Source organism: Phormidesmis sp. 146-33, from assembly GCF_052939515.1.
Genome location: NZ_JBJPHU010000008.1, coordinates 1 through 57,671, shown reverse-complemented (window position 1 = coordinate 57,671; position 57,671 = coordinate 1). Strand labels below are relative to the sequence as shown.

At 50.0% G+C, this 57,671-nt stretch carries 49 protein-coding genes (1 of these 49 running past the window's edge); 20 read left to right on the top strand and 29 right to left on the bottom strand.

All coding sequences use genetic code 11. The annotated features are described in order from the left end of the window. A protein-coding gene (locus tag ACJ2PR_RS05455; protein WP_446876253.1) for a cation:proton antiporter crosses the window boundary here: on the top strand, positions 1-1,114 show its 3' portion. The gene continues 1,055 nt to the left of window position 1, outside the view; only the last 1,114 of its 2,169 coding nucleotides appear in the window; its start codon lies off the left edge, out of view; it ends in the stop codon at positions 1,112-1,114. A gap of 3 nt (positions 1,115-1,117) precedes the next feature. Continuing rightward, the gene (locus ACJ2PR_RS05450) at positions 1,118-1,591 is read left to right on the top strand and encodes a hypothetical protein (RefSeq protein WP_446876252.1); all 474 of its coding nucleotides are present in this window, start codon (positions 1,118-1,120) and stop codon (positions 1,589-1,591) included. A 98-nt stretch (positions 1,592-1,689) separates the two neighbouring features. On the opposite strand, the gene ileS is transcribed toward ACJ2PR_RS05450, so the two are convergent. Both ileS and ACJ2PR_RS05440 read right to left on the bottom strand, forming a co-directional pair. Continuing rightward, on the bottom strand, positions 1,690-4,560 hold the full coding sequence (gene ileS, locus ACJ2PR_RS05445) for an isoleucine--tRNA ligase (protein ID WP_446876251.1): 2,871 nt from the start codon (positions 4,558-4,560) through the stop codon (positions 1,690-1,692). Positions 4,561-4,655: 95 nt separating this feature from the next. Next, on the bottom strand, positions 4,656-5,972 hold the full coding sequence (locus ACJ2PR_RS05440; RefSeq protein ID WP_446876250.1) for a Ycf66 family protein: 1,317 nt from the start codon (positions 5,970-5,972) through the stop codon (positions 4,656-4,658). A gap of 158 nt (positions 5,973-6,130) precedes the next feature. Here ACJ2PR_RS05440 and ACJ2PR_RS05435 point away from each other — a divergent pair, with 158 nt between their 5' ends. From ACJ2PR_RS05435 to ACJ2PR_RS05425, 3 genes are all read left to right on the top strand, one after another. Next, positions 6,131-7,093, top strand: coding sequence for a response regulator (locus ACJ2PR_RS05435; RefSeq protein WP_446876249.1), 963 nt, complete (start codon positions 6,131-6,133; stop codon positions 7,091-7,093). A 313-nt stretch (positions 7,094-7,406) separates the two neighbouring features. Continuing rightward, positions 7,407-8,102, top strand: a complete 696-nt coding sequence (gene ubiE, locus ACJ2PR_RS05430) for a bifunctional demethylmenaquinone methyltransferase/2-methoxy-6-polyprenyl-1,4-benzoquinol methylase UbiE (protein WP_446876248.1) — start codon at positions 7,407-7,409, stop codon at positions 8,100-8,102. Between the two features lie 199 nt (positions 8,103-8,301). Further along, entirely contained in the window at positions 8,302-9,531 is a 1,230-nt protein-coding gene (locus tag ACJ2PR_RS05425; RefSeq protein ID WP_446861426.1) for a DUF445 domain-containing protein, read from the top strand. Between the two features lie 28 nt (positions 9,532-9,559). Here ACJ2PR_RS05425 and hetR read toward each other — a convergent pair whose 3' ends face one another. The 3 genes from hetR to ACJ2PR_RS05410 form a co-directional block, all read right to left on the bottom strand. Beyond that, positions 9,560-10,462, bottom strand: a complete 903-nt coding sequence (gene hetR, locus ACJ2PR_RS05420; protein ID WP_446876247.1) for a heterocyst differentiation master regulator HetR — start codon at positions 10,460-10,462, stop codon at positions 9,560-9,562. Positions 10,463-10,943: 481 nt separating this feature from the next. Then, on the bottom strand, positions 10,944-11,150 hold the full coding sequence (locus ACJ2PR_RS05415) for a hypothetical protein (protein ID WP_446876246.1): 207 nt from the start codon (positions 11,148-11,150) through the stop codon (positions 10,944-10,946). A gap of 146 nt (positions 11,151-11,296) precedes the next feature. Continuing rightward, positions 11,297-13,240: an FAD-dependent oxidoreductase gene (locus tag ACJ2PR_RS05410; RefSeq protein ID WP_446876245.1), complete on the bottom strand. Its 1,944-nt coding sequence runs from the start codon at positions 13,238-13,240 to the stop codon at positions 11,297-11,299. 75 nt (positions 13,241-13,315) lie between these two features. On the opposite strand from ACJ2PR_RS05410, the gene ACJ2PR_RS05405 reads away from it, so the two are divergent. After that, positions 13,316-14,362: a zinc-dependent dehydrogenase gene (locus ACJ2PR_RS05405; RefSeq protein WP_446861430.1), complete on the top strand. Its 1,047-nt coding sequence runs from the start codon at positions 13,316-13,318 to the stop codon at positions 14,360-14,362. Positions 14,363-14,428: 66 nt separating this feature from the next. Here the strand turns inward: ACJ2PR_RS05405 and ACJ2PR_RS05400 are convergent, their stop codons facing one another. After that, positions 14,429-15,127 carry a Mo-dependent nitrogenase C-terminal domain-containing protein gene (locus tag ACJ2PR_RS05400; RefSeq protein ID WP_446876244.1) on the bottom strand — a complete coding sequence of 233 codons (699 nt, stop codon included), beginning with the start codon at positions 15,125-15,127 and terminating at the stop codon, positions 14,429-14,431. 222 nt (positions 15,128-15,349) lie between these two features. Between ACJ2PR_RS05400 and ACJ2PR_RS05395 the strand changes: the two genes are divergently transcribed. Then, positions 15,350-15,718, top strand: coding sequence for an EamA-like transporter family protein (locus ACJ2PR_RS05395; RefSeq protein WP_446876243.1), 369 nt, complete (start codon positions 15,350-15,352; stop codon positions 15,716-15,718). Positions 15,719-15,811: 93 nt separating this feature from the next. Here the strand turns inward: ACJ2PR_RS05395 and ACJ2PR_RS05390 are convergent, their stop codons facing one another. Beyond that, positions 15,812-16,657: a metalloregulator ArsR/SmtB family transcription factor gene (locus ACJ2PR_RS05390; RefSeq protein WP_446876242.1), complete on the bottom strand. Its 846-nt coding sequence runs from the start codon at positions 16,655-16,657 to the stop codon at positions 15,812-15,814. A gap of 141 nt (positions 16,658-16,798) precedes the next feature. Between ACJ2PR_RS05390 and ACJ2PR_RS05385 the strand changes: the two genes are divergently transcribed. Together ACJ2PR_RS05385 and ACJ2PR_RS05380 are read left to right on the top strand one after the other, a co-directional pair. After that, a complete protein-coding gene (locus ACJ2PR_RS05385) occupies positions 16,799-19,075 on the top strand; it encodes an AAA family ATPase (protein WP_446876241.1) in 2,277 nt (758 codons plus the stop codon). A gap of 248 nt (positions 19,076-19,323) precedes the next feature. Further along, entirely contained in the window at positions 19,324-20,565 is a 1,242-nt protein-coding gene (locus ACJ2PR_RS05380) for a hybrid sensor histidine kinase/response regulator (protein WP_446876240.1), read from the top strand. A 312-nt stretch (positions 20,566-20,877) separates the two neighbouring features. Here ACJ2PR_RS05380 and ACJ2PR_RS05375 read toward each other — a convergent pair whose 3' ends face one another. From ACJ2PR_RS05375 to hpnA, 3 genes are all read right to left on the bottom strand, one after another. Continuing rightward, entirely contained in the window at positions 20,878-22,602 is a 1,725-nt protein-coding gene (locus tag ACJ2PR_RS05375) for a glycosyltransferase family 39 protein (RefSeq protein WP_446876239.1), read from the bottom strand. 87 nt (positions 22,603-22,689) lie between these two features. Next, positions 22,690-23,706, bottom strand: coding sequence for an adenosyl-hopene transferase HpnH (gene hpnH / locus ACJ2PR_RS05370; RefSeq protein ID WP_446876238.1), 1,017 nt, complete (start codon positions 23,704-23,706; stop codon positions 22,690-22,692). Between the two features lie 120 nt (positions 23,707-23,826). Then, on the bottom strand, positions 23,827-24,816 hold the full coding sequence (gene hpnA, locus ACJ2PR_RS05365) for a hopanoid-associated sugar epimerase (protein WP_446876237.1): 990 nt from the start codon (positions 24,814-24,816) through the stop codon (positions 23,827-23,829). Between the two features lie 145 nt (positions 24,817-24,961). Between hpnA and ACJ2PR_RS05360 the strand changes: the two genes are divergently transcribed. Further along, positions 24,962-25,360 (top strand): hypothetical protein, encoded by a 399-nt coding sequence (locus tag ACJ2PR_RS05360; protein ID WP_446876236.1) that lies wholly within the window; start codon positions 24,962-24,964, stop codon positions 25,358-25,360. A gap of 15 nt (positions 25,361-25,375) precedes the next feature. Then, complete coding sequence (locus tag ACJ2PR_RS05355) at positions 25,376-25,543, top strand: hypothetical protein (protein ID WP_446876235.1); 168 nt, start codon at positions 25,376-25,378, stop codon at positions 25,541-25,543. Positions 25,544-25,659: 116 nt separating this feature from the next. Here the strand turns inward: ACJ2PR_RS05355 and ACJ2PR_RS05350 are convergent, their stop codons facing one another. From ACJ2PR_RS05350 to ACJ2PR_RS05340, 3 genes are all read right to left on the bottom strand, one after another. Next, the gene (locus tag ACJ2PR_RS05350; RefSeq protein ID WP_446876233.1) at positions 25,660-27,462 is read right to left on the bottom strand and encodes a protein kinase domain-containing protein; all 1,803 of its coding nucleotides are present in this window, start codon (positions 27,460-27,462) and stop codon (positions 25,660-25,662) included. 164 nt (positions 27,463-27,626) lie between these two features. Beyond that, positions 27,627-28,313: a DUF924 family protein gene (locus ACJ2PR_RS05345; protein WP_446876231.1), complete on the bottom strand. Its 687-nt coding sequence runs from the start codon at positions 28,311-28,313 to the stop codon at positions 27,627-27,629. 384 nt (positions 28,314-28,697) lie between these two features. Continuing rightward, positions 28,698-29,780, bottom strand: coding sequence for a class I SAM-dependent methyltransferase (locus ACJ2PR_RS05340; protein WP_446876230.1), 1,083 nt, complete (start codon positions 29,778-29,780; stop codon positions 28,698-28,700). A 352-nt stretch (positions 29,781-30,132) separates the two neighbouring features. Between ACJ2PR_RS05340 and ACJ2PR_RS05335 the strand changes: the two genes are divergently transcribed. Next, positions 30,133-30,876 carry a DUF561 domain-containing protein gene (locus ACJ2PR_RS05335; RefSeq protein ID WP_446876229.1) on the top strand — a complete coding sequence of 248 codons (744 nt, stop codon included), beginning with the start codon at positions 30,133-30,135 and terminating at the stop codon, positions 30,874-30,876. Between the two features lie 193 nt (positions 30,877-31,069). Here the strand turns inward: ACJ2PR_RS05335 and ACJ2PR_RS05330 are convergent, their stop codons facing one another. Beyond that, positions 31,070-32,455, bottom strand: a complete 1,386-nt coding sequence (locus tag ACJ2PR_RS05330; RefSeq protein WP_446876228.1) for a LuxR C-terminal-related transcriptional regulator — start codon at positions 32,453-32,455, stop codon at positions 31,070-31,072. A 522-nt stretch (positions 32,456-32,977) separates the two neighbouring features. After that, positions 32,978-33,364, bottom strand: coding sequence for a hypothetical protein (locus tag ACJ2PR_RS05325; protein ID WP_446876227.1), 387 nt, complete (start codon positions 33,362-33,364; stop codon positions 32,978-32,980). 71 nt (positions 33,365-33,435) lie between these two features. Between ACJ2PR_RS05325 and ACJ2PR_RS05320 the strand changes: the two genes are divergently transcribed. The 4 genes from ACJ2PR_RS05320 to ACJ2PR_RS05305 all read left to right on the top strand — a co-directional run bounded on the left by ACJ2PR_RS05320 (position 33,436) and on the right by ACJ2PR_RS05305 (position 38,432). Next, the gene (locus ACJ2PR_RS05320) at positions 33,436-34,107 is read left to right on the top strand and encodes a response regulator transcription factor (protein ID WP_446876225.1); all 672 of its coding nucleotides are present in this window, start codon (positions 33,436-33,438) and stop codon (positions 34,105-34,107) included. A gap of 159 nt (positions 34,108-34,266) precedes the next feature. Then, on the top strand, positions 34,267-35,568 hold the full coding sequence (locus ACJ2PR_RS05315; protein ID WP_446876224.1) for a sensor histidine kinase: 1,302 nt from the start codon (positions 34,267-34,269) through the stop codon (positions 35,566-35,568). 563 nt (positions 35,569-36,131) lie between these two features. Further along, positions 36,132-37,241: an HhoA/HhoB/HtrA family serine endopeptidase gene (locus ACJ2PR_RS05310; protein ID WP_446876223.1), complete on the top strand. Its 1,110-nt coding sequence runs from the start codon at positions 36,132-36,134 to the stop codon at positions 37,239-37,241. 564 nt (positions 37,242-37,805) lie between these two features. Further along, entirely contained in the window at positions 37,806-38,432 is a 627-nt protein-coding gene (locus ACJ2PR_RS05305; protein WP_446876222.1) for a DUF4142 domain-containing protein, read from the top strand. 262 nt (positions 38,433-38,694) lie between these two features. Here ACJ2PR_RS05305 and ACJ2PR_RS05300 read toward each other — a convergent pair whose 3' ends face one another. From ACJ2PR_RS05300 to ACJ2PR_RS05275, 6 genes are all read right to left on the bottom strand, one after another. Continuing rightward, on the bottom strand, positions 38,695-39,549 hold the full coding sequence (locus tag ACJ2PR_RS05300) for a M56 family metallopeptidase (RefSeq protein ID WP_446876221.1): 855 nt from the start codon (positions 39,547-39,549) through the stop codon (positions 38,695-38,697). After that, complete coding sequence (locus ACJ2PR_RS05295; RefSeq protein ID WP_446861106.1) at positions 39,540-39,968, bottom strand: BlaI/MecI/CopY family transcriptional regulator; 429 nt, start codon at positions 39,966-39,968, stop codon at positions 39,540-39,542. The genes ACJ2PR_RS05300 and ACJ2PR_RS05295 overlap by 10 nt, the downstream gene beginning before the upstream one ends. Positions 39,969-40,192: 224 nt before the next feature. Next, positions 40,193-41,425, bottom strand: coding sequence for an alpha/beta hydrolase fold domain-containing protein (locus tag ACJ2PR_RS05290; RefSeq protein WP_446876220.1), 1,233 nt, complete (start codon positions 41,423-41,425; stop codon positions 40,193-40,195). A gap of 80 nt (positions 41,426-41,505) precedes the next feature. Continuing rightward, positions 41,506-43,146, bottom strand: a complete 1,641-nt coding sequence (locus tag ACJ2PR_RS05285; protein WP_446876219.1) for an aldehyde dehydrogenase family protein — start codon at positions 43,144-43,146, stop codon at positions 41,506-41,508. Positions 43,147-43,460: 314 nt separating this feature from the next. Then, on the bottom strand, positions 43,461-43,712 hold the full coding sequence (locus ACJ2PR_RS05280) for a DUF4351 domain-containing protein (RefSeq protein ID WP_446876218.1): 252 nt from the start codon (positions 43,710-43,712) through the stop codon (positions 43,461-43,463). A 190-nt stretch (positions 43,713-43,902) separates the two neighbouring features. Beyond that, the gene (locus ACJ2PR_RS05275) at positions 43,903-44,871 is read right to left on the bottom strand and encodes a phosphodiester glycosidase family protein (RefSeq protein ID WP_446876217.1); all 969 of its coding nucleotides are present in this window, start codon (positions 44,869-44,871) and stop codon (positions 43,903-43,905) included. Here ACJ2PR_RS05275 and ACJ2PR_RS05270 point away from each other — a divergent pair. Beyond that, positions 44,843-45,694, top strand: coding sequence for a pentapeptide repeat-containing protein (locus ACJ2PR_RS05270; RefSeq protein ID WP_446876216.1), 852 nt, complete (start codon positions 44,843-44,845; stop codon positions 45,692-45,694). The two genes, ACJ2PR_RS05275 and ACJ2PR_RS05270, sit on opposite strands and share 29 nt — an antisense overlap. 15 nt (positions 45,695-45,709) lie before the next feature. After that, positions 45,710-45,925, top strand: a complete 216-nt coding sequence (locus tag ACJ2PR_RS05265) for a hypothetical protein (RefSeq protein ID WP_446861096.1) — start codon at positions 45,710-45,712, stop codon at positions 45,923-45,925. Between the two features lie 41 nt (positions 45,926-45,966). On the opposite strand, the gene ACJ2PR_RS05260 is transcribed toward ACJ2PR_RS05265, so the two are convergent. Further along, positions 45,967-46,446, bottom strand: coding sequence for an acyl-CoA thioesterase (locus tag ACJ2PR_RS05260; RefSeq protein WP_446861095.1), 480 nt, complete (start codon positions 46,444-46,446; stop codon positions 45,967-45,969). Between the two features lie 129 nt (positions 46,447-46,575). Between ACJ2PR_RS05260 and ACJ2PR_RS05255 the strand changes: the two genes are divergently transcribed. Beyond that, positions 46,576-47,421, top strand: coding sequence for a universal stress protein (locus ACJ2PR_RS05255; protein ID WP_446876215.1), 846 nt, complete (start codon positions 46,576-46,578; stop codon positions 47,419-47,421). Between the two features lie 311 nt (positions 47,422-47,732). Here ACJ2PR_RS05255 and ACJ2PR_RS05250 read toward each other — a convergent pair whose 3' ends face one another. From ACJ2PR_RS05250 to ACJ2PR_RS05220, 7 genes are all read right to left on the bottom strand, one after another. Then, the gene (locus tag ACJ2PR_RS05250) at positions 47,733-49,916 is read right to left on the bottom strand and encodes a CHASE2 domain-containing protein (RefSeq protein WP_446876214.1); all 2,184 of its coding nucleotides are present in this window, start codon (positions 49,914-49,916) and stop codon (positions 47,733-47,735) included. Positions 49,917-50,350: 434 nt separating this feature from the next. Continuing rightward, on the bottom strand, positions 50,351-51,325 hold the full coding sequence (gene gshB / locus ACJ2PR_RS05245) for a glutathione synthase (protein WP_446876213.1): 975 nt from the start codon (positions 51,323-51,325) through the stop codon (positions 50,351-50,353). A 384-nt stretch (positions 51,326-51,709) separates the two neighbouring features. Next, positions 51,710-51,970, bottom strand: coding sequence for a glutaredoxin 3 (gene grxC / locus ACJ2PR_RS05240; RefSeq protein WP_446861091.1), 261 nt, complete (start codon positions 51,968-51,970; stop codon positions 51,710-51,712). A gap of 32 nt (positions 51,971-52,002) precedes the next feature. Next, a complete protein-coding gene (locus ACJ2PR_RS05235) occupies positions 52,003-52,617 on the bottom strand; it encodes a 2OG-Fe(II) oxygenase (protein WP_446876212.1) in 615 nt (204 codons plus the stop codon). A 4-nt stretch (positions 52,618-52,621) separates the two neighbouring features. Next, positions 52,622-54,148, bottom strand: coding sequence for a serine/threonine protein kinase (locus tag ACJ2PR_RS05230; RefSeq protein WP_446876211.1), 1,527 nt, complete (start codon positions 54,146-54,148; stop codon positions 52,622-52,624). A gap of 349 nt (positions 54,149-54,497) precedes the next feature. Beyond that, entirely contained in the window at positions 54,498-54,944 is a 447-nt protein-coding gene (locus tag ACJ2PR_RS05225; RefSeq protein ID WP_446861088.1) for a hypothetical protein, read from the bottom strand. Between the two features lie 172 nt (positions 54,945-55,116). Next, the gene (locus ACJ2PR_RS05220) at positions 55,117-56,256 is read right to left on the bottom strand and encodes an anhydro-N-acetylmuramic acid kinase (protein WP_446876210.1); all 1,140 of its coding nucleotides are present in this window, start codon (positions 56,254-56,256) and stop codon (positions 55,117-55,119) included. A 97-nt stretch (positions 56,257-56,353) separates the two neighbouring features. Here ACJ2PR_RS05220 and ACJ2PR_RS05215 point away from each other — a divergent pair, with 97 nt between their 5' ends. Beyond that, on the top strand, positions 56,354-57,265 hold the full coding sequence (locus ACJ2PR_RS05215; protein ID WP_446871367.1) for a sensor histidine kinase: 912 nt from the start codon (positions 56,354-56,356) through the stop codon (positions 57,263-57,265). Positions 57,266-57,671 lie beyond the last annotated feature (406 nt).

Here is a 57,671-nt window from a genome sequence, read left to right as displayed (position 1 = left end):
TTTGGGCTGGTTGATGAATACGCGCGGTCTGACCGAACTGATTGTCTTGAATATCGGTTTAAGCCTGGGTGTGATTTCGCCGTTGCTGTTTACGATGCTGGTGATGATGGCGCTGGTGACCACCTTTATGACTTCGCCTCTCTTGGAGTGGACGTATCCCAAACAGCAGATTCGCAAGACGATCGTCAAGCCGATGGATGAAATTGAGCCAGGGTATCGAGTACTGGTGCCGATCGCCAATCCGAGTAGTCAGCGGGGTTTGATTCAGTTAGCGATGGCGCTCGCTTTTGGCAATATGCCGTCTCAACCGCGTCGGGCAGCGATCGTGTCTCCGTTGAGTTTTATCCAACTCGAAGAAGATTATGTCTACGAAAGCACCCCTGCCGAAGCCGATCGTCGTCTAGCCATTCGTCAGGGACAGTTGGATGATCTGGTGCAAAGTTTAGAACCTTCTGACCTGCAAAAGTTAGTCCGTCCGATTATTCAAGTGTCCAATGATGTCGCCAGAGCAACGGCTCAGATTGCAGTTCGGGATCAGGCGGATTTGGTGATTGTCGGCTGGCATCGTCCCGCCTTTAGCAGCAATCGACTAGGTGGGCGAGTTGGTCAGATTCTTAGTACGGCTCCGGTCGATGTGGCAGTGTATATCGATCGCCAAACCTCAAAACTGGAACGCCTACTGCTACCCTATGTTGCCAATATTCACACTGATCTGGGGCTAGAACTGGCCGTGAGACTGCTGATCAACTGCCAAAACACAGATCTCACGATTCTTCGCGTCGCCTGTGACGATCAGCCTGTGAGCGAGTTTAGCTATGAGTTTCACAACCTGATGGCGCGGCTGCCCAATTCGGTGCGCGATCGCATTGCTACGCCAATTATTCAGGCAGACAGTCCGATTTTGGCCGTTGTGGACGCTTCTAAAATGGCAGACTTGACGATCGCGGGAGCCAGCCGAGAATGGGGACTCGATCGCCAAACCTTGGGACGCTACGCCGATGAGTTAGCGGTTCGCTGTCGGTCTTCTTTGGTGATCACTCGCCGCTATAGCCATGTTGCGTCTCACCTGACTTCGATTTTGACCAGCACCAGCCTTGAGTCGGGGAGGAATTAGCCGATGAATCTCAAGTCTTTGACGTTTTATGTGGGGTCGATCGGCATTGTGGTGGCCCTGTTTAGCTTCACGACTGCTTATGGAGAAGCCAATCTCAAAGCTTCTACCAAAATTGAAGGTCGCTATCGTATTCCAGCCCAAAATCTGCCTGGATGTTTGAAAGACGACGATCCGGTGGTTTTGATGATTCAGCAGTCGGGCGTTTATCTCAGTGCCTCACTTTTATCGAAGAATGAGACGAGTCAGACGATCACGGCAGCTAGAAAAAAACCTTCGCTGTCAGGCACCTGGGAGGAGCAAAAACTAGAATTGTCAGGTCTTCTCTCTTACTTGGATGACTGTCAAAAAGACGGTGAACGATCGCCAACGGTAAAAATTGAGGGTACCTTTTCGCAAAACAACCTGCAAGGAAAAATTCGATTAGATTCCTCGCCAACTGGGATCAATTTCACGGGCAAACGGGATTCAGAACAGTAGCGATCGTCCCTCACAATTAATCGGGATCAACGTCTTGGTCGGGGTAGATGACTTCGATGGGGATTGCAAATGTGACACGGCTAACTCCCTTTGAATGGTTAGAACTGTCCTTCTAAAGCCGGAATGCAGCGTTCGCAAAGTAGGGGGTGTTCATGAGATTTGCCGACGTGAGTAGAATAATTCCAGCAGCGATCGCACTTCTCCCCGTCTGCGTCCACGACCCCAATCTCTAATGTCTCCGCTTGAGAACGATACTTTGAGCCAGCAAGTCGATCAGGCGCTTCCACCAATTCCACTTGAGACGTAAGAAACAGATAGCGCAATTCGTCTACACCATTGCCAGTCGGTGAGTTGAGGTGGGTGAGCGTCTGACGCAGTTGGGCATCGGGAACGTAGAGCAAAACTTTGGCTTCGAGGGAGGAACCGATCGCTTTTTCTGCCCGTGCTTTTTCCAAAACTTTGTTGACTTCGGCTCGAATTTGCCGCAGTGTCTCCCATTTTTCTGAAAGTTCTGGCACGTTCCATTCTTCTTCTAACGTCACCCAACCGGACTGAAACACCGATTTGTGAGGAGTCGAATAAGGCAGAGATTGCCAAATATCCTCCGCCATGTGACAAAGAACGGGCGCGATCGCTTTCGCCAAATTCTCTAGGGCGATCGCCAACACAGTTTGACAACTCCGACGACGAGACGCATTAACCGAACTGATATACAGCCGATCTTTAGCGACATCTAAATAAAAGTTGGACAAGTCCACTGCACAGAAGTTTTGTACCGTTTGAAAGAAGCGGAAGAATTGAAAACTCTCAAAAGAATCCTGAACTTCGGTAAACACTTCAGTGATGCGATGCAGCATGTAGCGATCGAGTTCTGGCAAGTTCTCATAAGAAACCGCGTGCTGTGTGGGATCAAAATCGTGCAGATTGCCCAGCAAAAATCTTGCCGTGTTGCGGATCTTGCGATAGACATCCGACATTTGCTTGAGAATCGTTTTGCCGATCGGCACATCATTGGTGTAGTCCACCGACGAAACCCACAGCCGCAGAATGTCTGCTCCATAGGGCGGTTCTTGCTGTTGGTTTTTGCCGCCTTCGATCACAACCATCGGATCGACGACATTTCCCAATGATTTACTTTGCTTGCGTCCTTGTTCATCCAGCGTAAAGCCATGCGTTAGCACCGTCTTATAGGGAGCTTGTCCGTGAACTGCAACACTGGTGAGTAAGCTTGATTGAAACCAACCCCGATGCTGATCAGAGCCTTCGAGATAGAGGTCAGCCGGATAGCGCAACGCCGATCGCGCCTCACAAACCGCCGCCCAAGACGAGCCAGAATCAAACCAGACATCCATCGTGTCTGTCCCTCTGCGGTAGGCTTTGCCGTGATACTTTTCGGGGAGCAATTCTTCAACAGAGAGTTCCCACCAGGCATCCGAGCCTTTTTCGGCGACGATCGCTTGCACATGGGCGATCGTTTCTGCGTTCATCAACGGTTGGCCACTTTCTTCGTCGTAAAACACAGGGATCGGAACGCCCCAACTGCGCTGCCGAGAAATGCACCAGTCCGATCGCTCCGCAACCATTGGCGTGATCCGATTTTCGCCCTGAGCCGGAATCCACCGAACGCTGGCGATCGCCTTCAATGCCTCATCCCGAAAGCCTTCTACCGACGCAAACCACTGCTCAGTCGCCCGAAAGATCGTCGGCTTTTTGGTGCGCCAATCGTAGGGATATTTATGAACGTAGGGTTCTTCTTTGAGCAGCGATCGCGCCTCCGCCAACGCTTGAATCACGGCTGTATTGCCCTCACCTAATACATTCAGCCCTGCAAACGGGCCGGCTTCTTCGGTAAAGTCGCCATTGTCATCCACCGGAGCCAGAATCGGCAACCCGTAACGCTGTCCCACCTGATAGTCTTCTTGACCGTGACCGGGAGCCGTATGAACTAAGCCAGTCCCCGCCTCCGTCGTCACATAGTCGCCGCCGATTACAATCTCGCTGATGCGATCGAATAAAGGATGGCGATAGGTGGTGTGTTCTAATAACCGACCCATCATTGAGGCTTGAATGGTGAGCGACGTGCCCAGAATCTCAGAAAGGCGATCGACCAGATCCTTTGCCACAATCAGATATTTGAACTGGCTAACCGATCCGTCTCCCACCTCAACCACGGAGTAAACCAGATCAGGATTAACGCTCACCGCTAGATTGGCAGGAATTGTCCAGGGCGTGGTTGTCCAGATCGCCACACCCAATTCGCCCAAAAATGAATCAAGGGGCGCTTGCAACCCTGGCGATAAGTTTCGCACCTCAAAGGCTGCGTACAAACTGCGCGAGGTGTGGCCTTCGGGATACTCAAGTTCGGCCTCTGCGAGGGCGGTTTTAGAACTCGGACTCCAATGGACGGGCTTTAATCCTCGATAGATGTAGCCCTTCACGACCATTTCACCAAATACGCCAATCTGAGCCGCTTCATATTCTGGTTTGAGTGTCAGATAAGGATTTCTCCAGTCGCCCCATACACCATATCGCTGGAAACTTTGACTTTGTTGGTCGATCGTCTTCAATGCAAAGTCTTTGGCTTTTTGGCGCAGCGTGATCGGCGTAAGTTGGCGGCGCTCTTCGGGTTTGAGGGCTTGCAAAACTTTGAGTTCGATCGGCAACCCATGACAATCCCACCCTGGTACATAGCGCACCTTTCGCCCTTGCAGCAGTTGGTATTTATTGATCGTGTCTTTGAGAATCTTATTCATCGCGTGGCCGATATGCAGTGCCCCGTTCGCATAGGGCGGCCCATCGTGCAAAACAAACAACTCACCAGGATTATTTTGTGACAGCGTTTCATAAATTTGCTGCTCTGCCCAGAATGTTTGGAGTTCGGGTTCTCGCTTGACAGCATTCGCCCGCATGTCAAAAGCAGTCTTAGGCAAGTTAACGGTGTCTTTATAAGATCCTGGTTCTGTGGTCATTTTGGGGAGTGGGGTAAGAGAGGGACAGTCTTCTACATTGGCATACTACATTGTAATACGCCTGTTACAAGTCAGTGCAGTTTGGTCTAATTGGCTTAAGAAATGTCTTCGATCGTCTCCGGCGGGTCAGCAGGCAGATGTTTGGCTTCGGCATCGGCGATCGCGGCTTCTACGAGATCGGGGCGCGGCGGGCGCGGAGGAATGGGCGGCGGAACGATCGCTTCGTCTTCGCTGGCTTCAGAGTTATGGACTTCTGGCACTTCTTCTTCCAGGACATCTTCTTCCGAGACATCTACGGGATCAGAAGTCTGTGTTGTCGGTTCTTCGTCGTCCGAAGGAGCATTATGAGGTGACAGGTCTAAATCGTTGCGGCTGGCTTCAAATTCGAGTTCTTCTTGCAGCAGTTCGTCAGCAGGCATCATCGAGTCGGAAGGCACGTCCGTTACCCTTATCTCTGTCACCGTTGTTTCTGTCACCGTTGTTTCTGTCACCGTTACTTCGGTCAGGGTCGTTTCTGTGATGGTTGGCTCATCGATCGCAGCTTCCTCAACTGCCTCAATGGGTGCTGACTCCACGGGGATCGATTCAACCGTCTGCGCTGGCTCAGAATTGCTGACTTCAGGACTGTCTGCCTCAAAGTCAAACGCTTCTGCGTCTACATCTTCGGCGACGGGTTCATCACGAAACTCTTTTCTGACATAGGTTGACGTGTTTTTCTTGGGCTTCTGAAAGGAGATGGCGATCGACTTCACACGTTCTGTAACAGTCGAAACGATGTTAGGTTTGTTTGCAGGAGTCTCCGCAGAAGGATCGTTTTTAGCCGCAAGGGGTGTTTTTTCAGCAGTCGTCTCAACGGTGACGGTTGGCTGACCAAAATCTTCTCGCTTAAGGGGCTGATAGGGTTTGACCGCAGGCGCTTCGGGAGCTTTTGACTGAGTGGTTGCGACGAGTCCCTGTGCCCAATCTTTGACGGTGTTGAACGACTGCTTGAGTTTGGCAGTGATTTCGGGCGAAAGGACGCGACCCACCCCAGCCTGCAAATCAGCCGTAGAGGGCAACTCGCTTGACCGTCCCAATCGGGCATTAAACGCTTGCCAACCCAGCCAGCCAATCAGCGAAATACTGGCCATTTGGCCTAATAAAACGCCTCCAGTGATTCGTTCTGCACAAACCCATAGCACCCAGGCGTAAAATAATCCAATTCCGCTCCAGATCAAGTCCCCTTTGCGGTAGACCTGTGGATAAAAGAAGGCAGACAAGTAAAGGGCGAGACTGCCCAAACCCATTGCGAAAGCTAGAAGATACGTCAGCATATTGCCGCTCCCGACAAACTCCGAATATCTTAACTCTACCGCTTGAGGGCAGACCTGGAGAGACCGGAAATTGGCACCTGCGATCGCCGTTCTTCTCACCGGACTGTTAATAAAAGAATGAAACTGGCAAGACTAAGAGAATTCAAGCCGAATCCTTTGCCGAACGCCCAAACCGGGATTTCTGTAGCGCGACCCCTCGCGGGTAACTCAAAGAGATCGGCTGTCCCCAACCAGCTTTGCAAAGGAGTTAATCATTTATGGAACCTGTGATTCCGGCGCTCGATACAATTAGCCGACAGTTGATGAGCCTGGAACGCCCCAAAAAGGCCAAGATGCTCGTGGTAGACGACGAACCCGACAACCTTGATCTGCTCTATCGCACGTTCCGCCGAGACTTTCAGGTACTCAAAGCAGAAAGCGGCATTCAGGCGCTAAAAGTCTTATCTGAAGAGGGAGAAGTCGCCGTCATTATCTCTGACCAGCGAATGCCCGAGATGAAAGGAACAGAATTTCTCAGCCGCACAGTGCCTCAATTTCCCGATACGATGCGGATCATTTTGACCGGATTCACCGACGTTGAGGATCTCGTCGAAGCGATCAACTCCGGGCAGGTGTACAAATACATCACCAAACCCTGGGACCCTAACGAACTCAAAGCTGTCGTGCGACGGGCTGCTGAAACTTACGACTTGCTAAAGCAACGCACCGAAGAACTGCGGCGATCGCAAGCCCAAACCGCCCTCCTCTCGGCGATCGTCTCGGTCGCTCAAGAAGCCTCTAGCCTGGAGAAAAGTCTGGAACCGATCGCGATCGCCTTTGGCAAAAACTTTTATGCGGACGGATGTATCCTACAACTGGTTGAGAAAGAAAATTTAATTTCACCTCAAGGCACCTATCAGTCAACGTCTGTTTTAGAAAATTGGTTAGACATTGACCCGCTGGCAAAGGCGGCGATCGCTGCTCAAAAAATGCAGGTAGCGCTGAACGTTTCCACAGATGCCCGTCTCTCTGAGGTCGCACACTACACGGATTCTGGAATTCAGGCTCATTTGATTGTTCCGGTGACGCTGCGAGGCCAGGTGTTGGCCGTCCTTTCTCTGCAATGGAGACAGCCCTGTACCCTTAGAGAAGATGAGTTGTTGTTGCTGCATCTCTCTGCTCAACAAGTCTCATTAGCTTTGACTTGTAGCCGTTACGCTCCCGCCGTTGCCACCGTGTAGAGTCGAATGAACCGTCTCAACGCCTGAAGAGGTTTCTCGATCCCCGACTTCTCACAAAAGCTGGGGATTTGAAGATTTAAACCCCCTCATTGATGGGACACTGAATCCAACGTGAATTCGATGAGAGTGTTCGTTTCGGTTTATGAAGTTGGGTTGCTCCCTAAATCCCCTAAGCTTGAGGAACTTTGAACCGGAACGCTTATCTTAAAGTCCTCCAGAATTGAGGGGATGAGGGGCAAAAGCGCCAAACATCGAAGCGAAAAAACGTTGTCGAACTGACGTTAAATCCAAAATCGCTACGCCAAAACTTCGGATGAACTCTGACCAAATTCAAGCCCTGTTCGATCGCATCGCGCCTGTATACGACGAACTCAACACCGTCCTCAGCCTGGGACAACACCGCATCTGGAAACAAATGACCGTCAAATGGAGCGGTGCAAAACGGGGAGACATCTGCCTTGATCTCTGCTGTGGCAGCGGTGACATCGCCCAAATGCTCGCCGAAAAAGTAGGCAAAACGGGACAGGTTTACGGCGTTGATTTTTCTGCGGCTCAGTTAGAAGTGGCTCGCGATCGCGCCGATCGCCGCTGTTTGAAACCACCCATTCATTGGGTCGAGTCTGATGTGTTGAGTTTGCCCTTTGAGGATGGTCAATTTGACTGTGCCACGATGGGATACGGGCTACGCAACGTTCTCGATATTTTGCAAAGCCTGAAGGAAATTCATCGCGTTCTCAAACCAGGAGCCACCGCCGCTATTCTCGACATGCACCGACCCGACCATCCGTGGGTGAGAAGCTTTCAGCAGTGGTATCTCGATGAAGTGGTCGTCCCGGCGGCTCAACGATTTGGCTTCACTGAAGAGTATGCCTACATTGCGCCCAGCCTCGACAAATTTCCGACGGGCCCAGAACAGGTCAGCCTTGCGCGTCAAGCAGGTTTTACGATCGCCACACACTATCCGATCGCGGGCGGTACGATGGGAGTGTTAGCCCTTAAGAAGGGATGAGGGATGTAACTCAAAATTCTTAAAATTCGCTCCTGACGAACACGTTAGCGGTTTTAATCAGCGTCGTTGAAATCCAACCTCTACAGAAATCTCGGAGATCTCGATCGTGATTTCTCTCAAAGAGATCTGCGTTTAATCCCTCATTCCTCATTCCTCATCCCTCATCCCTCATCCCTCATTCCTCATCCCTCCCTAACCTGTGGATCTCTCAAACCTCTGGCTCATCATTAGTCCCCCTGTGGTCGGTGGAATTATTGGATATTTCACCAACGATGTGGCGATCAAGATGTTGTTTCGCCCTTATCGGACTCTTTACATTGGCGGCAAGCGGGTTCCGTTTACCCCTGGTCTGATTCCTCGTAACCAGGAGCGACTGGCCAAGCGTATTTCTGACACGATCATGGGGTCGCTGCTCACGCCCGAAGAACTGCAAAAATTGGCGAGACGGCTGCTCAAAACTGAACGAGTCGAGTCAGCTTTGCTGTGGCTTTTAAAACTGGCGCTGGATCAAATTCAATCCGGCAAGGAACAGAAAACCGCCAAGATTTTGGCAAATATTTTGCGAGATTTGTTTAGTCAATCGTTGCCGCGACTGCTGAAGGTGTTGGCTCGACGAGATGACTTTCTCGAAGATCAGCTTAATCAGATTTTTGATCAAATTGTTTTAGAGTTTCAGTTGAGTGATGAGCAAGCGGATAAGTTAGCCGATTGGCTGCTACAGGTCGTTTTGCCGCCCGATCGCATTCGTCTAACCTTGATCGACTTTTTGACCGATCGCAATATTCAGGTGATCGACGAAGGCTTTCGCGAAAAAACCAGCGGCACGTATTGGGTCGTAGCCAATCTGTTTGGGGTACGAAATTCTCTGACTCGTCTGCGTACCTTTTGTTTGGATGAACGAGAGGCTTGCAATACGGTTTTGGCAGAGTTGGTGTTTTCATTGGGAGTCAAGCAGCGATCGAAGGAATGGCTGCAAAATCTCTCTTTACAAAATTTGCCCGTTTCGACTGTGCGCCAGCTTCGCAAAACAATGCGCGAAAGTGTCCGAGTGTATCTACAGGATCGTGGCTCAGAAGTGCTGCAAGGCTTGAGCGCGTCGGTAGATTGGGAAAATGTGGCTGACGTAATTTTAACTCGTCTCCAAACCTCAGAGGCGGTGAGCAGTTCTCTGGGATTAATCAGTCAGGAACTCGCCTTAATTTTGGAACGCTATCTAGAGCGGGATTTGGAGAAAATTGTCGAGCAGGCTATCCCAATTTTGAATATTGATCAGGTAATTATCGATCGCGTCAAAGCGACTTCGCCCGCCGATTTAGAAAATGCCATCAATGGGATCGTGAAGAGTGAACTGCAAGCGATCGTCAATCTGGGCGGCATTTTAGGACTGGCGATCGGACTGCTCCAATCTGCTTCTCTCTTACTTCGCTGACGACTGATGTCTTTAAAGACTGGCTTTTTTAAGACTGATCGACCGGGCCAATGACCATTTGCACGACGAAAGGCTTGCCACCATCCTGGTGATAACGATCGGCCCAGGCGCGAATCACCTCATCTAGTTCTTCAAGCGCTCGATCGAGGCGATCGGCCGGAATATCCAACTCTTCTAACACCCGCATGACTCGATGCTGGCGATTGGCCCAATCTTGCATCAGCCGAAAAAAGCGAGCCGTGTCTTCGACCATCACATAGGTGCGTTCTTCCTGATCTTCGGGAGAGTAGGAGGCGCGAGTCAGGGCGTAGAAAGGCATTCCCCAGGGGGAGTCGATGCGAGTGACCGTGCCTGAGTAGAGCAGGCGGCGTTTGATATGTTCTGCAAGCGCTTCGCTGAGGGGCATTTGCTGATCGGTGGGCAACTCTTCTTGCGATCGCCCATGCAAAAATTCAATCAAATCCAGAAATTGGAAGGAATTAACCAGTTGAGCATCGGGCAGATTTGGAGGAAGCTTTTGCTCAATGTGGCGCTTTTCTTCAGACGTAAGGCTGGTTCCAGGGACGCGCGATCGCCCCGGTTGCCAGGGATACTGTTCTAGCCAGACGTAGGGGAGTTGAATCAGATAGCGCGGCTCTTGCGAACCCAGCATTTTGAGCAGCTTGCCTTCGGTGAGGGCCTGTCTGACTTCTTCGACGATCGTTTTGACACGCTTTGGCTCAATGTGGTGAAGATGCCCCGTCATACGCAGGTTGCCATCTTGCTCCAGGTAGGTCATGTAAATGGCACATTTGGCGGCTGTGGCGGCCGCATCCAAAAACGCCCCGTGTCGATGTCCACTGGTTCGCATGGCACTGAAGGCGAGATAGAGCATGATCTGATCCATAGCACTGGGGCTAAGGAGCTTGATCAGATCGAGATCGTTTGTCATATTCAGGAACATTTATGGAAGAGTAAATACAGAATTGCTCTGAAAATTTACTGAGCCTGTTATTGGGGATACTGCTTTTTGCCGAGGGCTAAACAGTTGGCTCAGGGCAGTCAGAGATAGCAAAGCTAGCTTATCTGGGTCGTTTGCTCACAATTTTATCCCTAATCAATGTTATTAAATACGCTTTATGTAAAGTTCCCGATTTGATGAAGAATCAACCGAAAGCTACCCAAAAAGCAAAATGGAAGCGAACCTAGTTGATCAGGTGCTTCCACTGCCAGACAGCAAATTTTGAGCAAGAAATCCTGATGAGGGATTAGTTAGAAGGAACAGGGTCTAGACGATCCTGAAGAGGTTGTGTTTTGGCAGTGAATTGAAAGGAGTCTCTCAAGTCTCAACCTGGAGAAATTGGGGGTTACTTGCTCCTGAGTTGAATGAGCTAATGATCGAAGGCGATCGATCTTCAGCCACAAGAGAATCGTTAAGCCAACCTCACACTTTTGAGATTGAAATTGTTTTCTAGCCGACCGCTTCCTCGATGACAGAGCGGGCTGTTGTTGGAGGCAGGGCAGACACGAGCAGGAGCGCTGGCGATCGGGGTTCCCAATAATTGAGACTTGACCTGGTGAAAACCGATCGCAGCGGATGTAAGCAATAGACTGACCATCACAGAAGTTTGAAGGCGCATAAGAGTGAATCTGTTTCGGTGTACCTACTGCCAAATACAGACCCTCTACTGAGGCATCAGGACAAATCTATGTAGCCTTTATAAATTCAGTGGTCTTGCGTAAACGAAGTTGGACGGTGTGTATTTACCCCTCTGTGACAGGAGAATTACGTAAGGGCTTCCACGAGTAGCCAGCTCTCAGTGTAATTTAGCTTACCCAAAATTCTAAGTGTTTTCCCCGAAGTGAAATCTCTGAGTTGGCGATCGATCTCCGCATCCAATGTCACCAATTTCCAGGACTTGCTCGATTCGGGGGGATCTAGGGTCAGCGTGTAGTCCTGTTCGGCGTGGCGATGGAAGATGCCTGAGAAGGGTAAGGTGTGAGGCGTGAGGCGTGAGGCGTGGGGCGCGACTCCTTGCGGGTAGCTCAAAGCAATCGGGCAATCGCCAGTACTGGCATAGGATTCGGGAAAATCGAGGTAGTAGCGCTGCCATTTGAGCCAGTCGGGATGGTCAGGGGGCAGGTTGAAGAGAGGAACGACGGCGGCAGGGGCGATCGGGTCTTGTAGTAAGGCTTCCTGGAGCGATCGCACGGGGAGTTCTCTGGGCTGACAATTTTGTTCAATACACAAAGCGGCCGCCATTCCTGCGGCTTGTCCGATCGCCAATACGATCGGCTGAAGGCGAGTGGCTCCGTTGGCGATATGCGAGACAGAAATGTTTTTTTCACAAACTAGCAGTCCGTCTATCGTTTCGGGAACGAGACAGCCGTAAGGAAGCGTGAAGGGAGTGCCCGTCGAGCGGCCGCCCCAGCGAATCGATTTAGGGGTGAGGGGAATGTCACCACTGGGATAGTGATGGTCGTTGGCATAATTGCCGATCGCGATCGCCTGACACACATTTTCGGCAAATTCACAGCCTTGAGCGATCGTGACCAGAGGCAAGGGGGCGACCTGTCCCTTGGGCAAAATATCCTGTTCGCGCACGGTCACCAATCCGATGAGCCGTCTGCCTTCGCGGTAGTAGGGATGCAGGGCGTAGGCTCCGCTTGGGGAGGAGGGAGGAGGGAGGAGGGAGGAGGGAGGGGTGCGATCTTCTCCTTTGGGGGCGTGAGGGAAGATGTTTTCGGCGAGGCCGTAGTGCTGACCTAATTGAGATTGGATGAAGTGGGCAAAGCCTTGGGTGTGCCAGAGGGCTTCTTGGTGAAACTGTAATCGCTCTTCTGCACTGCCAATCAGCCTTTCGACTCCTTCGCCATAATCGTTGCCGCGAATTGGCCAGTTGATCATGAAGCGATCGCCCGGTAGCCGTCCGTAGTTCAAAAAGCTTTCGGCCCCATGATTGTCCCAGGCTCCCACAAATTTTTCTGGATTGTAGTGGGGCGGCGGTGGAATTTTGGGAGCGGCTTTGGCAAATTTTTGTAAAACGACGACCCAGGTAGGCGCTTGAATTGGATACCGCTGAGTGAGGGCATTGGGCGCAACCCCTAGCGGGTAACTCGACGCGACCCCTTGCGGGTAACTCGAAGAGATCGGCGCACTTGGTTCTTCCCATTCTGACTGCAACTCCCACCCCCAGCGATGCGGCACTTCTCCCAAAGCCAGCAAATCGCCCAGCTCAGTGCCGTCGAGAACGATTTTGGCAAAAATGGTTAAATTCTCAAACCGGATGCCTGTGATGCGATTTGCTTCAGCAGATATCTCTTTGAGACCTGCTTCAGCAGATGTCTCTTTGAGATTGCCCTGGCGCAAGACTTCCAGCGGCACCTGTCCTGAAATCCACTGTAGATTCGGCAGTTCGGACACCCAATCTGAGAAGATCTGTGCGCCAATTTGAGGATCGTAGGTGAAAAAACTCACCCAGGCGTTGTCTAATCCTTCGGGCTGTCGCTGCCGTAATTCCTGCAAAAATGCGCCCCAGATTCCCGTTTGAAAGGCTAACAATTCGTTGCCATCGGGAGCTGTCACGCCAGCGCTGGTGAGCATTCCTCCTAGCCAGCAAAACTCGCTCACCAAAATCGTCTTTGCGCCTCGTCGAGCAGATTGGATGGCGGCGGCCGTTCCTCCGGTTCCTCCTCCGACGATGAGAACCTCAGTTTCTAAAATTTGCATTCAGCGCCAAAACTCAAAACTTTATCAATTGCTAATGGTACAGTCACAATCGAAGGGTTTTGAAGGAATCGATCGATGAAGGCACAGGTGTTTCGTGGGGTTGACCAACTGAGTTACGAAGAAGTGCCGCTGCCCGAAGTTGGGGCGGATGAGGTGCTGGTGCAGGTGCGGGTTGTCGGTCTGTGTCAGTCAGATATCAAGAAAATTAAGTATCCGCTCTATGAGCCGCCGCGAATTTTTGGGCATGAAACGGCTGGAACGATCGCCGCCCTCGGTTCCGATATTCAGAAATGGCAAACGGGCGATCGGGTTGTGGTGCTTCATCACATTCCCTGTATGCACTGCGCTTATTGTCTGAATGAAAATTTCTCAATGTGCGATGTGTACAAAAATATCACCACAACGGCGGGGTTTGCTCCCAGTGGGGGCGGGTTTGCAGAATACGTCAAGGTTCCGGGTCACATTGTTCGGAATGGGGGACTAATTGAGATTCCTGATGACATTACGTTTGAGCAGGCCAGCTTTGTCGAGCCGACCAATTGTTGCCTAAAAGCGGTGAAAAAGGCGCAAATTTCTCCCGGTCAAACGGTTCTGATTACGGGGGCGGGGCCGATCGGACTCATGTTCATCATGTTGGTGAAGTATTTTGGGGCAAGGGCGATCGTTACAGATTTGATGCCGTCTCGCATTGAGAAAGCCTTGAGCGTAGGGGCGGATGCGGCGTTTGATGCTCGTGATGCTGACTTGCCCAACAAAGTGCAGGCGTTGACTCAAGGAATGGGCGTTGACACGAGTCTGCTGGCGGTTTCTAGCGATAAGGCGTTTTTTCAAGCGTTAGACTGCACTCGCAAAGGTGGCAAGATTCTCTTCTTTGCTGAGTTTCCCGATGAAGTTGAGATTCCGATCAATCCCAATGTTCTCTATCGGCGAGAGATTGATTTGATGGGCAGCTACAGTTCTTCGTATCGCGTTCAAGCATTGGCGGCAGATATTGTATTTAACCGTCGCATTGATGTGGATGCTTTGGTGAGCGATCGCTACCCCCTCAAGGATTTATCGCAAGCAGTCGATCGAGCCGTCAAGCCCACACCAGAAACCTACAAAATTTTGATCTATCCCTAAGCGATAATTCGACAAAATTTGTTTGCTGCGTCTGTAACCAAAGCGAATGATTTCATTGAATTGACGTTAGCAATACTCTGCAACATCTTCGCCGCAGTCATCTGCCAAATAGGAGAGCGATCGAAACCGCAGTCCGACGAGTTGTTCGTAAAGTGGATTGAGCTTGCACAACGGGGGAATGTGGACGATTTTGTGACCAAAGAGCTTGATGTCTCGCTCAAAGGGACACTGCGGCGGAATCATCTTGCACAAAAAGTGAGCCACCTTGGGATCATGAATCTCCATATTGTCTAACCACGCTCTCAAGGGATCGAGCAAGTCATCCGGGTGAGAAGCGCCTACTTGTGGCTGAGTTGAAGCGATCGTCGCGGCTTGAGGTTCAGATTGGGGAGGGGTGCGGTCGTTTAGAGTCAGCCGCAGGGTTTCTAAAATCTCAGTTGGGTACTGCAACGCCTGACAAAATTGATGCAGCAGATCATCTTCTTTAGAGGTGTAGGAGCCATCTGCCAGAGACACCATCACCGCCGTTCTGAGAAAATTTTCTGCCATTTTGGGGTCTTGTCCAAAGGCTGTAGACAACTCCTCTGACGTGACGGGCTGAAAGGCTCTTGCGTTTTCTTCGATCGTCAACTCGTGGTGAGTGATCGACGCAACTAGACGCTGTTCTGCTTGGTCAAAATCGCCATCTGCCCAGGCCAAACTCAGCAAAGCGTGTAACCAAACGGAAATTTGTGTGTCAGTGCAAAAAGCGGAAGTTTTTTCCATGTCTGTGAGCATCCTCACGCTCCGGGGTCTTTTTAAGGGATATCATAATTTGCCTGATTCATTTCTAAACTAGTTGTAGTCTGGAAAACTAGAACCTTTTGATCTGGTGAGAGTTGCTTATTTCAACGGTTTAGAAATGTTATACCGTTACTATGATTGGCAGCTTGAACCTCTGAAGTAGGTTTGTTTGGGGCTAGATAGACTTTACCTAAAGGATAACTTGTGGGCTTTCAAGAATTTCTTGTGTTTTTGCTGTCGATCGCCGCAGGCACGGGCGGACAGTTTTTTCTCAAAACGGGTGCCCTAAAGCTAGGTCGCGTCAGTTCTGGAAATTTCTTGAGTCATGTGCTGGGGATTGCGACCACGCCAGAATTGGTGATTGGGTTGTTTTTTTATGCGATCGGGGCTGTTCTCTACATTCTGCTGTTGACTCGTGTAAAGCTGAGTGTCCTCGGCCCGGCGGTGGCGTTGCAATATGTGTTTGCGGTGCTGATGGGCAGGTTTATTTTTGGGGAGTCGATTCCCATCAATCGTCTGGCTGGAATGGGTTTAATTATCGGTGGCGTGATTTTGCTCATTTCAAGAGATTGATTCCGGGTTTGTAGCATTGGGTTGCTTCAGAATTTTTGCTTCGTTGTTCAGGAGAAAGTCGAGCTAAAGTCGTCTGCCTGAAGTCTCGATCGCTCACACTTGATTTTGGTCGATCGCGCTTCGCAGTTGGGCTTCTAAGCTTTGGCGGCTAAATCCTAACTCTTCTAAAACTCGTACGCCTAAGCCTTGCCCTTCGAGCAAAAGTCCCAATAGCAGATGCTCGGTGCCGATGTAGGAATGCCCTAACTGTTTGGCTTGTCGGAGGGCAATTTCTAACGTCTCTTTGGCTCTGGGCGTAAACGGAATTTTGTCAGGAGTGCCTGATCCCCGTCCAATTTGGCGCTCGATCGCGGACTTCACCGTCTCTAGCTGCACTCCCGCCGATCGAAAGACTTCTGCAACCAGTCCTGTGTCGTCGGTCAGCAGTCCCACGAGAATTTGCTCAGTCCCCACATATCGATGTTTTAGTCGTCGCGATTCGGTTTGAGCAATCTCGATCGCCTGAATGGACTTCTCAGTCAATCGTTCAAATCCGGGCAGTTGGAGCCGCAGTTCGCTCAAAAAGGTTTGCACAGGTCGGAAAAAGTTGTCAAACATAGACCCTCGTGGATTGGATGAATTATCTGGTTGGGGTTGAGAAACTTCGGACTGCGAACAACCGTTGTAGAGAAAGGTCAGCAGGGACGAAACGGTTTCCACATTAGCGGCGTATCTGAGAAACTGACGATCGCGCTGCACAGTTACCAAGCCCTCTATCCGCAGCTTCTCTAAATGGTGAGACAGCGTGGAATTGGGGATTTTGAGTTGAGTTTGCAAATCGCCGACAGACACCTTTTCGGGATAGGCCGCCAACAAAAGCCGCATTACATCCAGCCGGGCCTCTGACCCCAGGGCGGCAAAAATATCCGCGTAACTAGCTGAATCCTGGTTTTCAGTCATTCTAGAATTATCGAAATAACCTGTATTTCTAGAATAGCCGAAATGAAGAAAGCGTCAAGGAGATTTTCTCAAAGTTCCTCAGAATCGGAGGGCAAAAGCGCCCAACAACGAAGCACAAAATAGAGCGAATTGGCCGTAAACTTGAGGTCGATCGGTTGCCTGAGAACGCGATCGACCCGCTCAATTTCCCCGGCTCGAATGGAACTGTTTGATCACCATCGTCAAGCCATCACCGCAGCAGAAGCCCCTCTTGCGGATCGAATGCGTCCTCAAACGCTGGATGAATTTGTCGGGCAGACGGCAATCATTGGTCAAGGGCGACTGTTGCGACGGGCGATTCAAGCCGATCAACTGACTTCACTCATCTTCTACGGGCCGCCTGGGACTGGGAAAACCACTCTGGCGCGGATCATCGCCAACACGACCAAAGCACACTTCATCGCTATCAATGCGGTTTTGGCGGGGGTTAAAGAAATTCGAGAAGCCATTTCTACCGCTCAAGAAAAACGCGGCCTCTACAATCAGCGCACCATTCTCTTTGTGGATGAAGTGCATCGGTTTAACAAATCTCAACAAGATGCGCTGTTGCCCTGGGTCGAAAATGGCACCGTGACCTTAATCGGAGCGACGACCGAGAATCCTTATTTTGAAGTCAACAAAGCGCTGGTGAGTCGATCGCGCCTCTTTCAACTCAAGCCATTAAATGAAGACGATTTGCGGCAGGTCATCGCCCAGACCTTAAAGAATGCTGAACGGGGATACGGCGACCCCTCGCGGGTATCACAAAGCGCACGCACCATTCAACTCGATACGGAGGCGCGAGATCATCTGGTCAATGTCGCCAACGGAGATGCTAGAGCCTTACTCAACGCGCTCGAACTCGCCGTCGAAACCACGCCACCCGACGCAACTGGGACGATTCACATTACCTTGTCGGTCGCTGAAGAATCGATTCAGCAAAGGGCCGTTCTCTACGACAAAGAAGGCGATGCTCACTTTGATACGATTAGCGCGTTTATCAAAAGTTTGCGCGGGTCAGACCCCGATGCGGCGCTGTACTGGCTGGCTCGAATGGTCTACGCCGGGGAAGATCCGAAGTTTATATTTCGACGAATGCTGATTTTGGCGAGCGAAGATGTGGGACTGGCCGACCCTAACGCGGTGGTGATTGTTCAGGCCTGTGCCGAAACCTTCGATCGCGTTGGAATGCCAGAAGGTCGCTATCCCCTTGCCCAGGCTGCCTTGTATCTGGCAAATGCGCCCAAATCGAATAGCGTCATGGGCTTTTTTGATGCGTTGGCGGCCGTCGAGCGAGAACGAGAATCTGAAGTGCCGCTCCATTTGCGAGATGCCAACCGCGACAAAGAAGGCTTTGGGCATGGGGCAGGCTATTTGTATCCGCACTCGTATCGAGAACACTGGGTTGCTCAACAGTATTTGCCCGGAAGTCTGCAAGGTCAGGTCTTTTATCAACCGAGCGATCGCGGCTTTGAGTCCACTATTCTCACCAAAGTCACTCGCCAACGAGAAGCACAACTCGCCGCTTTCGTAGAAGTCGCTGACACGCCTGAAGGCTTAACCACGAGTCCCACAAATTCCAGTCTCGATCGCTGGCTCCAGCGCACGCTCGGTCAAGTCGGTGAAAAATTGGCACGGGTGCGCGATCGAATTTTTGAACTAGCCGCCCCTCAGCGCCATCATTTGATTCTCGATCTGAATGCGGGTAGTGGACTGCTCACCTGGGAAGCTATTCGTCAAGTGCCCGAAGGCGGCGTTTATGCCTGTGTGCAAACTGAGAAGGACTACACCGCCCTGGTTGAACAAGCCCAAACCCTGGATGAGCTGTCGCGTCCGGTGATCGTGCGATCGCTCTCAGACTTAGAAGCCCCTCAAAATCCGCCCCATTTCGATCGCATTCTCGGCCGCAACGCTTTGCAATCCGCCTCTGATAAAGCGATCGTGCTGACTCAAATTGCCCGACTTTTGCAGCCTCAAGGCGTTCTGGTTCTAGCAGAATCGATTCCACGTCAGGCCCAACGGCTGTATCGATTATTGAATCCCACCTGGTTAGAGGCTGAGTTGCTCGATCGTCTGGCCCAAGCCGAAGAAGCCATTTACGCAGAGGCCTCTGACCCACGGGTGAACTGGGACACTGACGACTTACAGAGGTGGTTTGAGCAAGCAGAACTTAAGGTAGAAATGCATTTGACCCGATCGCTTACCGAAATTTACTTAACGGCGGACTTGTGCGATCGCTGGTTTGCGACCCATTCAACTCCGCCAACCTACGCTGATCGCCTTTCGCGCTACCTATCTCCCACCGAGATTTCTCAAATCAAAACCTTATTTACTCAAAGGCTGTGTCACCAAACCGTTGCCTGGGAAAGCACTTTGATGTGGAGCCGTGCCCATTTGTAGATTGGTAAAGAAATAGCCAGTGCAAGCTCTCTAGTAGAATAAACTACTCTAGTGCATCCGCTTAATCTAGGAAACATTTAAGCCAAATGGTTGAACTTTGTCGATTGAGTACCATGATTTAAATCACATTAAAACTCACACTAGAATACTGATCTCAATCACGTTAAACTCAATCACGTTAACGATTCTGATTAAACGATTCTGATCTTGACCCAACTCCACTCAGAGGCACACAGGACAATTTGACGATGACGGGCAAAAAGATTTTGATCGTTGAAGACGAAAGCGTGGTGGCACTCAATATTCAAGTGCGTCTTGAGGCTGCAAATTACTGTGTGGTGGGCGTTGCGGATTCGGATCAGACTGCCATGACGCTGGCGATCGCCACCCAGCCCGATCTGGTTTTGATGGACATCCGACTTAAGAGCGGTCAAAATGGCGTGAGCGTCGCCGAAAAAATTCGCAAACAGTCCGACGTTCCGATCGTTTATCTGACCGCCTACACAGACACTACGATTTTGCAAGAGGCGCAGCAGACAGAGCCGTACGGCTACATTCTCAAACCTTTTGACCCAGCAAATTTGTACAGCACGATCGAGATTGCGCTCAAAAAACATCAAGCTCACCAACAACTTCAAACGCTCAACCACGACTTAGAACAGCGCATTCACCAACAGACACAAGCGCTCAAACAGGTCAGGCAACAGTTAAAAGGAAAAGTCGCTGATCGCCAACACGCCGAAACTGCAACGCTAGAAGCCTCCGCCAAAGAACGAGAACTCAATGACTTGAAATCACGCTTTGTTACCACGGTTTCTCATGAATTTCGTACGCCGTTGTCGATCATGATGACCTCTGCGGAATTGCTAGAGCGAATGGGAAGCGCTTGTCCCGAAGATCGTCGAGTCACCTACCTACAAAAGATTCGAGAAGCGGTGCGATCGATGACGCGGATTTTGAGCGATATGCTCACCTTGGGCAAAGTCAAGTCAGAAAAGCTTGAATTCAATCCGACGTGGATCGAGTTGCGATCGTTTTGTCAAAAAATTATCTCTGATCTGCAATTAAGCGAAACGAGTTCTCCACCGATTCACGTTGAGATTTTGGGCGATCGTACCGAAGGGTTTTGGGATGAAGCGTTGTTGACGCTGATGCTGGTCAATTTGTTAAGCAATGCGGTCAAATATTCGCCCGATCGCACGCCTATTTCTCTATCGATTTGCTGTCCGATCGCTTCTGAGCCTGAGTTTGTGATGTTTCGTGTCCAAGATCACGGGATTGGCATTCCTCCCGAAGATTTACCGCGTTTATTTGAGTCCTTTCACCGCGCCCAAAATGTCGATACGATCGCAGGTGCCGGATTAGGACTGGCGATCGTGCAGCAGTGTGTCGAGCGTCATCAAGGTAACATCGTCGTCGAAAGCCAACTGGGACGAGGCACGATCGTCGAGGTGAAACTGCCCAGAGGCATTCTAAGGATCGCGAACTAAATAAGATCGTTTATTGCCAAGCGACTTCGCCTCCTAAATCCACGTGAATTCGACAGAGATTTTTCGCTTCGTGATTCAGCACTTTCGCCCCCCAACCCCCCAAAACTGGGGGACTTCCGGACAGGATTTTTTGCTCAAAGTCCCCAAAACTGGGGGATTTAGGGGGCTGCAACCCATTAAAACGAAGCCAAAATCAACTGACCAAGCATATCTAGAGAATTTCAGGTTAATAAACTCGCGTTCTAAGGAATGAGCATTAAATCATGTCGAGCCTTGTAGCCAACGGTTGAAATCCACGATCCTAAGTTCGTTCTAGCTCCCTTTTTTGACCAATTGCCAGCCCTGGAACGATCGCACTGTCTTGAGTTGGGGAGATTTTTGGGCGGCTAAGTTGGGATCGATCCAGGCATACTTGCCCGACTGAAGCGCGTTAGGCTGAGTGAAATTTTTGCCGAGTTTTGGCGTGTAGAAGTTGAGTAACAAAAAAGTTTTGCGACCGTCGCGATCGAGCTTTTCTGGCTGCACGACAAAGCTAACCGAATTGTTTTTTAGAACGGTCAGCACCTCCGATCGCTGCAAAAATTGCTTCAGGTCATGGGCGTAGTCTCCCCACAATCCCGTTCCTGTCAAGGCTGTCAGTCCGAGCCACGAGGCCAACAGCCACCCAGCCAGCCATTGTCGAGACGAGTTTGACAAGTTCGTTTGATGTCGTCTGAGCCAAACGATCGGCAAACTCAGCCACCCCAATCCGACAAAAAGGGTGACGATCGCGCCCAAATACACAACGTCAGACTTGAGTCCCGGAATCGTGATCAATCGCGTTAACACGACAAAACTCGTTCCTAGCAGGACGATCGCCAATCCGCCAATCATTAGATTCAGCCCATTCAATAACTGGTACTGTTTGCCTTTGCGATAGAGATAAACCAACCGATCTAGCGCGATTGCCGCCCACAATCCCACAAACGGCATAAGTTGGAGCGGGTAATAGTGCGTCTTGGTACCAAACAGCGTCAACTCGACAAACAGCAGCCCAGGAAAGCCGATCAGCAGCAGGCGTGAATGATTGGTTTGCAGCAACCGCCGTAATTCTAAATTCCGAAAGGCGAGAATCAATCCTGCTAAAGCAAAAAACACCCAGGGAAAGCCATTTGCGGGAATATTCCAGACGTAGTAAAACGGGCCGGCTCCCTGGTAAGTCTGACCTTTGAGATGAAACAGTTTGCCAAACAGTTCGTTGATCGGCAGTCTGCCATACTGAGCGATCGCCAACCCCAACCAGCCAACTACTGGAATCAGTCCCAACACGAGTCCCGCATACAGCCAGGGATTTGTCAGATGTCGATGTCGTCGCTGTTGTCCGATGAGATAAGGGAGAAGCGCGATCGCCGCCGGGACAATCATGAATCCTTTGATCAGAAATCCTAAGCCGAAGGTCGATCCAGCGAGAAGTGACCACAAAGGAGAGTGAGGCGTGAGGCGTGAGGCGTGAGGAGGTTCTGAAGTAGACTGTCTGCTGCTTTCGCTTTCGAGGAGTGCCCAGATACCAATGAGTTCAATACAAACCAGGACTGAATCTTGAGTTGCCAAGCGTCCGTACTGCACCACCAAGGGAATCACGCTGAAAATGGCCGCTCCCAACCAGGCGAGACGGGGACTCAGCAAGTGACAGCCAATTCGATAAGTCAGTAAAACGCTGAGAATATAAGCGATCGCGCTGGGCAATCGAGCCGACCCTTCACTCACGCCAAACAGCATATAACAAACCGCTATCAGCCATTGAATGCCGATCGTGCGATCGAACCCCGGATTGCCACCCCACTGCACCGTCACCCAATCACCCGTCTGCAAAATCGCCCGCGCCTGAGTCGCATAAATCCCCTCATCGTGAGCCATCAAGCTCTGTTGACCACTTCGGAATAGAACGAGAGGCAGCGCCCAGAGGAGGAGGGTGAGGTAGGGAAGAAGGGATGAGGGGTTGTCTTCGACACGCTTCGCGAGAGGGATGAGGGATGAAGCAGGAAATGAGAGTTTCATACAGGGGCTTGTGTCCGCAAACTCTGATCAGATGACTCTACCTCAAAACTCCCCACACCTCACACTTCACTCTTTACTCCTCACTCCTTACTTCCCAAAGACCGCACCGAGCGATCGCCCAATATTTTGCGGTTGCATTGAGTCCATTGCTGCGGTGGGTTCGTAGCCACAATGCACCATGCAGTCTGCACATTTGGGGTTGCCGCTGGCTCGACCGTAGTGGCTCCAGTCAGTTTTGTCGATGAGTTCCTGGTAGCTGGAATAGTGACCTTCGTTTAACAAGTAACAGGGCTTTTGCCAGCCTAAAACGCTGTAGCTGGGCATTCCCCAGGGTGTGCATTCGTAGTCTTTTTCGCCTGTAAGAAAGTCTAAAAACAGCGGGTTGGCGTTAAAGTTCCAGTTTTTTTTGCCTGCGGTGTAGGGAGCTAAAATTTCTCGAAACAGGGCGCGCGTCTGATCACGAGTTAGAAAATGCTCCTGGTCGGGGGCCCATTCGTAGCTGTAACCGGGAGAAATCATCATGCCGTCGATGCCCAGCGTCGTCAGATAGTCGAAAAACTCCTGCATTTCCTGGACTTTTGCGCCGTCAAAAATGGTCGTATTCGTCGTCACCCGGAAGCCTCTCGCTTTGGCTGCCTTGATCGCTTTCACCGCCGTATCAAAAATGCCCTTGCGATCGACACACTTATCATGCCATTCGCGCATCCCGTCTAAGTGAACGCTAAACGTTAGATAGGGAGAGGGCTGAAACTTATCGAGACTCTTTTCTAACAAAATGCCGTTGGTGCAGAGATAAACAAATTTTTTGCGATCGACCAGTCCCCGCACGATCTGATCGATTTGGGGATGCAGCAGCGGTTCGCCCCCCGGAATTGCTACCACAGGCGCACCACATTCTTCGACCGCCGCAAAGCACTGTTCTGGGGTCAGATTTTGCTTGAGAATGTCGGTCGGATGCTGAATTTTGCCACACCCTGAGCAAGCCAGATTGCAGCGAAACAAGGGTTCTAACATCAGCGTCAGCGGAAAGTGTTTTTTGCCTTTCAGCCGTTGCATGACTAGATACTTGCCAATCTCGATCGCTTGCTGTAATTGAATCGCCATGATGTTCTCCTCACAAGATAGGGATGAGGGGTTGTCTTCGATGATCTGTTCCCCCTTTGGGGGTAATACGCTTCGCAGAGGGATGAGGGATGAAGCTTTGATTTAAGCCTGGTTCATTTCTCATTTCTGATCTGTGTAACCCCTTGATATAAACCAGTTTACGGCATCCTTTAAGGCGACGGGGATGGGGGTTTGTGGGAGTCCCAGTTCGACGATCGCCTTTCTCGGATCGTAGTACATCGGATGCTGAGACATCTTCACCCCCTCGATCGGGACTGAGGGCGATTTGCCCAGCGGTGCAAGCAGGCGTTCATCAATCCAGGCGACGCTGAGGGGAATCCAGATGGGAATCGATCGAGCCGGGGCCGGAATTCCGGTAATTTGACTCAGTTCGTCTAACAGTTGTTTGAGGGTGAGATTTTGGTTGCCGAGAATGTAGCGATCGCCCGTCTTCCCTTTTTGCAAGGCTAATAAATGCCCTTTGGCGACATCCTGGACGTGAATAAAATTTAAGCCAGTATCGACGTAGGCAGGCATTTGTCGTCTCAAAAATCGCAGAATAATATCCCCCGTCGGCGTAGGTTTGACATCCCACGGGCCGATCGGACTGCTTGGGTTGACAATCACGATATCCTGTCCAGCTTGAATCGCTTTGATGGCTTCCTGTTCGGCCAGATATTTGGATTTTTTGTAGTACCCGACTAGCTTTTCGACGGGCGACTGATGCGTTTCGTCTACAGGCTGATGATCAGAACCAACCCCGATCGCCGCCACCGAACTCGTATAAACGGTGCGTTCAACTTTTGCCTGACGAGCCGCCGCCAACACATTGCGCGTTCCCAAGACGTTGTTTTGAATCAGACGATCGCGATCCCGTTGCCAGAGAGAATAGTGCGCCGCCACATGGAACACACATTCGCATCCCCGCATTTTTTCATCCAGGTTAGGATCGTTGAGATCTCCTTTAACGATTTCAACATCAAGACCCTGCAAATTATTCAATGGACTCTGATCTCGCACCAGCGATCGGACGGTATGCCCTTCGTCCAACAGCAGTCGGATCAGATTTGCGCCGACAAAGCCCGTTCCACCCGTGACAAACGCTTTCATCTGTGAATTTCATCTCCAACATACAAAGCCTGCGAGTTTGGAGCAGTCGCACTTTTTAGCTTCTAAAATTCAAGTAGACCCGCTTCAAGATTCGGTTTGAGAGATCACCCGACCTATCCTTCATCACGCATCAGGAGCCTGGATCATGATACATCGTTCTCACCAACTCGCAGTTTTTGGGTTGACGCTAATAGGTGCCGCGATCGTCTATGCAGAAGGGGTTTATGCGCGTCCCTCTGTCGTTTCTGATCTGGGTTCATCCTCTAAAGCCAATCAACTCACCGTCTCAGAACAAACGATCGGAGTCGGCTGGCAAATCATTGCACCCACGAGTGTAGGAACGCTCAGAACCCCCATCAAACAGTGTCAAGCGATCGCAAATGCCACCCCTTCAAACACCTGTGCAAGACTCGTGCGCGATCCCAACCCAACCTCACAACTTCAGCAGAGGTTCAACACGCGGCCCTCTCAGCAGACCGTCAACTTGTTTCCGATCGACCCGCTGCCCGCATCTGTCCGGTTCCTCAATATCACTTCGCCCTAAATAGACGTGAATTCGATGAAATTCCTCGCTGTAGCGATCACTCTAGGCAGCCCCCTAAATCCCCCAAGTTTGGGGGACTTTGAGCAAGAAATCCTGTCCGAAAGTCCCCCAGATTTGGGGGGTTGGGGGGCAGAAGCGTTAAATACCGAAGCGAAAAAACTCTATCGAATTCACGTTAAATAGGTAGCAATTTGTAGCGATTGTCTTGAAAGTCAAGAGGGAGAGCCAACATCTCTCAACACACCCTACGCAATGGTCGGTTTTATGAAATCCACAACCCTCAGATTCTCTCATTGCTCTTAATTAGAGCGTCCCGATCGCTGCCGCATCTGTTGCTGTAGACCTAAAGCAGGTTGATAGTTGGGTTGAATTTGAACTGCTTTATCAACCGAGACGATCGCTTCATCAAATCGACGCAGATTCCAGAGTGCAACTCCCCGACTATTCCAGGCTTCGACCAAATCAGGCTTTCTGCGCGTCGCTTGATCAAACGCGGCCAACGCCTCAGCCGGACGATTAAGCTGTAATAGCGCAGTTCCTTTATTGTTCCAGGCTTCTGCCAAATCGGGTTTTAGAGTCGTTGCCCGATCGTAGAGCGCCAATGCCTGCTGATCTTGCTCCTGGCGATCAAGAGAATATCCCTTACTCCACAACGCCTCTGCATAATTAGGATTTAACTTTAGTGCCACATTACAGGCTGCGATCGCCTCTGTAAATTTCTCTAACACGTTCAAGCTATAGCATCTCCCCCAATGTGCTTCTGGAGACTTTGCGTTAAGTGCGATCGCTTGCTTGTAAACGTCTAATGCCTGTGCAAATTGCTTTCGCTCTCGCAACTGATTGGCCTGGGTTAGTAGCGTGGCTGCTTGAGCGATCGGATCGGGAGAAGGCGACACAACTGCACGAGACACCTGGGCGCTAGAGGACGACTGGCTAATGGGTTGAGGAGAAGGCGAGGGCTTGACGAAGACAACCAATCCCCCAAGAACGGCTAACCCGGCGAGAGATAGCATTCGTGTTCTAGGCTCCAGTCGCTTTAGCTGTGTCAGCGTAGACAGCCAGACTGTATTAAGGGCCGTCAAAGGTTCAGAAGACAAAGGTTCGGGATGAGGAACTTCTACTTCTTGACCAACGGGTTGCTGACGAGGAGACGGCGGGTGATGTGGAATAGTATCCGCTTGCTTCTCATGGTTGATCGTGGAATCTTGAGTCGGCGGAGTTGAAATGGACAAAGAATTTGCGGATGGGATCGCCAACTGCTCGATCGCCACCAGCGCTTCTGCGGCCTGTGTGTACCGGGTACGAAAGTCATAGCGAATCATTTTGTCCAAAACCGCCGCAAACGCTTCACTCACCTGAGTTGCCTGATCTCGCCATTGAATTTCGCTGGTGTATGGGTCATCAACGAGAGATTTGGGTGAAACGCCTGTCAATGCCTGAATTCCCAACATCCCAACGGCATACACATCGCTACTAAAGCGGGGAGTTCCGGCGAATTGCTCATTGGGCATGTAGCCCGGAGTGCCGATCGCAATCGTCTGGGTTGCGCCTGAATTAGAGTAAGTGAATTGAGTCGCTACTTGCTTGACGGCTCCAAAATCAATTAAGACGATCCGACGATCGTGACGGCGGCGCATTAGATTAGCAGGTTTGATATCGCGGTGAATCACATTCTGCTGATGCACAAAGGTCAATACGCTGAGAAGATCCCGCAAGAGGGCAATGACCTGAGATTCTGCCCAGGGCTGTCCGTTGATCAACTCTTTGGTCAGAGGCTCCCCCACGACTAGCTCTTGAGCGAGATAAAACTCTTGTTCATGCTCAAAGTGTGCCAGCAGACGAGGAATTTGGTCGTGACTTCCAAGCTGATAGAGCGCTTGAGCTTCTGCATCAAACAATCGTTTAGCCGTTTGCAGGCTTTCTACGTCAGAAAACTGAGGCTGGAGGCGCTTGAGGACACAATGGGGGTTGCCAGGCAGGTGAAGATCGGCCGCGATAAAAGTCTGACCAAAGCCGCCTGCGCCCAACTGCTCAATCAGCTTGTAGCGGCCGCCTAAAAGGGGTTCAGGTGTTTCTGATTGGGAGGAACGAAAGAAGCTCACAGACTTATCTATCCTGCTATTGAGTGCCTTCTTGACTCTTTATTCATTAAGCGATGGGATCAGGTAGATGCGTTGGAACTTGGCGATCGAACTATACCCTCAAGTCTATAGATGCTGGATCGGGGGTACAAAGTTCCCATAGTAAGGATTGACCCATTCTAGACTTATGAAAGTAGTTGTATCAAATGGGGCGGGAACGGATGGTTATGAGCAAACTGTCCACGCGCCAGATATTCCAGTTCTTCGGGGGTCGATCGCCGTCCTAGCAGTTGATTGCGATGAGGCTGACGACCAAACCGAGCAAGCACCTCTCGATGTCTACGAGCCTGAGCCGCCGAAAACTCCAACAGCGATCGATGGTCTGGGGGTGCCTCTTTGACAAGCTCATCTGCAAGCTCGATCGCCCACTCTAAGTGATTGAGATTCTCAGAATGACCCAGTGGCATTAAGAAAAAAGTTTTCTCCCAGGGAGTTTCTAGTGCTGTGTAGTGCCCTAAATGGATGCCGTCGATCGCCAGTTTGCAAGCCTTCGAGTCCTGTGCAAATGCTTGAGCCGTTCCCCGATAGAGCGATCGTGAGAACTGATCCAGAATAAGAATCAGCGCCAATTGTGATCGAGGCTCACCCGCCCAATCATCCAGTTCGCCCTGAGTCGCTTGCTGCATGAGAGATGAAAACCGCTCGATAATCTCAGCATCTCCACCGCCCCGAAACCACCAGGCCCACTGACGAACGATCGAGGCTTGATCGCGAGTAAATTCATTGGGAAACCAGAACTGTAAAACTTCTTGTGATCTGTGAGCTTGCTCAAGTGAGTGTTTCTGAATTTTGTTAAGCGTGTTGTCAGACATTGATGATTCTCCCTGAGTCACCTGATTGACTATTTGGGCAAAAATTGATTTCAGTCATTGCGATCGTCCGCCAAATTTGATGGCAGTATTTTGTTTGCCAAAGCTGTGCTAATGCCAAGCTCTGATTGTTCAGGTGTAGTTCCTTGTTTTTTCTGGGTGATGGCCTGGTTGATAAATGCTGAAAAAGATCGGGTCTCAAAGAGCAGTGAGTCTTGTTTATTTGGTCTCTGATAGCATGATGCTAAGGTACAGATTTGGCACATTGTCAGTCTCCTCCTGGCGCGGAATGGCGAAAATAACGGTTCAGTCAGGTGTAGATGAGTGAATGGTGAATCAGTGAACGAGCCACCCATCTACACGGCACAAAACTTTTGCCATGACGCACTAATGCTTCTGAGCAATGTAATAGTCATTTATAAAGTCATGGTCGAGTTGCTTAATTTCTACCTTGGCGAATCCTGCTTCTGTAAGCATCTCTAGTGCCTTTTCTTTCCCCCACATTGTGCCTAGTCCCATGCCACCTGTTGCTAGAGAAACCGTCATGCAGTGCAGACAAGAGATGGTGTAGAGCCAGGGTGCAGCTAGATGATCGAGATTGTCATGAACTTGACTAGCAGCCCGAATATCCTGCATCAAATAAATTCCGCCAGAGCGTAACGCCTGATGAATGCCACGCAACACGCGATCGGGGTGTGCCTGATCATGAACGGCATCAAAGGTACAAATCAAGTCGTACCGTTCTACTTCGTCCAGGTTTGCCGCATCTTTAACTTGAAACTGAGTATTGATTAACCCCCGATCATGGGCTTCGGACTGGGCGATCGCGATCGCTTCTTCAGAAAAGTCATACCCCGCAAAGCGACTGTTCGGAAATTGCTGGGCCATCGCATTGATCGCACGACCACTCCCACAACCGACATCCAGAACATTAATCCCCTTTTCTAGAGCGGCTGTTAAACCGGGAACCATCGGGAGAATTGCTTCTTGTAAAGCCGTAACTACGGTCTGCCCGCTATCTTCTGCCATCACTTCATGGAAGCGCTTGTAAGCAGAGTAGGGAACGCCCCCGCCCTTGTAGAAGCAGTCAATTACCTGATCTTCAACCGTTGCCATCAATGGAACAAATTGAGCTGCGACAGCCATGTTATTGGGATTGGCAGATCGCGTCAAGAATGCAGCGTGTTCGGCAGGCAAGGAGTAAGCGCTTGCGATCGGGTCGTAGTCCACAAAACGCCCTGTCACCATCGAAGCTAACCATTCCCGCACATATCGCTCGTTTAATCCGGCGGCATCGGCAATTTGTTGACTTGTGGCAGGTGGCAGATTAGCCAACGTATCAAACAATCCAGTACGGTGCCCGATCGAGGTCATGATAGCGATCGCACCACTATTTAAGATGTCTAGCATTCGTCCAGCGAACGCTTCTGATTTTTCTTGATTAAAGTTTGCTGAGTTGAGAGTTTGCATGATTGTCATCCTGATGACGTTAGGGTTGTTTTCAGATACCCCTCTAAGCTGGAGTTTTCTGAACAAGCTGGTAGGTCTGAGTCTGTAGGTTCCCACCCTGTGAAAGGTGCATTCAGACCAATAGCAAGCAGGCTTTACAGATCGTGACAGGACGATAATTGGAGTAAAAAATTCGTGGCTCTAGTCATGGACTTAAAGACTGCTCTGTGCCTTGCTTTTGATTACACGTTCATTGAGTGTGTTTTATGCGGGTGAGGCGTGAGGAAAGTGAACTCAACTCAAAACTCCCTAGAATCTCCGGGCAGACGGTGGCAAAATGGTCTGTACTCATTTTCGTTAGTTGAGAAACTTTATGACGATTTCTCCCACGCTACAAAACGCCCTTGCGCTCGGTCGTGCCCTCAAGATTATCAGTGGCTTAAATAACTTTGATGCCGATCGCGTCGCTGCTGTTGTGAGAGCGGCCGATCGCGGAGGTGCCACGTTTGTCGATATTGCTGCTGACTCTGATCTGGTGCGGATGGCTAAACAGCTTACAAACCTGCCCATCTGCGTTTCTGCGGTCGATCCTGATTTGTTGGTCACGGCTGTCAATGCGGGAGCCGACCTGATCGAAATCGGTAACTTTGATAGCTTTTATGCCCAAGGTCGTCGATTTGAAGCCGAAGAAGTGCTGGCATTAACTCAAGAAACTCGTGCATTATTGCCGACGATCGCCCTTTCGGTCACCGTGCCCCACATTTTGCCGCTCGATCAACAAGTTCACTTAGCCGAAGCGTTGGTCAAAGCCGGAGCCGACATCATCCAAACCGAAGGCGGCACCAGCAGCGAACCGACCCACTCTGGCGTATTGGGACTGATCGAGAAAGCCGCTCCTACGTTGGCTGCTGCCTATGAGATTTCTCGCGCGGTGACGGTTCCTGTCCTCTGTGCCTCTGGATTGTCGAGTGTGACGGCTCCCTTGGCGATCGCTGCGGGTGCTTCTGGCGTTGGGGTCGGATCTGCGGTCAACAAACTCGATAGCGAAGTGGCAATGATTGCGGTCGTTCGTAGTCTAGTCGAGGCGTTGGCAGTCAGTCCGATCAAAGTTAGATAACGATACGGCCTTGGGATCATCGATCGCGTGAATCCAATAAAACCACTTCGGTCACAGCTTCAGAAATGCCCCCTTAAATCCTCCACCCGTGAGAGACTTTAAACTAAAAATCTTGTCTTAAAGTCCCCCAGAATTGGGGGGTTGGGGGGCAGAAGCCGTAAACACCGCAGCGAAAAAGCTCATCGAATTCACGCTAAATCCAGTGGTTGACGACTGCCTGATAAAGCGCCTGATAGCGAGTCTTTGCCTTCAGTTTTGAGAGAACGTTGTTCATATGAAATTTGATCGTACTCTCGCTGATGTGTAGTTCTTGAGCAATCTCTCGATCGCGCATTCCCTGAGCTAACCGGGTCATAATTTCCTGCTCACGATCGGACAGTCCTTGAGTTTCTGGCTGCTCGACTCCCCAGGGTTTGCCTTGAAGAACGGACTCGATCGCTTCGCGTAACTGCCCCGGACTGATCGATAAATCGAGGGTTGCTTTCACATTTTGAGGGGTTGGTTGACCAGAAGCAATCCATAAAACACAGTCGGCGGGATGAATTTGTTCTAAATCATCGGTTAGTAACGGAATCGCTGAGTCAGAAGACGTTGAAACGCTTAATCCAGCTAAATAAGACAACTGAGTGAATGCTAATTGTAAAACCGACGATCGACACTGAATTCGGATTCGCGAACCCAGCACACAGTTGGGATAAGGCACCATCAACAAAACTTGAATTGCTTTTTGACTAACTGTTTGAAGGCTGAGAGTTCCGCCCAGACAGGATGTTACAAACAGCAGTTCGTCAAACGCAGAGACCATTTCTGGCGATCGCTCTCCCGAAATCATCGCCTCTAATGAGATACGATCGTCTCCATAGGTCAGCCGACAATAAATGCACTGTTTTTGTCCGAGAAGTTCAGTCGCTCTGAGAAACAGATTCATCAACGGGGTTGTCAGCGATCGCTCAGTCCCCACCAACATCAGACGGGTCGTTTGCAGCAGATCAGACAACTGCTCAGACAGCGGCGCACGAGTAGAAGATTGGGGAATTTGCTGTTTTTGTTGTTGATACAGAAGCGCATTCTCTAAGGCAACCGTCACCGTCGTACATAGCCCCTGCAAAACTTCTAGAAATTCGGGCTGCATCATCTGCTGACTAAAGACCGCCAACACGCCGACCACCTTGCCGTTTGCCGCCAGCGGATAACCCGCAAATCCCCGAATTTTGTGCGCGATCGCCCACTCCCGATCCTTGACCCAGGTTTCTTCGGCTAGCTGATTACTCAAAAAAGGAATGCAGTGCTGTGCGATTTTGCCCACTTTGAAGGCCCCCATCGGCACCCTGGCAAAGGCTCCATCCAGTCGCGTATACACTCCCGAAGAAGCGACTAGTCTGAGCATGGTGCGATCGGGTTCCACAATCCAAATCCGCGCAAACGCACAGCCAAACTTTTCGACTAGCCCCTCGGTGACTTGACGAGCGATCGTTTCAGGTTCCAAACAGCCACTCAGACTTTGAGCAATCTCATTGCCCTGCTGTAGCTCAAACAAAAGCCGGGCCGAATCCAAAAATCCAGAATTTAGCTCAGACACGGGGATTGTCTTGTGGGATCGTCATAGTGTATTCAGGCGCAGTTTGTGAATTAATGTTGTACTCTCCATTACAAGAAGAAGAATTCTGGCAATTTCTAAAAAAGAATTTACAGACAGCCTTTCTCTATCAAGTCGTCATGAAGACCCATATTCTTATTCTCCCTGCTTCTTAATGTGAATTCGATGGGAGTTTTTCCGCTCCGTTGTTCACGGCTTTTGCCCCCCAACCCCCCAATTTTGGGGGACTTTAAGAGAGGAATTCTGTTCAAAGTCCCTCACCCGTGGGGGATTTAGGGGGCGTTCCTGGATCTAAAAGCGAAGCGAAGCGTTCATCGAACTGACGTTACTTAGAAAGGGGCAAAAAAATTGAACAGCGAAGCGAAAAAACTTCACCAACTTAACATTTTTTACTTACCGCTTCTGGTGGATTTGGAGGCACAGTCTAGAGATGCCCCTTAATTCCCCTTCAACAGGGACGTTGATCAGAAAGTTGCACATTGCCTACTAATTCAATTCACTATCTTAATCACCTTGCACGATCCGATACTCGATCGCTTTCTTTACCTTCTCAAGTGGTAATCCCATTTCTTGGCTAATTTGTCTCTCGATTTGGGCAGGCTGCGTCGTCAAAAATTCGTACTCCAGCACCTTCAATTTTGAATGAGTCGTTTGCACCCTGACCCTGGAAATGCCCCGACTGGGAGCGATCGTCGCCTGCATCGATAACACCTTGATTCTCGCCTCTTGAGAATTAACTGACAGAGCCTTGTCGAATCCCGAAGAGCGGCTCACCACCCAATCCATAATCAATCCACTTCCTGACCAGGCCAACAAACCCAGCACAGGCAACAAGAGCCAAAATTCTAGCCCCAAAGACCGAAACACTTTGAACCAGGAGTAGCGAGGCATGAAATCACCACGAAAGTCCGATGAATAATGGGGCAGTGCTATAGGATGGGAAAAACAAATCTGCAAGCGGCATGTTGATCTTACTCGCTGAAGACGACCCGGCACAATTGGAACCCCTCCGCACGGCCCTGTCAAAAGTCGGTCACGCGGTCGATGCGGTCGAAGATGGAGAAACGGCGCAATGGCTGATTTCTGACCGCAATTATGACTTGCTGATATTAGATTGGATGTTGCCCAAAGTGAGTGGTCTCGATCTCTGTCGCCATTATCGTCGAGTCGGCAAAACTGCTCCCGTCTTGATGTTGACAGCCAAAGACACAACCTCCGACAAAGTAGCAGGACTGGACGCAGGAGCCGATGATTATCTGGTGAAGCCGATCGATGTGATCGAGTTGTTAGCCAGAGTTCGGGCACTGGGACGACGATCGCCGCTCTGGAAAGGAGACACCCTGAGCTTAGGAGAGTTGCAGCTTCATTTGACCAATCTAACGATCGAGCATCACGCTCTCACAACTCAGCTATCCGGGCGCGAATTTCAGCTTATGGAATATCTAATGCGTCACCCTCGCCAGGTGTTGTCTCACGAACAGATCGAGCAGGCACTTTGGGGATGGGGCAGTCAGCCAGAAAGTAATGCTGTGACGACGCTCGTCCGCAGACTTCGGCAACGATTGCAGGCGGTGGGCGCAAAAGATTGGCTAGAAACGGTGTATGGGGTAGGCTACCGTCTGAGTGATGATTAGCTAAAACGAAATAAGCTTTGTCTTAAAGTTCCCCAGAGGTGGGAGGCAGACGCTTGACCACGCAGCGGAAAGACTTTGTTGAATTTACGCTAAAACGAAGGGGGCCGTCAGATCAAAAAATCACTTTTCAATTCAATTACTTGAAGTCACACATTTTTGATGTTCGATCGCAGTCGCCGAAATCTTGCTTATTGGTTTGCTTTCTCAATGGGGAGCATTCTGATTGTCTTTGCGGGGGTGGGCTATTCTCTAGCCGTGAAGGAGCAGCTTAAGGCGTTTGATGGGTCGCTGTATAAAAGAAGTCAGGCGATCGCGGATCAACTGCTAGGTGCGTCAGACCCAATCCCTCCAGAAATGCCGCTGTGGGAAGACAAACCCAAGCTCAATCCAGATTTGCTTTACATTCGATTTTATGACCCAACAGGGCGGCTAATACGAGCTTTGGGCGATCGAGGAACTGGGCAACTAGACACGATCGCGGGCTATCAAACGCTGCAACGGTGGAAATATCGTAATGGGTCATTCACCAAGCCAGAATGGTTACGACAAATCACGATCCCGGTACGGCGCAACAAACAGCCGATCGGGTATCTGCAAGTAGCCGCCTCGCTGACTCCGCTGCGTCAAAGTTTGAATGAGGCGCGATTTTTTTTGATGTTGGGCGTGCCGATGACGTTGGGTGTGATTGGGTTAACAGGCTGGTTTTTGGGTGGATTGGCCATGCAGCCGACACGACGATCGTATGAACAATTACAGCGTTTTACCGCCGATGCCTCTCATGAATTACGCGCCCCGGTTGCGGCAGTGTTAAGTAATGCTCAAGTCGGATTGATGCCGCCCGAAGATTCGCAAGAACAACACTTGAGGTTACAGAATATTGTCGAGATTGCGAAATCGATGAGTACGCTGATTGGCAACTTGTTATTTCTCTCGCGCAATGAAGGACAATTAAATCCGACAACGCTACAGACAATTGATCTGGTTGAAATGGTGCGATCGCTGATTCCAACTTATACAACGCAAGCAGACACCCAACAACTCACGTTCACAACACAGCTTCCTGATCAGCCAATTTTGCTCAAAGCTGACGCAGAACTGCTCAAACAAGCCGTCGTCAATCTGCTCAACAATGCCTTCAAATATACGCCTGCTGAGGGCACGATTCAGCTACGAGTTTTGGCTCCATCGAGTCGGGCGATCGTTCAGGTTGAAGACAGCGGCATTGGCATTCCGGTTGAAGATTTGCCTCATGTGTTTGAGCGATTTTATCGAGTGGATATGGCGCGATCGCGGCAAACGGGAGGGTTTGGATTGGGGTTAGCGATCGCACAACAAATCGTCCAGGCGCACCGAGGTCAAATCACCGCTACTAGCACTCCGGGCAAAGGTTCGACCTTTCAGATTGAGTTGCCGCTACGATCGCCCTTGAGAACTGCCAAGCCAGCGATCGATCTTTCTTAAGGAACGCGAGTTTATTAACCTGAGATTCTCTAAATATGCTTGGTCAGCTAATTTTGGCTTCGTTTCAATGGGTTGCAGCCCCCTAAATCCCCCAAATTTGGGGGACTTTGAAGCTCAAACCCGTTTTGCAATTCCAGAATTTCTTGATCTCAAAGTCCCCCAGAATGGGGGATTTAGGGGGCGAAGTCGCTTGGCAATAAACGATCTTATTTAATTCACGATCCTAAATCGCTCTTTCTTAAGGTCAAGAGTTCTTGTTTAGAGTCGTCCCTGATGGAGGCTTTAGGATTAAAAAACGCGAGGCGAACAATTTCATCAAATTCAGCTTCTCTTAGAATTGGAGACATACGGAATTTTACATTCATCTCAAACAACTCATTTGGGTGCTGCCAGTCTCAGGGCCTCTACTACAGGGTTTACTCAGTGTGACATTTCTTTGTCATATTCATTCGCCACACTAAAGAAAGCAAGAAATTAAGTTAATCGTTGGTGGACGGCTTTCTTGGCTGGTGAGGAGGACATTTTTTACAGGCTCGACATCCCTTCTTTTCTGGAACTCAACAATGGCTGCTAATCTTTTACAAAAATCGATCGTTTCGCTCTCTCTCGTTTCAGTCGGCGCAATGACAGCCGTTTTGGGGTCACACCTCGCCCCAACCAATGCCGGACAATCTCAGCCGCTAGTCGCTCAACTTCCGGCAATTCCGGGAAATGACACCAATTTCATCTCAAATGCGGTGGATAAGACCGGGCCGGCTGTCGTTCGGATTAATTCTTCGCGCACGGCGCGCAGTCGATCGGCTCAAGGGCGACAGTCTCGTGGCACTGGATCAGGCTTCATCATCAAATCGGATGGACTGATTATGACTAACGCCCATGTAGTCGATGGGGCAACCAGCGTAACGGTGACGCTTAGAGACGGACGTGAGTTTGCGGGGCGCGTTTTGGGAGAAGACCGACTGACGGATGTAGCTGTGGTCAAAATCCAAGCAAACAATCTGCCAACCGTTGGGCTGGGCAACTCAGATCAACTCAAACCAGGAGAATGGGCGATCGCTATCGGTAATCCACTCGGACTCGACAACACCGTGACGGCTGGCATCATCAGTGGGACGGGGCGATCAAGCAGCGAAATTGGATCTCCCGATCGGCGAGTCAGCTTTATTCAGACCGATGCGGCGATCAATCCGGGCAACTCAGGCGGCCCCTTGTTGAATCAGCGCGGTGAAGTGATTGGCATGAATACGGCAATTATCGGTGGCGCTCAAGGGTTGGGGTTTGCCATTCCGATCAATCGCGCTCAACAAATTGCAAACCAACTGATTGCCAAAGGTGGCGTTGACCATCCTTATTTGGGCGTTCAGATGACGGATCTCAGCCCTGCTAATCGAGATGAGTTAAACCGCAATCCTGAGTTAGGAATCAGAGTGCAAGTCGATCGCGGAGTGTTGATCGTCGATGTCGCCCAAAACTCTCCTGCTGCCAGAGCCGGACTCAGAAAAGGAGATGTGATTTTGGCCGTCAATGGTCAATCGGTCAAAGCGTCTAACGAGGTGCAGCAAGCGGTTGAGAGAAGTACGATCGGGTCTGATCTCGCGGTGGAGGTCAATCGGTCAGGTCAAACTGTAAAGCTTGCAGTCAAGCCCGGTGCATATCCTGTCAGCGAACGTTAATTAATTAGAGATTGGGAATGGATCATGAGCAGCATCAGGAGCAATGATCCATTTTCCATTTCTAAAAAACGCTCTCAAGAACTTCACTCGATTAAAAACTTGAACGCATTTAAAACAACGTGAATTCGATGAAATCCTTCGCTGCCGTTACAAATCCGGGCAGCCCCCTAAATCCCCCACGAGTGAGGGACTTTGAACGAAGACTATGATCTAAAAGTCCCCCAGATTGGGGGGTTGGGGGGCAGAAGCGCTGAAGACCGAAGCGAAAAACTCCCATCGAATTCACGTTAAAACAGATTCTAAATTGCAAGCTTAACAAAGGACAAAGCAAACAAACTGCATCATCTGCTGACTTAAAGCCGGAGAGTGCTACCCTACGAGTTCTCTCCTCCGTCCTCCGTCCTCCCCTTCTAAACCTGACTTGAGAGAGAGGAAACCTCAAGCCGTCAAGCCACCATTAGAGATAGTCGAGACTTCTAGCGATCGCCACAACTGGTACTTCAAACCGTTGAATTTTTGCGGAACCTCATATCAAAAAATTGGACTTGATCAGGAAAATTAGAAATGAACAGAAAAGTTCTAGCCGCCCTCGCGTTTATCGTTGTTGGATTTTTTATCTCGATCGGCTACTCCGCAGTGGCTCAAACCCCTCGTATCACGCCCGCTCCCAATGCTCAAGCTAACACCCTCGATCGCCAATTTGTTTTAGACGCGGGTCAAGCTGGATTGGGCAACATCATGCTGGGACAACTGGCCTTGCAGCGATCGAACAACCCCAACGTCAGAAACTTTGCCCAAGCTGAAATCAACGAGCAAACTCAAGTAAAAGCTGACCTGCAACGTATCGCCCCCAAACTGAGAATTTCACTGCCAACGGCACCCGGCCCCAAACAACAAGCCATCATGGATCGCATGAAGCCCCTTTCTGGAGTGCAGTTCGATCGGGCTTATCTGGATGAAGGCGGCGTGAATGCTCACTTAGAGAATGCTGCGATTTTTCAACGTGAGGCTGCTTTTGGTCAAAATCCCGATCTGATTGGATTAGCTAACAAAGGCTTGCCCCTGATCAATCAGCACTTCACAACTGCCAGCAGTTTGACCAATTATAGATTTGCTCAAGTGCCCCGACGCTACAACGATTCCAGTCGTCCCGGTGCCTCTGTGCCCCAACAACCTGCAACGGCGCAGTAGCCATCTTGAATAATGTGAATTTGATGAAATCTCTCGCTGCGGTTGTCATTTGGGCAGCCCCTAAATCCCCCACGAGTGAGGGACTTTGAACCGAAAATCCTCTCTTAAAGTCTCCCAGAATTGGGAGGGTGGGGCAGAAGCACTAAGTAACGCAGTGAAAAACCGTTGTCGAATTGACATTAATTTAGATAAAAAGAGGGGCGAAATGATGCTCTGTCACACGCCCCTTTCGATTATTTGCTTGTCCTCGCCTGTTCTCGTCTCAAGTGTGGAAGGGGACAACCACGAGAGGAAGCAAAACCAAAAGCAGCCATAGCCACGATTTCTTGAAGTGACCCGCAAAGGATTGCCCTTCGATCGACCAGTCTGACTCGTCTAGCAAAGCATCAATTCGTTCTTCAAGTCGATTTCTCACCACAGCACTGCTAAAAGAAGCACACAAATCTTCGGGCTGAATCTGAGGCGCGCTGACTACAGAAAGTAACGCCTCCGCCAACAGCAGATTATCCACGGTTTGAGTGGCCCAGCGATCGGCTCTCAGTTCGCGTAAGATCAGAAGCTCTTGCCAGAGCGCTTCGGTTTGGGGCAGCCAGGTTGTGAGCCGACGTAGCCAACCGAGCCAAAAAAACCAGAAGGTATCGCGGTAGTAAAAATGCCCCTGCTCGTGGACAAAGACGACTGCTAAATGCTCATTATCCAGCGAAGTTAGTAATCCGTTGCTTACAACTAACTCTGGTTGCCAAAATCCAATTTGAGCGACAAAGGGCGTAGGGTTTTCGATCAATCGAGCCGTTCTCCCAGACACCTCGACTAGGGGACACTGACGAATTTTTTGAAGCGATCGCCGCCCTTCAATCAACAAACGGATGCCCAGAATGATCGCCAAACTCAAAAATCCGATCGCCAATCCATAACTGCCCCAGCCTTCCCACCAGCGCACCATCTGACCGCGTGGCCCCATACAGAGAATGGCGATCGCCGTCGTCAAGAGCAGCAGTGGCGAAAAGAGAAATAGTCCCAGGATGCGATTCCAGCGAGTCGTCGGTTGAGCATTTAAGCTGATATAACGAACGCCAAACGCCGCACTCAGCGCAGACAACAGCAAGATCAAGTGCATGATTTTCCCTCCCTGGCTCGACGAGCGGCTTGTAGTTTTTGGGCGATCGCTTCTAGCTGTTCGACGCTGGCTTGATCGAGACTATCGGCAAACGCAGCGACCACATCAGGGTTTCCGACCGCCAAAAACTGGTTTAACTGTTCATAAGCTTGCAGCGCATTCGCCTCACCTTGTGAAATGAGCGGTCGCCACGAAAAGCTGCGATTTTGTTTATCACAAGCCAGCCAACCCTTTTTGGTTAGCCGATTGAGTACCGTGGTGACAGAGGTGTAAGCTAACTCGCGATCGGGGTCAGTGAGAATGCGATCGTGAACCTCTTTGACAGTGACGCTGCCCAATTCCCAGATGATTTGCAGAATTTCTGCCTCTAAGGGGCCCAGCGAAAGCTGCTTGGGACGATGGTTGGGTAAAGAAACCATTTCACTCCAAATGTGCGGCGTTCTCGGTTTATTTTATAGCAGTTCTTAGCCGAGTTGTCTAAGCTGACAGTTGCTCTGCCCGTCGGTGTGCTCCCAATTATGTGAGTTTCAGTCAGGCATGAGGGAGTTTTGCAATATTCACAGCGATAGTTTGACCTTGTAATTGGGGGGTTGGAGGATAGAAGCGCCGAACATTGCAGCGAAAAAACGTTATCGAACTCAGATTAACGAAGGACAGATGCCAAAAACCGCTCGGTGTAATATAACGCTAACTGATTGCTGACTCCGTTAAATACAGCGTCAAACGCATGTTCTGCCCAGGGAATCTCGATAAAAACTGCCTGACTGTTGACAAGTTTAAGTTGCTCAAACAAGGCTCGTCCAAATTTTGACTGCACCAAATGATCGTTTTTGCCATAGATGAGCAGCGAGGGCGGCAATGGGCGCGTCACATAGCTCAACGGAGAAGCGAACTGATAAGCTTCGGGCAATTCGTCAGGAGTGCCACCCAAAAAGGCTTTAAGAACAGTGCGAGAATCGATCGGGTCAGGGTCAGGCGGATCGCGATAGCCAACCGTCAGATCAACTGGGCCATAGTAGTTGACGACAGCGCGAAAGGGAAAAGAATTGGGGGGATAGGCTACCAGCATCGCTAAATGGGCACCTGCTGATCGTCCCATGACGGCCACGCGATCGAGATCAATTTCATAGTCATCTGCACTTTGACGAATGAAATTGAGCGCCGTTTTGATGTCTTCAACTTGTGCCGGAAATCGAAACTCAGGGGCGTGACGATAATCTACAGCCACCACGACATAGCCCCTCGCCGCCATATATCGACTAAACGCCTCATTGCTGCTGGGCGTGCCCGATCGCCATGCGCCTCCATAAATGATCACGATCGCGGGATACTTTCCAGACTGCGACGGTTGATATAAATTTAACTTTAAAACTGCACTGTCAGGATTCGCAAATTGAATACCAGGGGTATAGCGAATTTCACCAAGCGGAATGCCACGAAACGAATCTAGCAACGCGAAGGGAGACAGTCGAAACTGCGCCTGTTTTTCTTGAGGAATCTCTGATAGATAGGCTTCTCCTAACGCTTGACGCATTGCTGTAGAGGCTCGTTGATGGGCGATCGGAAACTGCATCAGAGGAATCAAGCTCAACACAAAAGCTACAACGCTACACGCAAATGCGATTCGATAGATCCAACCGTGATGAAGGCCTCTCAGCATCAAAAGAACCGCAAAAAGATTGAGCGCGATTAGCCAGGGACTCACTTCTGGGGCACCAACGGCCAGCGGTAACAGTAAAAAAGTAGGCGCAGGCGTAACAATCCACAGCGAGAGAAACAGCCCAACTAAACTCAACAAAGAAGGAATCAGCAGTGAAAATAACAGCGCCACACACCCCGCGATCGTGCTTTGATTTGACCTTCGCTTTCTGTTCATTGACCTCCTAGTGGACGGAAAACGGCTCTCGATCGGTCTTTTCTGCTTCCCTGATTCAACCCCCTTTGCCCGTTAAGCACTCATCCCCACAGTCCTAACCAGGCGACCTTAATAAACTGTCTCCAATTGGGGGCTGCCTGTAGGGTTGCAAAGGCTTGAGCGAGGGGCAATATTGTCTTGTGACCCGCAAACCAGCTAGGAGTCGGACGAATCCGAAAGGGGGCACGCAGCACTGATTTTTGGGGATGTTCAAACAGGTCAGTATTGTGAACGATGCCGCACCCTGACTGAATATTTTTGAGCGAATTGCCTGGAAAAGCGCCCCAGGTGAGCGAACTGAGGAAATAAATGATGCCCGTCCAAACGTTGATTCCGATCGCGCCATATTGCAGGTGAGCGATCGCATGTTCCAATTCCCTTGCACAGTGCTTTTGAGTGACAGAATCAATCAACACCATACAGGACAAGTTGCCCCAGATTTTTGTATTGGCAAACTCAACCGCTGCGATTAAAAAGCTTTTAACCTCCGCCTCTTCTAACTGAACTTCTGCCACAATGCCACAAAACGCTTCTGTCGTCAGCGCATACTCGTCCACTTTTGAAATCACTGTCCACGGCACCGATCCAGCTACTTTTTCGCCCACAATTTCTGCCTGGGGATAGCGATCGAGAAACGCCTGATACCGTTCTTCTGCTCCTGGATAGTACGCCTGACGCGCCGGGATTTTTGCAAGTTCTTGTTTAAGTTGGGTGAGAAAGGCTTCACGCTGTGGCCAACTTTTTGACGTGACTAAGACCTGGGCAGCGGCACAGTTAAAACTGGCATTGTGTACCACCATCGAAGCGACGTGACGTGCTTGAAACGCCAGATCTGAGGCTGACCAGTCGCCAGGAACGACCAAAATCGGGGTGACACAGCCCAATTCTGACGTGATGGGCTTCTGGAGGGGTGTTTGTGAATTGCCCCAGACGATCGCATCATGCGTTTGAGCCGATCCTGTCATGTGAATGGTGTCAATTTGAGAATGCTGACAGAGATAGCGTCCCAAATCGGCCCCACCGTAAACGATCTGCACAAATCCATCGGCGATCAAAGGCTGTAGCGCTTGTTCTAAAATGGCTCCCATGTAGTCGTTGACTGGATTCATCTTGAGCAGCACGACTTGATCTGCAACAAAGAGTTTGTAGAGCGTATCCATTGGCGCGATCGAGGAGATATTTCCAGCGCCCAACACAAGTGCAACTTTCCCATTCGCGGGCTTATTGTGATAGATGAGTCCTTGAGTGGCGGGTTTGCCAGGTTCGATCCAGATTTCGCCTCTAAAACCCAGCCACAGCAAGCGATCGACAAAGCTTCTTGGAAAGACTTGAGCGACGATCTGATCGTTCGATCGGGTGTGAATTTTTACCGAGCGAGGCTGTCCGATTGCTTGAAGGGAGGTGATCAACTGGCGTATATTTAGCAACGTCGCTACGGCTCCAGCCATCCATTCTTCGCCTGCCAGTTGTGAAGTCGGATCAATCCCTTTCGCGATGCAAGCAGCGTTTGACCACTCTTCTGCGACAGCAATCACACTTTTGATACAGCGGTGTAAATATTCGATGCGTCTTGAAGTATCTGTCGTGATCCAGACTTGCTTACGATCGCTGAGTTGGTCGATCGCTCGATCTGCCTCGTGAGTTGAAGTTTCAAGAAAAGATAAGTTTGATTTATCCTGCATAAATTCATATCAGCACAGGTCTCCAACATCTTATTATCTTCACATTGATACCAAGCATTTGATCTTCATGCTGTGAGCTACACGGGCTGTCAAATAATAGTGCTGATGACATTCATGACATTTATTTATGGCCTTTGTAGTGAGTTTATTAGCGGTTAGATTTTATGAGGCTTACTCTCTAATTGAAGAAGATTTTGAAATTACATATAAATTAAGTTATTGGCTATCTAGACAACAAGATTAATAGCCTAATCAAACTAAATTGCTCACTGGTATCTGAAGTACATCCAATGGAACGATCGCTTTCTATACAATCAGCCCATCTTATCTAGCCAAGCAGTGAGGTCAGCGATCGACGTAAAGTTAAGCAGAGCGATCGCCAGCGCTTCTAGTTGTTGAGTGGATAGGGTCAAGATGCGATCGCTGAGAGACTTGGGTAACTGCCCTACTTTCTGCTCTAACAGTAGAAAAATTAGTGATTGCCGCTCCTCTTGTCGGCCTTCTTGTCGGCCTTCTTGTTTTCCTCGATCGTAGCCAATTCGTTCAACACTCGTAATGTAGCGCATCTGACGTTCCTCCTCGTAGGCTTTTAGCTATGTCTGGAAAGAAAAACTCAATTGCTTCCTGAAAGTACTGCTGCAAAATTCGCTTCCACGGCGAGTCTTGATCAGTGCTAGATTTAGCTACCACAATTGTAATTACGCATAGACAGAAAAAGGAAAGTCTGCGGAAGTCTCATCTTACAGAATTTTGACCTCACAACGAACGATCGGGAAGCGCATAAAAGCCCAATTGATTGGCAACGGGACGTTCTCGCATTGGCACTTTGGTATGAATCGGAGCATTGAGAACTTTGGCACCTAATCGCGTCCCCATGACCAGCGTCGTTGATCCGCCCCCGTCCAGATTCAAGGCTCGATCGACTCCCAACTGTTGCACAAATTTAGCTAGTTCTGCGATCGTCATGCCTTCACTATAAAGACGCTGTTTGCCATCGACCAAAATCACCCAAAGCTTTTGACCCGCGCGATCAATTGCGACCACCACACGCGGATAAGGTTTGTCTTGCGGATCGTTGAGATTTTGGGCAAGCTGCCCATTTTCAACCAATAACTGATTGCCCGCAACGGCTTGTATTGTTCCTGTTGGACAAAAGCCACCTTTGATAATCTGGGCCCGATTGTCTGCCGCAAAACAGATCACATCCCACGCTGCGTCACCTGGCGAATAGGCATTGCCATTAGAAATCACCTGCCCCAAACTTTCAACCCGATCGCCGACCTGTGGAAAATAATCCCACGGAGTTTCTTCATAAAAGGGATAGAAAAAGTTTGCATTGATGGCCAACTGTAAATTGAATTGAGTCACAAATTGCGAAACCGTTCGAGCAGTTGTTTCGGGTGTTTTCTCCACCGCAGGCGTAACAAAAACGCCAATTCCTGGTGCAGTCAAATCAATCTCAGCGAGATGAATCACCATCGGACGAGGCAGCGATCGCACTTCACGCCGATAGACAATTCCTGGAAAGAGCGATCGCTGTTCATTCACTTGAGGCGGACGTGAGAAATAAGAAACGTTAAACCAGATCAGGGGAACCAGCAAACAGATCACACCGATGACCCCCCAAATCTTTTTGAGATAATAGTGAGACGCTTGCACAGACAACCACAATAACAGCAGTCCTACATTAACCTCTATGCCGGATTCTTCACCCCAGCGAGCCAATCGCAACCTGCAAAATCGCTCGTTCAAATTTCAAAATCTAAATGGAGCCGACTTTCACAACTCAGATATTCGCGGCTGCGATTTTAGCAATGCTCAACTAGTAGGGGCAAATTTTGTGGGCGTTAGAGCGGGTCTGTCTCCAATCAAATTAATATTGGGGGGAGCGATCGCGGCTTGCATAATGCTGCTGGTTGGCAATGTAGTAGCTCGATTGGCGTTTGGCTCTTTAGGTCAGATTCCGAATAGTCGAGCCTGGTCTTATGTTGTATTTTTGCATGGGTTTTTGGGTGTGGCAGGGGTGGTTTCTGTGTGCGGTGCAAGCTGGCGAAAATCTTTAAAGGTCGATCGCTTCATCAGACTGTCCGAGTGTCTATCCGCTACCCTCACCGGGGGACTGATTGGCTTTTTTTATGTTGGAACTTTGACAGACAATAATGCTAAATTGGCAACAATTGGCGCGATCTTCACTGCTATTTTGAGCCTTTTGATCAGCCGATTCGTGCGTCGGGTTGAAATGAGAATTGCGATCGCGACCGCAGGCTTTATCAACACGTATGGAGCTGCCTTTCTGCTCAGTGCCACTGCCAGCACTTTTCTCAGCACTCGTCACGTTGCCTGGGGAATCTTCTTTACGGTGACATCTTTACTGTATATTTGGCTGACGTTGATCTCGCTCAAACAGGTCATCTGGCTGGTAAAACTAGCGGTTGGCACCTCTTTTAAAAACGCCAATTTGACTCATGCTTTGTTTGACAAATCGCTACCCCACACAGATTTTTCAGGAGCGATCGACGATTTCAGGGAAGATAAATCCACCACCTAAGACCCGTAAATTCATATGAACTTGATTCTTATAGCGGCGGCGATCGCGATTTCGGTTCTCGTATTTACCTGGCTGATTAAAGTTGTCAAAGCAACGGTGACGACGGCTCTGGTGATTGCAGCGATCGTCCTGATTCTGCAATTTGTCTTTGGCATCGGAGCCGAAAAAATTCTCGAACAAGTAATCCAGCTAATTCAATATCTTTGGCAAACAGTCTTCGGTAAAGGATGAACGGAGACGCTTTAAAATTAGCCCATTCACCCTTCATCTGCTTACCTCACTTTCTCTAGTGCATCCTTCATCACGGGGGGCAACTGGCGCATGACCTTGCCCTTCTCCAAATCAACCGTGACCAGCGTGACCTGCGCGGTCGAATACAGAATAGTCTCATCGGGCGACCGCACCTCATGTTCCAGATTTAACCGCACCCCCTTCATCTCAGCCATGCGAGTTTTGATCACGGCTTCCGTCCCCATGCTGATCGGCAGATGATAGCGAATGGACAACTCGACGACAGGCATATTGCAGCCCACTGCCACCAGATCGGCAAACTCAACGCCAATCGATCGCAGCCATTCGATTCGAGCTTCTTCGAGCCAGGTGATATAAGTGCCATGCCAAACGCTGCCTACATAGTCAGTTTGGTGAGGGTAGGCCTTGACGGGATACTCAAACCACTCCGTTGAGGCTGCGAGTAGCTGAGGTTGAATAATGTTGGTCGTTGGTAGCTGAGGTTGTTCTGATACGTTCATAACCCATCCTAGAGATCACTTTATGTTAAGCCTCGTAACCTTTCACTGTTAACCATTGCAACGTTTTGGCAACAAAGGTACAGCGTCTAAGGCACGATCGTAATCACGATTAAAAGACGAGGCAATTTGATGATAGAAAAGATTTTGTTAGCCGACTCCGGAACCGGACAATCTGAAGAAATGCTCAAGGCGCTTTTAGAGATCCCTTTTATCCAACGGGCGTTTGTCACGGTTTTACACGTCGTTCCGCCTCAAGTGTCTGCCGATGCGATGACTGAAAAATGGGAAGAAGGCGGCAAAACGCTGGCAAAGGCGATTCAGGCGTTGAATCTTGATCCCAATCATGCAGCGGCAATGTTGCGTCAGGGTGATCCCAAAGATGTCGTGTGCAAAGTTGCCGAAGAAATCAACGCTGACCTGATCATCATGGGATCGCGCGGATTGAAGCGTCTGGTGTCGATTTTAGAAAATTCTGTTAGCCAGTATGTGTTTCAGCTATCCGATCGCCCGATGCTGCTGGTCAAAGACGATATTTTTGTGCGTAAGATTAATCGCGTCATGGTGGCGATCGATCAGTCAGAAGCCGCTAAAGACTCTCTACAACTGGCGCTCTCTCTGCTGCGTGACATCAAAGGTGGACAACTGATTCTGGTTCATGTAGACTCCAACACCAAATCTGCCGAAAAAGCGGGTGCCGAAGCGGAAAAAGATCCGTCTCTCTCCTTTGCGGTTGCCGAAGCCAAAAAACTCGGCGTTGCCTATCGCTGTCTAGTTTCAGGCGGCAAACCTGGAGAAACGCTCTGTCGCCTGGCCGAAGACACAAAAACTGACCTGTTGATCTTGGGGTCGCCCGATCGCCGTCCCTCGATCGCCAAAGGACTGCCGGATCTCGATCGCTTATTGGGCAAATCGCTATCAGATTATGTGCGAGTGTATGCCAATTGCCCTGTGTTGTTGACCCGCACGACGGGCTAGACGGTTAGAAAGAGATCAATTTTGCGAGGAGGGATGAGGGAGAAAAAATTAACTTGGCCTCTCTTTCAGCATCTCTCCTCGCAGTTTGACAGACTGATGGATTGAGTGAATTTTGCACTGCGAATCTTGTCTAAAAGTCCCCAAATGGAGAGGTTGAGACGCGAAAGATTTAAAGAACAAAGCGGAAAAACTTTACCGAACCGACGTAATCCTAAATTGGAATTCTCATCTAAAATGCTCCTAGAATCAAGGGGTTGGGGAGCAAAAGCGCTCAATAACAAAGCTAAGAAATTTCTCGAATTGACGCTAATTCAAAAAGCGCCAGGTGAAACCCTAAACTGATTTTTCCCGCTCTCTTTTGCTTGATACATCGCGTCATCCGCCTGCTGAATCAGAGCCTCTATCTCTTCGCCATTGTTTGGGTAAACGCTAATTCCAACGCTAGTCGTAACAGAAATTGTATGACCTGAAATTGCAAACGATTGCGCCAATGTAGAAAGAATTTTTTCGGCGACTTTCTCCACATCTGACGCATCTGGGATCGCTGGGAGAATAATCACAAACTCATCACCGCCCAATCGAGCTACCGTGTCACTGGTGCGTAGACATCCATTCAATCTTTTGGCAACCGCCTGTAATAAGATGTCTCCAACTCCATGCCCCAACGTATCATTGATCTGCTTAAACCCATCCAGATCTAAAAACAATAAGGCAATCATTTGTTCGTTGGTTTTTGCCCAAGTGAGACACTGGTTAAGTCGCTCATAGAAGAGATTTCGATTAGGCAGACCTGTTAGCGCATCATGATTGGCTAGATAGCTCAAACGATCCTGCGAAACCCTGAGTTCGGCGTTCGATCGCGACAGTTCTGCGGTCGTTCTTCGTAGTTCTTCTTCGATCGTTTTGCGCTGAGTAATATCGCGGATCACACCGACAAGAAACAAATTTCCGGCAGCGTCTTTGTGCAGCGATCGCTTTGTAGCAATCTGATGAGTGGTGCCGTCCAGACTGGTGAATTCTTCTTCGTGTTCTAACTCATGCTCATATCTAAAAACGAGATCATCTTGTTGCCAAAAAACATCTGCTTCGTGTGTGGGAAATAGGTCATAATCTGACTTTTCTACTAACTCGTTGATTGGCTTTCCTAAAAATCTGGAAAAAGCTTCATTTAATACAATCCAACGGTGGTTATTATCCTTAACAAAGATCGGGTCAGGAATGGTATTAATGATGCGATGTAAAAATTCTTTAGACCGCTTTAGTTCTACTTCTGAGTGAGCAATGTGGCTGATAATCACGATCGCAGAACTTGCCAGCGCCAACAGCGGCGGCACGACGGGCACAATCCAACCCGCCAAAAATCCCCCATAGCCCATGAGCATGAGCGCCAAACTGCCCAGCCCGATCGCCAGCCCCGATCGCCGAGGAGATCGCAGCCGCCAGCTTAATCTGGTGCCCACAACTGCCCAAACCCAGATCCACAGCCATTCAACGGGTTCTAGCCAGACTTTGAGCAGTGGGCGATCGTCCAGGGTCGTGCTGAGAATTTGGCTGATAAAATTAGCTTGCAGTTCGACTCCAGCCATGAGTTTTGGCACGCCTGTCCAACTGCTGCTGTAGGGCGTTGCTGAAAAATCTTTGACGCTAGTGGCAGTCGAACCGATGAGGACAATGCGATCGCGCAAAATCTCCGGTGAAGCTCGCCCCTCCATCAAATCTCGAATCGAAACCGTCTTAAAAAACCCGGACGGGCCGCGATAGTTTGCCAAAATTTGATACGCACCTGCATCCGCCCGCACGTACACCCCATCATTGAACTCAAACTGCGGAAAAACAGCGCGACCAAGCCGCAAATAGCGAGGGTTGGCAGGAGACGCTTCTTCCTGGATGCCCTTTTGTTTGAGGTAGATCAACGCCAACTTCAGAGAAAAACTTTGACGAATTTGAGTGTCTACCTGCCAATAGAGCAGAGTTCGTCGAATCTTGCGATCGGCATCATACACCACATTGTTAAAGCCCACCTGACCCAATTTGCTCAAGACAGGCGGCGGCGCGACCCCAGAGCCTTCTCGATCCTTGAGTTGCTCAATACCAATCAGATTGGGAATCTCTTCATAGGCTTTGATCAACTGCTCATAACCCGTCCCCACTGGGAGATCTCGATAAAAATCAAGCCCGATCGCCCGTGGTTGGGCTGCTTGTATCTTTCGCAACAACTCTGCCAGCGCCCAATCTGGAATCGGAAACCCCAGTCGCTGTAGGTCGGCTTCATTTGCGCCAATAATCACAATGCGCTCGTCGATCGGCTCCAGCGGTCGAAAGCGAAAAAACTGATCCAGCGTAGACAACTCCCACGATTGCAGCAGCCCCGTCAACCGAATCACCAGCACGCAGGTTGCGACCCCAGACGCTGTGATCCACCCTCGTCGCCTCTTCCAGACAGAGGTGACAAGCTTTGTCCAGATATGCTTCTGCCGTCTGATCGACTGCATCATGATCCGCTACTAAAAAAGCGTTGAAACTCCTGCTAAGAAAAGCAAACCTTTTTGATCGAATCCGTAGGATTATCGTGTCTACTTCTACTCAAAGCTTTAAAGAAGCGGTCACTTCACAATTTGTCGAGCAAACCGCATAGGCAGGCATTAAGTCAACAAACTTAGCATTTGACCGCCATTTCTTCATCACTGCTTTGCCTGAACTGACCACCCAGTAGGTTAGTTTCTATTCAGGAGAGCTAAAGAGCTTCCTACAAAGGGCAGGCAGTACAAGGGGGCTTGTCGCTGTCTGTTCCTTTCTAAAGTATCTAAAACGAGGGTTGCGCTGAGAGTCAGTCTGGTGGCGGCTATATGCAATTTGCACACCAAATTTTGCTCACTTGTCTCAGTTCGGAGCATTCTAGCATATGGGTTTGAGCGTGCCCAGGGCTGATCTACTGCTTGCTTCTAGTGTTTTCAGTGACCCAACGAATGACCTCAAAGCCAAGTTGAGCGCTGTTGAGCCGATCGACTTCTCGAATCCCGGTTGGGCTGGTGACATTCACCTCAGTCAGGTAGCCGCCAATGATGTCAATTCCGACAAAAATCAAGCCGTCTCGCTGGAGCGTTGGGGCTAACTGAGTACAAATTTGATATTCGCGATCGGTGATCTCCACCTGAGCGACGCGCCCCCCAACCGCCATGTTGCCTCGAAAATCGCTGCCTGTCGGAATCCGATTAACCGCCCCGATCGGCTCCCCGTTTAATAGAATGATCCGCTTGTCGCCCTCTTTGGCTTGAGGCAGATAAGTCTGCACCATGACCGGAAGCTTGCCCTGTAGCGTACTGATTTCAACGATCGAGTTAAAGTTGCGATCGTCGGGCTGCAAAAACAGAATGCCTTCTCCTGCTTTGCCTCCCAGCGGTTTGAGAACGGCGGCTCCCTGTTGCTCTAAGAACTTGCGAATCACCTGTTTGTCTTGACTGACGATCGTTTCTGGAATCGCGTCGGTAAATTGCAGCGCATACATTTTCTCGTTGGCAGCTCGGATGCCATCAGGCGAATTGAGCACCAGAGTTTTACTCGGATCGACATAATCAAGAATGTAAGTCGCGTACAAATAAGCCGTATCCACAGGAGGATCAATCCGCATAAAGACGGCATCCATCTCTTCGAGAAGACAGAAGATCGGCGCTTCTAGCGTGAACCAGGACGCGATCGCTACCCAGCGACCTTCGACCAGTTTGACAGGGGTGAGATGCACTTGCGCTAACTGTCCCCAGGCTTTGCCTCCGATGACACTCAGCCGATTTGCTTGAGTCACCCAAACTTCATGTCCTAGTTGCTGGGCCGCTTCCATTAAGGCAACGCTGGTGTCATGGGTCGGGTCGAGATGGTCAATTGGGTCGATGATAAAGGCGAGTTTCACGGGGAATGTCCTGGTTGGTAAAGTCTGAGGGTGGGACGGGTGAATTTTGAGTCGTTTCTAAAAAGCGTGAATTCGATAAACGGCTTTGCTGCAATGGCCTATTCGAGAACCTCCTCTAAACCCCCCAAATGGAATTTGAGCCAGAACGCTTGCTTGAAAGTCCGCCAGGATTGGGGAAGGCAGACTATGAGAACACCAAAGCGAGAAAACTCTATCGAACTTCTGAGAAACCGTATGGTTCTTTCGCCAATCCAAAGTCTTGCTCTAAAGTCCCTCAGAATCGGCAGCTTGGGGGGCAGAAGCGCTTTACAAGGGAGCGAAAAAGCCTGACTGAACTGACTAACCTGAAGCGTTTGGACGACGATCGAGGAATTTTCTCTCCGCCTACGCTTGTAGTAAGGGATCAAGTCTTCCCTGACGATCGAGCGCATGAATATCATCACAGCCCCCAATATGCTGATCGTTGATAAAAATTTGGGGAACCGATTTGCGACCATTGGCGCGTTTGGCCATCTGCGATCGTCCCGGTTCGTCGCCGTCCAGGTTGTATTCCGTATACTCAACACCCTTGCGGTCTAATAGCGCTTTGGCACGGATACAAAACGGGCAGGTCGTCCAGATATAAATCTCAACTTTGGGCGGCATAATTTCTCTGACGTTAGCAACACTTGTTAATTTTAGAACGCTGCTGTGGATTCAGACAGTCCGCTGCCACTTCTCACCCAGCCGTTTAGCGTAAATCGCCCGTCAGCAAAGGCTCTAGAAGGACAAACCACGGGCATCACCTCATGCAGACAATCGCTTGGAAAGAAAATGATGCGATCGTCCTGCGGTTCAATGGTGCAAAAATCTGACGACTGATCGCCATACTCCATCGTCGAGTCATAGAGCCTCAGTTCGCCGCCTGAGAACGCTTTGGGTTGACGATGAAAGTAGTAGACATAGGACAGCAGTCTAGTCGCTGCGTCAGGACTCCCGCTGTCATTGTGAATTTTGTAGTAGTGCCCATCGTTGTGAGCGGTTAATTGAATCTCAATTTCGGCGATCGCAAAGTTCAATCCCAACTGAAGCATCACCTGGGGAAGGGCAAGCTCGACCTGTTTCACCATCCAATCAAAGTCTGGAAACTGATAGAGAATCCGCGATCGCCGATAGTCTGTTTCCCCCGTCGAAGTCGTCGTCGCTACAAATTCGCTTTCTCGACTCAGCGCAGCTTCTAGTATCCGCGATCGGGCTGGCTCCTTGAGAAAGCGATCGAGTTGCACAAAGGGCGCGGTTTGAAGTTGAGTCATGAGTTTAGTGTCGCGCTAACTCTCCCGAAATTTTGGGCTTCAGCTTGTCAAATTCTCCCTGCAAGATTTCTTTACTGATTCCTGGCTTGCCGATCGACACCATCGGGTGACTCGCCAGCAGCCATTCTTGAATCTGCGATTTTTGAGACGGATTGATGGCAACAGGCATGACATAAGCGCAGTGGTGAGGATCTTCTAATGCAAAAAATAGCACATAGTATTGTTCTCGTTCACACAGCAGGCGAGCGATCGTTTGTCCTTGCGGCGACTTCATATCCAGATAGCAGCGCAGCCAACGCGGGCCAGTTTCCTTGTGTTGATGCGGGTTAAACAGTGCCGTCACCCAGAGCAGCATCGGATGGGGCGACAGACAACACAAAAAGTTTTTGTAGAGCTTGTTGTAGAGCTTGCCGAGTTGGATATTCTCAATCTCTTGCTGAGAAAGCATCACCCAAACCGTTGCGACCTCTTCTCGCTTGGTCTTTAGCACATGAGGAAAGACAATCTGAGCGACCGGCTTGTTTTGCGGCCAGGTCGTAAGCTGACAGGCTTCGTCAGGCGAAATGGCATCGGGATCTCTGGTCGGCGTGATTACCGGACGTTTGAGCAGCGCTTCCCCAATCCGATGACTGATCTGGCGAGTGGCGTTGTAGCGTTGTTCGAGTGGCTCCAGCGCTTTGAGAATTTCGCCAACGCTCTTGGGGCGATCTTGGGGAGTCTTTGACAGACAACTCATCACCAGATTTTCGAGAACCTTGGGCAGCTTGAGGGCGGGATTGATCTCTTCAAAGGTGCGCGGCGGCTGAAAGTGGTGAGCTTTGTACCAACTGCCAAAGGCGTGTGTGTCTACCTGAAGAGGCATTCTGCCAGTCAGCATCTCAAACATCATCACGCCCAAACTATAGGTGTCTGAGCGAGGATCAAGTTCGCGGCCTTCCATCTGTTCGGGGGAGGAGTAGGCCAGCGTGCCCATAAAAGAACTGGTCTGACTGACATCGGCCTGTAGAATCTTGGCGATGCCAAAGTCGAGAATCTTGACCAACTCTCCCCAACTAGGGTCTTGACTGACTAGAATATTGCTGGGTTTGATGTCTCGGTGAATGATCGGATAAAGCGAATTGTCTACCGAAATGCCCTGGTGAGCGCACTGCAACCCCTGACAGATCTGACGAGCGATCGTGAGAAATCGCGGCAGTGGCAAATTTTGAGTCGTGATCACTTCGCTCAGACTGTGCCCTTGCAGATACTCCATCACATAAAAAGGCACATCCTGATCATCCACGCCGTAGTCCATGACGCGGACAATGTGCATACTCTTAGTGCTCAAGAGGGCACAGGTGCGAGCCTCACTACGAAAGCGATCGCGCATCTTGCGAGTCAATAGCGTCTGAGCCAAAAACTTGACGGCGACCACTACACCGCCCAACAGTACATCTTCAGCACGATAAACCTGCCCCATTGCGCCGCGACCGATGAGTTCTTGTAGTTGGTAACGGTTGGCCAGGAGTTGTCCGATTCGGGGGTCTGTCATTGTGGATGAACGGGTGGACACAGGGAGTAATGGGGAAATGGATGGAAAGGGGCCTGATCTCATTCTAAATTTTGAATGATTCGCCGACTGGACTGATCCTTCAGCAATTTTGAACAAGTTTACTCAAACAGACGCAGACAGAGTAGAGGTAAGGAGATGCATAAAGCGTCAAGACTTGCGGCGTAATCTTGTCAGAGGCACATTGCACCCAGTATTGACATCTCACTTGCTAAAGTAACGAAAGAAAAGTAACGAAGAAACGGGCGATCGCCAAGTCATAAAGAATGAATCTAGTCAAAGGATCGTCTGCTTTTAATCTATTTTCATTTAATGGTAGCGATTTCAGGCTTTACCCGTCCGATCTCTCTAAAGTCGCTTCCATTGCACTGGTGAGGTAGTGCCCTGACAAAATGCCGCTAGAAAGGTAATATTTGCCGTCGGCGATGCGGTACATGGTTTCAAACCCGCTGCGTCGCTGACGATCGCCCAGTACCCAATAGCGCTGTACGATTGATTCGGGGGCGATCCAGCCTTCTCCTTCGACGCGACCCAGTAGGCTATGTTGAAGCACAAAAGTATAGCGACGATCGCCCGAATCGAGCCGTCCTCGATATTGAAAGCTGATTTCTTCGCGATCGGCACCCGGAAATATCAGCTTTGTCACCATCGTAAACCAGTCGTCACGGCTCCAGGCGACGAGAATTTTGCCTTTGACGGTGATGGGCATTCCGTGGCGCTCTAGCCAGCTTCCTTGAAGCGTCCAGCGGCCGGGTTCCATTAAAAAGGTATGGGTCACAGTGGCATTCCTTGCCTCAAATCAGACTTGGGAGATTGGGGTTGTCGAGAGGCACGAGGAAAGGAGAGTTCCATCGTTTGGGTCAGGCTTGTTGGTTAATGTCAAGCGCTGTCTCTCACCCACTCCCTAGATTACCCGCTCCGATGGCATCCCATGCTATCACGCAACGGTTTTAGGAGGCTTGGTAGATTTCTCCTAGCGGAACGGCAAGGCGGGCACCTGTGACATCGGGAAGATTACCAGGGATTTTGTGTCGTCGCCAGTAAGCTAAAACAGCAAAGGCGATCGCTTCCTTAAAGTCTGCGCTGAGTCCAAAGTCGTCCGTTGTGAACACGGGGATATTACTGAGTCTAGTCTGTATTCTCTCTCTTAAGTATAAATTCCGACTACCCCCTCCACAGAGGAGAACTTGATCGGGCAGTTGGGGCAAAAAGGTTTGATAGCTGTGGGCGATCGCGGCGGCGGTAAAGTCAGTGAGGGTGGCTAAGAGGTTAGCCGCGTTGAGATTGTATGCTTGAGCATCGGTCAGACAGGCTTGCAGGTAGTCAGCGCCAAACTGTTCTCGTCCAGTGGATTTGGGTGGCGGTAGCTGAAAATAGTCCTGCTCAAGCCAGCGATCGACCAGCGCTTGGTCAGGGGTTCCGGTTGCGGCCCAGGCTCCATGACAATCAAACGTCTGATTGCCCTCTGAAAGGTGGTGAACGGCCAGATCAAGCAGCATGTTTCCCGGCCCGGTGTCCCAGCCCAAAATTTTGCCTGCGGGTTCTTGTTTCTTGGGAAGATAAGCCAGGTTACCAATGCCACCGAGGTTTTGAATGCAGCGGGTGTAAGTGGGGTGAGACAGCAGTGCTTGATCGACGGGGGGGACGAGCGGGGCACCCTGACCACCTGCGGCGATATCGGCGGCTCGAAAGTTGCTAATTGTGGGGATTTGGGCAAGGTGAGCGATCGTTGCTCCGCGTCCGAGTTGCAGACTATAGCCGAGGGAATGCTGTGAATGAGCGGGTGGGCGGTGGTAAACGGTTTGACCGTGGGAGCCTATCAAGTCAGCCGTCGGATGTCCAGTTTGGATTGAGAGAGCGGCTTGGGCAAACTGTTGGGCGATCGCGTCATCTAAATCAGCGAGTTGAGCGATCGTTAGACTGTCTCCACTACAGACATTGAGAATCTGATGGCGCAAGTCTTTGGGATATGGGAAAGTTTGCCCCGCGATTAGCTCAATTTGGAGGTCGTGGCGCTGACCTGAAATCTCTACGAGAGCCGCATCAATGCCGTCGATCGAGGTGCCGCTCATCAGTCCAATTACGCGCATAGTAGGGAAGCAAGGGGTGATTGGGACGATTGATCCTACTTTCAGAATAGCTTTCTTGACTCTTCAAGTGGCCAAAAGTTGAAGGGAGACCGCAGAAATGTGCATTCTCAATTTGGGGCTGTTGTTTGCAGGGACAGAAGTTTTAAAGAGCGGATTTCTGTTTCTATGGAGCATTGTCAAAAGTTGTTTTCTGCTGTCATTTCGCGATGTGGTGTTTATGTTGTTGGGGCTAGGAGTGGCGCAGATTGTTTACAACGTGTGGACACTTCCTCGATTTCTTGGTGATATCAACCCGGCTGCCCTGAGACAACAGTTGACGGTGCCTTATGTGATTATTCAGACAACTCTGATGCACTTTGCGGGGAGTTTGTTTGCGGCGATCTTGTATCTTTTGATTCGGGCAGAGCGGCGCAGTCGCACTCAATCAGAAGCGTTGGCTAGAGAAGTCGAAGCGTTGGCTACTGATTTAGAACGAATGCGAATTGCCCGAAATATTCATGATTCACTCGGACACACGCTCACATCGGCTGCCATACAGCTAGAAGTTGCACAGAAAATGCGATCGCACAACCTTGATCGGGCTTTTCAAGCGATCGATAAAGCAGCGGTTCTAACAGGGCAGTGTTTGCAAGATGTGCGCCAAACAGTGTCTACAATTCGTGGGTCAGCGATGGATCTAAATGTGGCGCTAACCCATCTCACCGAACAACTCCATCAGCAAGGGATTGTCTGTGACATTGACTTACAGCTTCCACTGATGTCGCTTTCCATTAGTCACCAACTGTACTATGTGGCCAAAGAAGGGTTAATAAACATTCAAAAACATGCTCAGGCGCTCCATGTTACGCTACGAGGCTATGTTTTATCAGATGATATTGTGGTCGAAATTTGTGATGATGGGCAAGGATTCGATCGCACTCAGCAGCACCTCGGATTTGGACTACAGGGAATCTCAGAGCGGATTGAACTTCTTAAGGGCACGGTTAATCTAGAAACCCAGCCCGGATAGGGAACACGGCTTGTTATTACAATTCCTAAATGACTCACCTAACTGGACAGTGCAAAGTTATTGATGCCCCTCGACAGTTGCATCAATCCGTTAACTCAAGCATATTCAGTGATGTAGATCACCCAGTTTTATCGGCAATCAATTGAGGCAGAAGTAGACGCACTCTACTTCTCGAAAAAATCATTGGCTGTTGATGCTGAAGTGTCAGGCGCACAATCTGCTTGCTCGGATAGCCATTCAGCCAGGTTCTGACATTCCGCCCGCTTTCGGACTGGAATGTCCTTTTTTGTCTGCTACTCTCTATTCAAGAGAAAAACTTCGCACTGTCAAGTTCACTCTCTCAAATCTATGATCAGGTTAAACTCAGCGGAGCAGTCACCCACTCCGCTGGTCTTCAAAACCGTGC

Excerpts from the sequence above, each read along its gene's own strand:
- ACJ2PR_RS05230 (WP_446876211.1), bottom strand. The coding sequence starts at position 54,148 with ATGACAGACCCCCGAATCGGACAACTCCTGGCCAACCGTTACCAACTA.
- ACJ2PR_RS05250 (WP_446876214.1), bottom strand. The coding sequence starts at position 49,916 with ATGATGCAGTCGATCAGACGGCAGAAGCATATCTGGACAAAGCTTGTC.
- ACJ2PR_RS05255 (WP_446876215.1), top strand. The coding sequence starts at position 46,576 with ATGATAGAAAAGATTTTGTTAGCCGACTCCGGAACCGGACAATCTGAA.
- ACJ2PR_RS05435 (WP_446876249.1), top strand. The coding sequence starts at position 6,131 with ATGGAACCTGTGATTCCGGCGCTCGATACAATTAGCCGACAGTTGATG.
- ACJ2PR_RS05390 (WP_446876242.1), bottom strand. The coding sequence starts at position 16,657 with ATGACTGAAAACCAGGATTCAGCTAGTTACGCGGATATTTTTGCCGCC.
- ACJ2PR_RS05315 (WP_446876224.1), top strand. The coding sequence starts at position 34,267 with ATGTTCGATCGCAGTCGCCGAAATCTTGCTTATTGGTTTGCTTTCTCA.
- hetR (WP_446876247.1), bottom strand. The coding sequence starts at position 10,462 with ATGACAAACGATCTCGATCTGATCAAGCTCCTTAGCCCCAGTGCTATG.
- ACJ2PR_RS05335 (WP_446876229.1), top strand. The coding sequence starts at position 30,133 with ATGACGATTTCTCCCACGCTACAAAACGCCCTTGCGCTCGGTCGTGCC.
- ACJ2PR_RS05360 (WP_446876236.1), top strand. The coding sequence starts at position 24,962 with ATGATACATCGTTCTCACCAACTCGCAGTTTTTGGGTTGACGCTAATA.
- ACJ2PR_RS05410 (WP_446876245.1), bottom strand. The coding sequence starts at position 13,240 with ATGCAAATTTTAGAAACTGAGGTTCTCATCGTCGGAGGAGGAACCGGA.
- ACJ2PR_RS05340 (WP_446876230.1), bottom strand. The coding sequence starts at position 29,780 with ATGCAAACTCTCAACTCAGCAAACTTTAATCAAGAAAAATCAGAAGCG.
- ACJ2PR_RS05260 (WP_446861095.1), bottom strand. The coding sequence starts at position 46,446 with ATGAACGTATCAGAACAACCTCAGCTACCAACGACCAACATTATTCAA.
- ACJ2PR_RS05280 (WP_446876218.1), bottom strand. The coding sequence starts at position 43,712 with ATGCGCTACATTACGAGTGTTGAACGAATTGGCTACGATCGAGGAAAA.
- ACJ2PR_RS05295 (WP_446861106.1), bottom strand. The coding sequence starts at position 39,968 with ATGGTTTCTTTACCCAACCATCGTCCCAAGCAGCTTTCGCTGGGCCCC.
- ileS (WP_446876251.1), bottom strand. The coding sequence starts at position 4,560 with ATGACCACAGAACCAGGATCTTATAAAGACACCGTTAACTTGCCTAAG.
- ACJ2PR_RS05290 (WP_446876220.1), bottom strand. The coding sequence starts at position 41,425 with ATGAACAGAAAGCGAAGGTCAAATCAAAGCACGATCGCGGGGTGTGTG.
- hpnH (WP_446876238.1), bottom strand. The coding sequence starts at position 23,706 with ATGGCGATTCAATTACAGCAAGCGATCGAGATTGGCAAGTATCTAGTC.
- ACJ2PR_RS05310 (WP_446876223.1), top strand. The coding sequence starts at position 36,132 with ATGGCTGCTAATCTTTTACAAAAATCGATCGTTTCGCTCTCTCTCGTT.
- grxC (WP_446861091.1), bottom strand. The coding sequence starts at position 51,970 with ATGCCGCCCAAAGTTGAGATTTATATCTGGACGACCTGCCCGTTTTGT.
- ACJ2PR_RS05320 (WP_446876225.1), top strand. The coding sequence starts at position 33,436 with ATGTTGATCTTACTCGCTGAAGACGACCCGGCACAATTGGAACCCCTC.
- ACJ2PR_RS05285 (WP_446876219.1), bottom strand. The coding sequence starts at position 43,146 with ATGCAGGATAAATCAAACTTATCTTTTCTTGAAACTTCAACTCACGAG.
- ACJ2PR_RS05415 (WP_446876246.1), bottom strand. The coding sequence starts at position 11,150 with ATGCGCCTTCAAACTTCTGTGATGGTCAGTCTATTGCTTACATCCGCT.
- ACJ2PR_RS05305 (WP_446876222.1), top strand. The coding sequence starts at position 37,806 with ATGAACAGAAAAGTTCTAGCCGCCCTCGCGTTTATCGTTGTTGGATTT.
- ACJ2PR_RS05345 (WP_446876231.1), bottom strand. The coding sequence starts at position 28,313 with ATGTCTGACAACACGCTTAACAAAATTCAGAAACACTCACTTGAGCAA.
- ACJ2PR_RS05270 (WP_446876216.1), top strand. The coding sequence starts at position 44,843 with ATGCCGGATTCTTCACCCCAGCGAGCCAATCGCAACCTGCAAAATCGC.
- ACJ2PR_RS05405 (WP_446861430.1), top strand. The coding sequence starts at position 13,316 with ATGAAGGCACAGGTGTTTCGTGGGGTTGACCAACTGAGTTACGAAGAA.
- ACJ2PR_RS05325 (WP_446876227.1), bottom strand. The coding sequence starts at position 33,364 with ATGCCTCGCTACTCCTGGTTCAAAGTGTTTCGGTCTTTGGGGCTAGAA.
- ACJ2PR_RS05450 (WP_446876252.1), top strand. The coding sequence starts at position 1,118 with ATGAATCTCAAGTCTTTGACGTTTTATGTGGGGTCGATCGGCATTGTG.
- ACJ2PR_RS05220 (WP_446876210.1), bottom strand. The coding sequence starts at position 56,256 with ATGCGCGTAATTGGACTGATGAGCGGCACCTCGATCGACGGCATTGAT.
- ACJ2PR_RS05400 (WP_446876244.1), bottom strand. The coding sequence starts at position 15,127 with ATGGAAAAAACTTCCGCTTTTTGCACTGACACACAAATTTCCGTTTGG.
- ACJ2PR_RS05375 (WP_446876239.1), bottom strand. The coding sequence starts at position 22,602 with ATGAAACTCTCATTTCCTGCTTCATCCCTCATCCCTCTCGCGAAGCGT.
- ubiE (WP_446876248.1), top strand. The coding sequence starts at position 7,407 with ATGAACTCTGACCAAATTCAAGCCCTGTTCGATCGCATCGCGCCTGTA.
- ACJ2PR_RS05300 (WP_446876221.1), bottom strand. The coding sequence starts at position 39,549 with ATGCACTTGATCTTGCTGTTGTCTGCGCTGAGTGCGGCGTTTGGCGTT.
- ACJ2PR_RS05265 (WP_446861096.1), top strand. The coding sequence starts at position 45,710 with ATGAACTTGATTCTTATAGCGGCGGCGATCGCGATTTCGGTTCTCGTA.
- ACJ2PR_RS05380 (WP_446876240.1), top strand. The coding sequence starts at position 19,324 with ATGACGGGCAAAAAGATTTTGATCGTTGAAGACGAAAGCGTGGTGGCA.
- ACJ2PR_RS05215 (WP_446871367.1), top strand. The coding sequence starts at position 56,354 with ATGTGCATTCTCAATTTGGGGCTGTTGTTTGCAGGGACAGAAGTTTTA.
- hpnA (WP_446876237.1), bottom strand. The coding sequence starts at position 24,816 with ATGAAAGCGTTTGTCACGGGTGGAACGGGCTTTGTCGGCGCAAATCTG.
- ACJ2PR_RS05355 (WP_446876235.1), top strand. The coding sequence starts at position 25,376 with ATGAAATTCCTCGCTGTAGCGATCACTCTAGGCAGCCCCCTAAATCCC.
- ACJ2PR_RS05235 (WP_446876212.1), bottom strand. The coding sequence starts at position 52,617 with ATGACTCAACTTCAAACCGCGCCCTTTGTGCAACTCGATCGCTTTCTC.